Below are 57,671 nucleotides of genomic sequence, written 5' to 3'. Positions count from 1 at the left end.
CAGAAGAAAAATCATTTGTAGAGGTTTGCAAAGGTAAAAAAGAGCCATCAACTGATTTTGAAAAAACATGGTTGAAGTATCTTTCTCGTATCAATAAGCCAAAACGTTTTCATACATTATCTGGTGGAAAACCACAGGTTGATGTAACAGACGATTTTGTAGATAGTGATGACTAATTCTTTAACCAATATTTTTGTGTAATTGAATTAGTAACCGATCCATAGAGCGATAACTTAATGCTTCTGAAACATGTTTTCGTTCTATGGTGTCTGATAAATCTAAATCTGCGATTGTACGCGATACTTTTAGTATTCGGTGCCATGCGCGAGCAGAGAGGCCTAATTTAATTAAAGCTTGTTCTAAATATTCATTATTTTCATTTGATAATTGGCAATAGCATTGAATTTCATTTGTGCTTAATTGGCTATTTAGTTTGCTGCTTCTTTTTAATTGAGTATTTCTTGCTGTTAGAACTCGTTGTTTTATTGTTTCAGTTGATTCTTCTGAAGTTACTTTTTGGCTTAGAGCACCTTTAGGTAGTAAAGGAACTTCAATAGAAATATCGAACCTGTCAAGAAATGGCCCTGAAAGCCGATTCAAATAGCGAATAGTTTGTTGTGGTGTTGTTCTATTATGTGTGCCTTGATAATGTCCTGTTGGGCTTGGATTCATTGCGGCTATTAACTGAAATCTAGCGGGAAATTTTATTTTTGCATTTGCCCTTGAAATGATAATTTCTCCCGACTCAATGGGTTCTCTTAAAGCATCTAATACTTTTCGATTAAATTCTGGTAATTCGTCTAAAAATAATACACCGTTATGCGCTAGAGAAATTTCTCCAGGTCTAGGGATTGTTCCTCCGCCAACAAGTGCTGCAGTTGATGCGCTATGGTGAGGTGCTCTAAAAGGTCTTTTACGCCAATTTTTTATTGATCCATATGAACTGACAAGGCTAGTTATTGCTGCACTTTCAAGTGCTTCATCATCAGATAATTGAGGTAATAAAGAGGTTAAACGCGTTGCTAACATAGTTTTTCCCGTACCTGGAGGTCCAATTAATAATAAATTATGTCCTCCCGCTGCAGCAATTTCTAATGCTCTTTTGGCGTGTTCTTGCCCAATTATATCTTGTAAACTAGCTGGGTTATTGTTACTGTCTTGATATTCACGATATTGAACTGTTGGTAAATCAATTTCTTTATATAAATATTGGCATAATTCTAGTAAATTACTGGCGATTAATGCGTTGTTTTGGTGAATTAAAGAAATTTCTGATTGGTTTTCGGTGGAAATAATTAATGTGCGATTTTTCTTTTTAGAGGAAATTGCAGCAGGTATTGCGCCTTTTACGGCTCTAATATTTCCTGAAAGAGCTAACTCCCCCAAAAATTCATAATGTAATAAATCTTCTGTTGGAATTTGTTCTGTTGCGGCAAGAATAGCAATAGCTATTGGCAAATCAAAGCGGCTTCCTTCTTTGGGTAAATCTGCTGGAGATAAGTTTACCGTTATTTTTTTAGCTGGAAAGGTAAAACCACTATTAATAATGGCACTTCTAACTCGATCTTTTGCTTCTTTAACGGTTGCTTCAGGAAGACCAACTAATACAAAGCCTGGTAACCCATTGCTAATATGAACTTCAACGTTTATTAATGGTGCTTGTATTCCAATAGAGGCTCGAGTATAAATAATTGCAAGTGACATAGTTTCTAATTATTAATTAATATGTTTAATTTTATTATTATCATATTAGAAAATATCGAAAACCCATTAAAGCTATTTATTAATGGGATATAACACACAAATAAATAATACGATTTTGCAATGATTTTAATTTGTTTTATTTAAAATGCGTTTTGAAATAAGTAATGATACAAAAAATAGGCAAGTATTACTTAATACTATAGAGGGACCTGTTGGGGTGTCATAAACAAATGAGAATAGCACTCCAGCAACTACCGATAGCATTCCTACTATTATTGCAATTAACGCCATTGTTTCGGGGGTTTTTGAATAATATTTTGCTGTTGCGGCAGGAATGATAAGTAAAGATGTAATAATTAGCGCTCCAACAAATTTCATTGACAGACCTATGGTTAATGCTAGTAGTAAAGTCAAAAGCAATTTTGTGAGCTGTACATTAATGCCATGGCTAAAAGCTAATTCTTCGCTTACAGTGATAAATAAAATGTTATTCCATCGCCAAAATAATAAAGCTCCAATGAATGCTACACAAATAATAATCTGATAAAGATCTGAATATGTTACTGATAAAAGATCGCCAAATAAATATCCCATTAAATCGATACGGATATTGTCCATTAAACTAATTACTACTAAGCCTAGTGATAAGGCACTATGAGCTAAGATACCAAGTAATGTATCAATTGGTAATTGTTTTTGTGCTTCTAACCAAAGTAATCCGATAGCTAGTAAGAGTGTGACAAAAATGACTGCATAAAATAAATTGATATCCAACAAAAAGCCAAATGCGATACCAAGTAAAGCAGCATGTGATAAAGTATCGCCAAAATAAGACATTCTTCGCCAAACAACGAAAGTACCTAAAGGCCCAGTTATGCTAGTTAAACATAATCCCGCTAATAAAGAAGGTAATAGTAATTCAATCATTGTTTTTTCCTTCTATAACTTGGCAAAACAATACGCTTATTTTGCTCAATAGATTGTTTACAACAATCATGTTGGTGATTGTGATGATGTTTATAAATAGCGAGTTGCGAGGTTTCATGTTGTCCAAAAAGAGAAATAAACTCTGGATCATTAGAAACAATTGCTGGTGTGCCAGAGCAGCATATATGATGATTTAAGCAGATTACTTCATCGGTTTTTGCCATGACCAAATGAAGATCATGGGAAACCATTAACACGCCGCAATTGAACTGTTTTTTTGCATCAGCGATTAAATCATATAATAGTACTTGGCCATTGACATCTACCCCTTGAGTAGGTTCATCAAGAATCAGTAATTGAGGGCGCTTAGCTAAAGCTTGAGCGAGCAAAACACGTTGCAATTCACCACCTGATAATTGATGCATAGATTCATTGATTAAATATTCAGCTTTTACCATTGATAATATATTAAAAATATCCTTTTTATTTAACTGACTATTAAGACACATAAAACGTCTAACAGTAATAGGTAGCGTTGGATTTAAGTTGATTGACTGCGGCACATAACCAATCGTTAAGTTAGGTAAGCATGTGATTGTTCCTGAGGCGTATGGCATTAATCCTAAAATAACTTTCACCAGTGTCGATTTACCCGCTCCATTAGGACCAAGTACTGTAATAATTTGATTAAGATGAATGACTAACGAAACATCATATAATATTTTTTGATGGTCAATTTGCACCGAAACATTATCAAGCGAAATGAGAGGAGTCATTTTGTTAATCACCCTTGTCTATAAATATGTTATGTTATATTATAACAATAATTAACTCTATTTTACCATACATAATAAATATAGGAAAATTGTATGAAAAAATATATTCTACTAAATAGTAAAAATTTAGTTTTCTTAATGATACTTGGTTCATTAATGTTTATTCAAAGTATTGTTAATTATGCTAATGCGAAAGTTATTTCGTCTGTAAAGCCAATAGGATTTATTGTCGAAGCAATCGCTTCAGGAGTAACTGATAATGATATTTTACTTCCTGATGGCGCATCTCCACATAGTTATTATTTAAAACCATCTGATTTGGCTAAAGTTAAATCAGCTGAACTTGTGGTTTGGGTTGGCAAAGATATGGAAGCTTTTATGCCAACAATATTAAAAAGTATTGATAAGCAAAAACAAATTGAATTAATGGCAATACCAGAGATTAAAGTATTGCTTCGAACAGGTCATGAGGATCATGAACATGAAGATACTCACTCCCATCCTATACCTGCTAATGGTCATCATGGTGAATATGATGAACATATTTGGCTTTCACCTAAAATTGCCAAGGTGATTGCGCAGTCAATCCATGATCGACTTATTACCCTGTATCCAGATAAAAACGCATTGATTGATGCAAATTTAAACGAATTCATCATAAAACTTGCAGAAACAGAACAAAACATTGCAAAAAAACTCATTAACGTACAAAATAGAGGGTATTTTGTGTTTCATGATGCTTATGGGTATTTTGAATCGCAGTTCGGATTAAAGAATTTAGGCAGTTTTACTATAAATCCAGCAATTCAGCCGGGTGTTCAAAAGGTTTATGCAATTCAACAGGCGCTCAAAGAGCACCGAGCAGTATGTGTATTTCGAGAGCCACAGTTTAGCCCTGCAGTTATTGAAAAAATAGTGAATGGAACAGATGTACGTATTGGAGAGTTAAATCCATTAGGAACGGGTATTGCTCTTTCTAAAGATGCATATTCACAATTTTTAGCAAAATTAACAGAGCAACTGTTGGATTGTTTAGATAAAGACTAGTTTTAGAATAAATAGTTAAGGTTAATTTTGGCAAGACAAATAAAATCACCTGATATTGAAAAAAATAATTTTAGAAATACCTATTTTTCAATATTAGGTGTTCTTTTCATTGTTATCTTATTTATCGTTCTGTGGAATCCACTCAATTTGAATCGAACGGTTTATGTTCCTTTAACGCCTCAAGCTGAAACGACTGTAAATGATAACACCCATTCTTCTGTTGTTATCGATGATGGAAAAGTTGAGATGATAAATGGAAAACCTTCTACAGTTACTGAATCATCAGATATTCCTGAAGATGAGATTGTTAAAGATGAATTAGATGACATTGTTGATGATAAAGATAATACTGTGCAATACACTATTGCACGAGGGGATACCCTGCATGATATCTTGATTCGTTATAACGTTAATCGAAACGACATCTATCAGTTAACGACAAAATTTAAACAACTTGCAAATTTGAGAATAGGTCAACAAATTAGTTGGACGACTGATGATAATCATAATTTGCAAACTTTTAGTTGGACAATCTCCAGTAATAATATTCGAATTTATGAAAAATCGGGCGATAAATTTGTAGAAAGTTCAGAAACAGTTGAAAGTGTACCACAAAATATTGTGATAAAAGGTGATATTAAAAGTAGCTTTGTTGCAGATGCTCGCAAAAATGGATTAACCAGTAATGAAATTGGCGTGATTACTCGTGCTTTGCAATGGCGTTTAGATTTTCGTCGTTTGCAAGTTGGTGATAAATTTTCAGTTGTTTTAACCAGAGAGATGCATGGTAATCGTTTATCTAATAGTCAGCTGTTAGGTGTACGCATTAAAAATGGTACCAAAGATTATTACGCTATTTTAGCAGATGATGGTAAATATTATGATATTAATGCGAACAGTTTGTCGCAAAGTTTTTTCCGTTATCCATTAGCAAAGCAAGCTAGAGTTTCCTCTGGTTTTAACCCTCGTCGCTTACATCCTGTTACCGGTGCGATAACTCCACATAATGGTGTTGATTTTGCAGTGTCTCGTGGTACACCAGTTTTATCAGTTGGTAATGGTGAAGTAGTTATTGCAAAGTATAGTGGTTCGGCTGGTAATTATATTGCTATTCGGCATGGGCGTCAGTATATGACAACTTATATGCATTTGGATAAGATTTTAGTCAAACCTGGTCAGCAAGTTAAACAAGGTGATAAGATTGGGTTATCTGGGAATACAGGGCGTTCTACAGGACCTCACCTACACTTTGAGCTACACATTAATAATAAGCCGGTTAATCCATTGACAGCAAGTTTACCTATTTCGGAAGGGTTGACAGGTAAGTCAAAAAAAGCGTTTTTGTCGAAAGTTAAAACCATTAGCTCACAGCTAGATTTTTAAATTCATACGTTTGTTTTATGCTTCAAAATCGATTTTACCTGAAGCTTTTTTTACAAAAAGAAGACCGCAATATCCTTAAAAAATTATGTTATGATAAGCTAATTTTTATTGGATAATAAATATTAGGTGCAGTTTGAACACGTCAACTAAAACATCAAAAAAACGGTCTCCCAAAAATTCTCCAAAAAATAAAAAAAATAAGAAGTCTACACTTTGTCGCCGGTTTTTGACCTTATTATTTAAACTATTTCTTGTCATTGCAGCTGTGGCTATTGTTTACGGCGTTTATCTTGATCAACAAATCAAGGAGCGAGTTGATGGTAATGTGTGGGAGTTGCCAGCGGCAGTTTATGGGCAAATTATAGATCTTGAGCCTGATAGTGAATATAGTCTAAATGATGTAGTGACAATGTTAGAAGGTGCACAATATCGTCAGCAAGATACAAAAGCCAGCCGCCCAGGTGAGTTTATTGTAAGTAATAATGCTGTTGAGGTTTATCGACGACCTTTTACATTTCCTGATGGTGAAGAACCGTCATTTAGAGTTAGTATTACTTTTTATGAAAATCGTATAGATCGCATTACTAATCTAGAAACTGGGCGCGATTTTGGATTGCTAAAAATTGATCCTAAATTAATTACCATGATGCATTCTCCAAATGGCGAGCAACGATTATTTGTTCCATTGAAGCAGTTTCCTGATTCGTTATTGCAAACATTGGTTGCTACAGAAGATAAGCGTTTTTATGATCATCATGGTGTAAGTTTATATTCTATCGGTCGTGCTATTTTCGTTAATTTGACTACTGGCCGCATCGAAGGAGGCAGTACCTTAACCCAGCAAACTGTTAAAAACCTTTTTCTGACTAATGAACGTAGTTTAAGCCGTAAAATACGCGAAGCCTATATGGCTTTGATTTTAGATGGCCGTTATAGTAAAGAACGTATTTTAGAGCTTTATCTAAACGAAGTTTATTTTGGGCAAGCGGGAGGAGAAGAGATTCATGGTTTTCCATTGGCAAGTCTTTACTATTTTGGGCGGCCAGTTAATGAACTTACATTAGATCAGCAAGCAGTGCTGGTTGGTATGGTAAAAGGCGCTTCGTTATATAATCCGTGGACACAACCTCAACAAGTTATTGAGCGCCGTAACGTGGTGTTAAAACTTGCTCAGCAACAAGGCATAATTGATGATGAGTTGTATAACTTATTAAGTCAGCGCCCACTATCAGTGCTACCCAAGGGTGGTGTGATTTCTCCGCAACCAGCATTTATGCAAGTTGTGCGTAGCGAACTGCGAAGGCAATTGGGTGATAAAGCAGATCATTTGTCAGGTATGAAGATTTTTACCACTTTTGATCCGGTAGCTCAATCTGCAGCAGAGCAAGCGGTGACTAACGAAATTGACAAATTGCGCAAATCAACGAAAAAAGAATTACAATCAGCAATGGTTGTAGTTAGTCGAGAAACAGGGGAAATTCGCTCAATTATTGGTAGTGCAGACCCACGTTACCCTGGTTATAACCGTGCTTGGTTAATGCAAAGAGCGATTGGTTCATTAGCTAAACCATCAACGTATTTAACTGCACTTGGGCAACCTGATTATTACCAACTTAATACATGGCTTAATGATAGCCCATTATCGGTTAAGCTTGATAGTGGCGGGTATTGGCAGCCTAAAAATTACGATCGTAAATTCCGTGATCGTGTTATGTTAGTGGACGCTTTGGCACTTTCATTAAATGTACCAACGGTTAATTTAGGTATGGAATTAGGGCTGGATGCAACGAAAAATACTTTACAAGCATTAGGAGTTCCTACGGATCGTATACCTAATTTACCATCAAGATTGCTTGGTGCATTAGAATTAACACCATTAGAAACAGCTCAGATGTTTCAAACTATCACTAATAATGGGCAACGTTCTCCGCTTACTATTTTAAGATATGTATTGACTGATAAAGGTAAGCTAGTTTATCAAAGCTATCCACAACAACTTCAGGCAGTGTCTCGACAATCAGCTTATTTGACAACTTATGCTATGCAACAAGTTGTTAGTTCGGGCACATCTCGTTCATTAAAAGCTAAATACGGTTCGTTTAATTTAGCTGCTAAGACGGGGACAAGCAATGATTCTCGTGATAGCTGGTTTACAGGCGTTGACGGCAGGAATGTTGCTGTTATTTGGATTGGTTTAGATGATCATTCACCAATGAAATTAACTGGAGCTACAGGAGCGCTGAAAATTTATAGTGAATATTTACAAAACAATCCACCAAAGAAATTGGTATTGCCGATACCGCAAAATGTTTTTATGGTACCAATTGATAGTAATGGTCAGTGGCTATGTAATGGCGATGGTGTGCGTACTTTACCCGTATGGATCATTAACCCTAAGGATTTATGTTCTGGAAATAACCAAATGATGGCCACTGAACAGGTACCCAATTGGGTTACAGACCTATTAAATAATTAAGAGGGGGAATAATATGCCTGAATTACCCGAAGTTGAAACAAGTCGTCGAGGCATTTTGCCATATTTAAAAGGACAGATTATACATAAAATTATTGTTAGACAACCTAAATTACGCTGGCCTGTCGATAGCGCTATAAGTAATGCACATGGACAGGTTATTTTAGATATACAGCGTCGAGCTAAATATTTATTGCTACAACTATCTAATAACTGGATCGTAATTCATTTAGGTATGTCAGGTAGTTTACGTATTTTACCAAAGCCTCAAAAAGCACAAAAGCATGATCATATAGACCTCATTTTAGAAAATGGTGTTACATTGCGTTATACTGATCCTAGGCGTTTTGGATCTTGGCTCTGGGCAAATTCGCTAGACGAAATACTGCAATTACAACATTTAGGTCCAGAACCGTTAAGTCATGAGTTTTCAGCTATATATTTATTCGAAAAAGCCAAAAATAGACAGGTTTCCATTAAAAGTTGGATTATGGATAACCATATTGTGGTTGGCGTTGGCAATATTTACGCTTCTGAGTCATTGTTTATGGCGAAAGTCAATCCTAACCGTAAAGTAAGCTCATTACAATTAAATGAATTTGAAAGGCTTGTTGCTGCTATTAAGCAAGTTCTTAGCAAATCCATTGAACAAGGAGGGACAACGCTCAAGGATTTTCTTCAATCTAATGGAAAACCAGGATATTTTGCACAAGAGCTACAAGTTTATGGGCGCAATGGCGAGCGATGTCTAATTTGTGGTGCAGAGATAAAATCGCAAAAAATAGGACAACGCAATACCTTTTATTGTGAATATTGCCAAATATAGCAACGTTAGCTCTACCAAATTATTATTTTTTGTGATTAGTTGCTAAGAATTTTAAATATTTTGCATGTATTGGCTCCCTTTCTTTTACAAAAATATCTTTTTAAGCCCTTTAAACCTTATTTAAATAAGATTAGTATAAGCAACTACAATTAAAGAAGTTATTTTTGTTACTGCGTTGATTACTTTATATAGTAAAACCATTAATATTACAGAGATCTTTTTATTTTAAAGGCTATGGACTTGTTACCTGTTATCAGCTATCTTTTTGCTGAATCATTGTTTATAGCTTGTAAAGTTTAATATATGGGGGGCAATTAGCTGTTGTATCTTAATTTTCAAAGGTTTTGTTTTCTTTTTTACGGGTTTATATTTTATTTAACTCAATGTGTCTTATTTTTATTAAGGAATTTAAGATGATCAAATTCGCTTTTCGCTTTTTGACAACTTGTTTTATTCTATGTTTTACCACGATGGCTAATTCTGAGGTAAGAATTATTATTACCGATGGCGTAAGCTCTGCTAAACCAGTCGCGGTTGTGCCATTTAAGTGGACAGGCTCTGGTCAACCACCACAAATTATAGAAGATATCGTTGCTTCAGATTTACGTAATAGTGGTAAATTTAATCCTGTTGAAGTTAATAGTATGCCACAAAAACCAACAACAGCTTCTGAAGTTACGCCTGCGGCTTGGAATAATCTGGGGGTTTCTGCGGTAGTTGTCGGTTCGATTCAGCCAGATGCCTCAGGAAAATACCTTATCAATTATCAATTAGTTGATATCGTAAACCGTCCAGGTGCCGTTTTAGCACAAAATCAATATTCTATTGATAAGCGTTGGCTCCGTTACGCTGCTCACACTGCAAGTGATGAAATTTTTGAATCATTAACCGGTATTAAAGGTGCTTTTAGAACACGAATTGCTTATGTTGTTAAAACAACCAAAGGACCTTTTTCACATGAATTAAGAGTATCTGATTATGACGGTTATGATCAAATTACTGTTCATCGTTCCAAAGAGCCATTAATGTCTCCAACTTGGTCACCAGATGGTAAAAAAATAGCCTATGTAACATTTGAAGGCGGTCATTCTTCATTAGTTTTAAAAACATTGGATAGTGGCGCTGTTCAAACAATTGCGTCTTTTCCACAACATAATGGTGCGCCAGCGTTTTCTCCAGACGGCAGTAAATTAGCTTTTGCCTTATCTAAAGGGGGAAGTTTAAATTTATATATGATGGATTTAAGTAGCAAAAAAATCACGCAAATTACTTCTAATCGTAATAATAATACAGAACCATCTTGGATGCCTGATAATCAAACTATTGTTTACACTTCTGATCAAGCAGGTCGCCCTCAACTCTATAGTATCAACATTAATAGTGGTGCATCTCAAAGGCTAACTTGGGATAATACACAGAATCAAAATGCGCGGGTATCACCTGATGGTTCTTTTATTGCTATGATATCAACCAATAATGGTGAACAACATATTACTCGATATGATATAAGCACAAATACCTATCAACGTTTAACAGACACCTTTTTGGATGAAACGCCAAGCATTGCGCCAAATGGTACTATGATCATTTATAGCTCATCACAAGGATTAGGTACAATTTTGAATCTAGTTTCAACAGATGGTAATTTTAAAGCAAGATTACCAGCAACAGATGGGCAAGTAAAATTCCCTTCATGGTCGCCATATTTATAAGAAGAGGTTATAATATTGCACAATATTGCAATTATTAAAATTGTGTAAAGCACAAGGGCATTATAATATATACCTCTAATCGTTCTGGTTGGTAACGGCTGTTACTTTGAAGTTGGTTAGGTGTGTAAAAATACAGGTAATAATTTATTTAAACAAAAGGAGTTAATACAATGCAATTTTCTAAATTTCTTAAAGTAGCCGCGGTTGCTTTACCACTAATTACTGTAACTGCATGTTCGTCTAATAACAGTAGCAATGTAGCTGGTGTTGCAAGTGGTTCTTTATCAAAAGAAGCTTTAGAGCAATTAAATAAATTACAACAAATCAATACAGTATATTTTGATTTTGACAAATATAATGTTAAATCTGACTATGCAACATTATTAAATGCACATGCAATATTTATTCGTGCAAATAACGTGAAAGTAATTATCGAAGGTCATGCAGATGAACGCGGTACGCCAGAATATAACATTGCATTAGGTGAACGTCGTGCTGCTGCAGTTAAAGCATATTTACAAGGTAATGGTGCTTCTGATAGCCAAATGGAAATTGTATCATATGGTAAAGAAAAACCAGCAGTATTAGGCCATGACGAAGAAGCTTATGCTAAAAACCGTCGTGCTGTAGTAACTTATGCTATCAACTAATAGCATTTTATAACGGCTGATTATTCAGCCGTTTCTTTTCTACATTCATGCTGAGTAATATGATATGCATAAAAAAACACTCGTATTGTTCTTATTTCTTTTATTCACTGGCTGTGCAGCAGGCAGTTCAGAATCGGATAGAACTATTCAGGCACAAGGCCAATTATTAATACAAAATCAGGAAAGGATTAATGATTTACAAGCTGAAGTGGATGCGCTTCGAGGGCAATTAGAAGAAACTAGATACCAACTTAATCAGACGATAGAACGTCAAAAAATGATTCTTCAACAAATGGTTGGTGGCTCGGGCGTTTCTGCAAATGCGAACACTTCTGAGGATAATACTTCTTCATCAACGGCAACAACGCCATCATCTGATTTATCTGGTTGGGAAACTTCGGGTCGTGATAAGGCTGATTATAATTTTATCATGCAGTTTGTTAACGATGGGAAAAAAAGTAATGAGGTCGTTGCGGCATTTCAAAAATTTATAAAAGCTTATCCAAAGTCAGGTTATTTAGCTAATGCTAATTATTGGATAGGTCAACTTTATTATAAGCAAGGAAATAAAGATCAGGCTTCATTTTATTATGCAACTGTAGTGAAAAAGTTTGCGACCTCTTCCAAAGCTGCAGATAGCCTATATAAAGTTGGTTTGATTTTGCTTGAGAAAGGCGATAAGAAAAATGCTAGAATCGTTTTTCAACAAGTTATAAGTAAATATTCTAAAAATAAAAACGTTGTTGATCAGGCTAAAAAAAAGTTAGCATCGCTAAAGTAAAATGTACAAATAACCATCTGTTAAATAGAAATATCAATAAAAGGGTTGCGTAACATTATAATTATAAGTATTATACCAACCCGAAATTACTTGAAACCTTAAGGAATTAAGTAGTTGTTTTCTGAAATGGGTTGTTAGCTCAGTCGGTAGAGCAGCGGACTTTTAATCCGTTTGTCGAGCGTTCGAATCGCTCACGACCCACCACTCTCTCTAGAAAATCCATCAATCCATCAATCCATCAACCAATTATTTTTTATTAGCCCTTTATAAAGCTTGCTAAGGTGTTAATGAAATAATTTTATTTTGTATTAACAATGTTGGATTGGTGAGAGGATTGCTTCTTATCGTTATCGAAATGCTTCGTAGGTGGAAAAAGGGAGATATATCCCTTTTTAAGGTTATTTATTCTTGGCTGCTAATTCAATAATTTTCATTGTTACTTCAAATGATTTAAGAAATGATGATAATGGTAAAAATTCAAAGCATGAATGGAAGTTATGAGCGCCAGTAAAGTAATTTGGCGTGGTAAGCCCTCTAGCAGAAAGAGCAGAACCATCGGTTCCTCCACGCATTGCGATGGTTTTTGGTTGAATATTGAGTTGTTCAAATGATTGATAAATTAAATCAATACAGCGACGGTCATTACCTAAATAGTTAGCGATATTGCTATAGGTATCGGTAATGTTACACTCAATTTTTGCTTTTGGATATTTTAAGCTAATAAAACGTATAACTTCTTGTATATAAGCCTTACGCGCCTCATACTTAGCTAAATCAAAGTCACGAATACTCATTTTTAATGTTGTGGTACTTTGATTACCAACGATATCATTAAACCAAAAATACCCTTCTTTGCCTTCGGTATGTTCTGGTGTTTCAAAGCTATCAAAACAGTTAATAATGTCATTGGCAATGCCGATAGGATTGATTAAAACATTTTTAGCAGACATAGGATGAGCAGAGATGCCTTCAATTTCAATAATGGCTGAGCCAGCATTGAATGTCTCATAAACGACTTCACCTAACTCACAACAATCGATTGTGTAAGCAAAATCAGGCTTGAAACGGTTTAAATCCAGTTTTTTTGCACCATTTAAGCCGACTTCTTCATCGGGTACAAAGGCAACATAAATATCGCCATATGTATAATTTTGTTGTTGTAATTGCTCTAACATAGTCATCACAATGGCAATGGCTGCTTTATTATCCGCACCAAGTACGCTGGTACCATCAGTGACAATCAATTCATCATTGAGATATTTATTCAGTTCGGGATGCTGATCGACTTTAAACCAAATATTTTTATCTTTGTTTAATAGAATATCTTGGCCAGTAAAGGTTACTCTCTGTGGCTTAACTTTATCTGATAAGGCAACATCGACAGTATCAAGATGGGCAACATAGCCAATTTTAGGCGCATTTGGGTTATTGCCGGGGAGCTTAGCCGTTACAATACTATGTTCATCAAGATGAACATCTTGTAGATTAAGCTCGATTAACTCTTGTTTAAGTAATTTGGCTAATTCTGCTTGCCCTAGAGTTGAGGGCACATGTGCGCAACCAATAGCGCTTTGGCTTGGAACGTTGACATAGCGTAAAAAACGTTTAACTAGTTGTTCGGTAATATTCATAATATTTTGACTCCTTGTGGTGACTAATTATTTACTGGCGGGTAAACATAACCGCTATCAAAACCAATTGGTAGGCCGAAGAACCAAAAAAGTAATAAGTTTATCGTTAATGCAATAAGCAGTGCAGCGGTATAAGGAATCATCATTGAACTTAATGTACCTACACCTGTGTTTTTACAGTATTGCTGGCAATAGGCAATAATCAGAGGGTAAAAAGCAAACATAGGCGTACTAACATTAACCGCAGAACTAATGCGGTAAGCGGCTTGAGTTAATTCTGGCGAGATACCAACAGACATAAGCATAGGCACAAAAATCGGCGCTAAAATAGCCCACTTCGATGATGCCGAGGTAATTAACACATTTAACATACTTGTTAGAATGATCACACCAAATATGGTTACAACTGGAGGCAGATGCAGTGCTTTTAATAAATCGGCGCCACCAATTGCAATTAATGTTCCAATTTGTGAATGAGAAAAGACATATAGAAATTGAGCACAAAAGAAAGCAAAAACAATGAATGGAATAAGTGATTTAGTGATATTTTCCATTGATTTTACTATATCGCGTGATGATTTAAATGTACCAGTTATAAAACCATGTATTAAGCCTGGAATAGCAAAAAATACAAATAATAATGGCACAATAATTTGCATAATTGGAGCCTTATTGCTTGTCATGCTTCCATCAGATGCACGCAATAAAGAGTTTTCTGGTAACAATAATAAAATTAAACCAATAGCAATAATTATAAAGACAATTGAAGCTACTTTGAAAGCACGATTTTCAACGGGTGTAATCGCTGGCGAGTTGGCAATGTTATCTAATTTTAGATCACTATTTAAAGGCATGGTTGCATTTAATCGAGGCTCGACAATTTTATCGGTAACAAACCAGCAAGCTAATAATACAAAAAAGGTACCGCCAAAACTTAAGAAATAGTTACAAAGTACATTGACTTGATAAGATGGATCAATAATTTGTGCTGCACTTTGAGTAAAACCTTGCATGATTGGATCGATAATAGATGGTGTATAGCTTGAACTAAATCCACCAGCTAATCCAGCGAATGAAGCCGCAATCCCAGCTAACGGGTGGCGACCAATTGCATAGAACATCATAGCCGATACGGGCATTAAAATCACATAAGCTGAGTCAGCAGCAATGTGGCAAACCATACTGACAAAAATCACTGATGGTGTGACTAAATTTTTCGGGGTAATAGCCAGTAATTTTTTGAGTAGCACATGGATATAACCACTGCTCTCAGCAATACCTATGCCTAATGTCGCCACAATTGTAATTCCAAGCGGTGGAAAGTTGATAAAATTAGGTACCATCTTAGTAAAAAAAGTAACAAGATGCTCAGGCGCTAACATATTAACAACAACAAGCTTATCTTGCGTGACAGGATTAATATAGTTAAAACTCACAAAAGAAAGCAATAGCGAAGCAACAAAACAGATGACTAAAGCATAGAAAAAAAGAGTGGTTACATCGGGGATTTTGTTTCCAATTCGTTCAATAGTATTTAGAAAACCCCCTGTTCTTATTGGTGACGGATTTGTTGTCTGATTCATAATAAAATTAGTGTAAATATTGTTCGAATTGACAATCTAACACATATTTATAATGTGGGCAAATAACGTTGTTTTATACTGAAATTATCCTTTTTCTGAATATTTTTTACATCACTATTTTTTACCTAATTGATGTGGTTGGTATTGTGTCAAAAGTGCATTCCAAAGATGAACAAAAGATTAATTTTATAAGAGATAATGTTAAATTTATACGCTAGCGGCTTACCTAATAAAAGGCAAAGTTTATTGAAAAAAGCATGGTGGTTTTAAGCGATAGTTTGTAGACTATGCATCATTATCCGTTTTAGGTTGTATACTTTGTATATAAATTAAATATGAATCTTTTAAAATCTTTAGCAACCGTAAGTTCCATGACAATGGTTTCCCGTGTATTAGGTTTTGTGCGCGATGCCATTATTGCGCGTTTTTTTGGCGCAGGCATGGCGACCGATGCTTTTTTTGTTGCTTTCAAATTGCCTAATTTGCTACGGCGTATTTTTGCTGAAGGCGCCTTTTCTCAAGCCTTTGTGCCCATTCTGGCTGAATATAAGAATCAACAAGGTATTGAGGCAACACGTACTTTTGTTGCTTATATAGCTGGGCTTTTAACCTTAGTATTAGCTTTTGTCACCTTAATTGGCGTTGTTAGCGCACCTTTTATTATAATGTTAACGGCTCCCGGATTTATGCAAGAGTCAACCGAAAAATTTGAGCTTGCAACGACCATGTTGCGTATAACCTTTCCTTATATCTTTTTTATATCACTGGCTTCACTTGTTGGCGCGATACTCAATACATGGAATCGCTTCTCTGTTCCTGCTTTTGTTCCAACACTATTGAATGTCAGTATGATTCTATTCACGCTATTTTTGACTCCTTATTTTAACCCTCCAGTATTAGCGCTTGCTGCATCGGTTGGTGTAGGTGGTATTTTGCAATTACTGTATCAGCTTCCCTATTTAAAAAAAATTGGCATGTTAGTGTTGCCACGTATTAGCTTTAAAGATAGTGGTGTTTGGCGAGTCTTGAAACAGATGGGACCGGCAATTTTAGGGGTGTCAGTAGGGCAAATCTCTTTAATTATTAATACGATTTTTGCCTCATTTCTAGTTTCAGGATCGGTCTCATGGATGTATTATGCAGACCGCTTAATGGAATTTCCTGCTGGCGTGCTTGGCGTAGCATTAGGTACGATTTTATTACCCTCGTTAGCGAAAAGTTTTTCTAAAGGTGATCATAAGCAATATTCTGAGGTATTAGATTGGGGATTGCGGCTTTGTTTTTTACTGGCTTTGCCAAGTACCGTGGCATTAGGCGTTATCTCTCGTCCTCTTATATCAACATTATTTGAGTATGGGCAATTTACCCTAAATGATACCTTAATGACACAGCGAGCCTTAGTGGCTTATTCTATCGGTCTACTTGGATTGATTTTAATTAAAGTGTTAGCACCCGCATTTTATTCGCGTCAGGATATTAAAACTCCCGTCAAAATTGCAATTGTTACGTTAATTTTAACACAGCTAATGAATCTTGTTTTTATTGGGCCATTACAGCATGCAGGCCTTTCACTATCCATTGGTTTAGCCGCTTGCTTTAATGCTGGATTATTGTATTGGCAACTGCGTAAAAAACAACTTTATCAACCCCAACCTGGTTGGTATCTCTTTTTAATTAAAGTCATTATTGCCGTAATATTAATGTCCACAGTGTTATGGTCTGGCTCACAGCTATTACCTGATTGGTCAACGGGTTCAATGTGGGTTCGTATAGGGCGATTATTTTTATTGGTAATTGTTGGCATCGTTGTTTATTTTGCATCATTGATTGCTATGGGATTTAAGATTAAACACTTTATTAAACGAATTGATTAATAATAAACGACCGGTAAAGATAAATTTCATTTTTTCAAAAAAGTATCAAATAGTAAAAATCATTAATTATAAAACTAATGAGGAAATAGGATGAATAAGGTCTCATTTTTTACACTACCTATTATAGGTAGTCTAGTTTATTTTTTATTGAGTTGTTTTTTTTCGATGTATTTCGCATTTTTGCAATACAATTACGAAGCTTTTTGGGACGCATTTCAGTTACTAGATTTTGATACTTCAATTTATTTCTATCAAAATAAATTTGTAGATACATTATGGGTTTTTAGCGTGTTGTCGCTTGTTTTGCATTACGCTAATGTTCATATTGTTAATAAAATCAATGTAATACTATTGATTTTTATGATGATGATATTTTCAATAATTGCTGCATTTATTCAACAAACTATAATTGTTTATTACTACGAGATACCTATTTTCCCGATAATAATAATAGTTATCTCATCAGTTATTTTTTGCGCTTTGCTATACAGCTTATTAATTTACTATTTAACAAATTTCTTTGAAAAATACTTTATAAAAAGCAAACAGTCATTTGCAATTACCGCAACTAATAGCTCAACTATTCACTTCATTTTATTTTCAACGTTTATTGGTTTTATTTTGATTAAAGGGTATGAATTAATCACTAATGCTTTTGACTTAATGCTTAGTGGTTTTCAAGAGTCTTTGTATATTGGTGCTATATTGCTTGGACTGTTTTTGTCTAAAAGCTGTTTTAAGCAACCCTTTAATAAAATTCAATCAGAAAAACTCATTAAAAGTATTTCTGTGTCTGCCATGATGATTTTTATTTGCGACATTCTTTATTTTACTTTCACGTACAAAATGCCGATAAGATATTCTATTAACGCTAATGTATTGATACATGCAGGTCGTAGCCTACTCCTATTGGTATTGCTTATTATGCTAATTTGTTTGATTATTAATAAAGTGACTAAGCATTATTTTTTAAAACAAAAATAATAAAGATCAAATCAATGGTTTTTCTGGCTGATTTTAAAAAATGATTTGTTTTGAGGGTAGCGGTAATTTTGAGCTTTGAGGATATATAATAAGCGATTGATGATAACGCTTGAGCTAGGGGATTTTATGCTAAATCGCCTAGCCCGCGAAATGGTTGCCGAATGCGGCCTGCACTGTCCATCTCGTTTACTCGGTTTTACGCATCGGTACCGATTTATTCCTGACAAAATTATTTCCGATAAAATAGCCTTAGCCAAACATTCTTGTTTGACGTGCTAACCTTGCTTTGTCGATGGCACATTATGACGTCGAATAAGGTACGACATTAACCACCGTTGTAGATAAAAAGTGGGTGATTTTTATAAAAAAAGTAAAGCAAAAACTTAAATAAAATCAATTGGTTTTCTGAATGTTTTTAGCGTAAAATGAAGATTATTGGGATTGTGTAGTTTCGAATGTGCTAACATTTGTTATATTTTTCGGGGTAATAGCCAGTAATTTTTTGAGTAGCACATGGATATAACCACTGCTCTCAGCAATACCTATGCCTAATGTCGCCACAATTGTAATTCCAAGCGGTGGAAAGCTGATAAAATTAGGTACTATCTTGGTAAAAAAAGTAACAAAAGTAACAAAATACATCTAGTTTCAGGATCGGTCTCATGGATGTATTATGCAGACCGCTTAATGGAATTTCCTGCTGGCGTGCTTGGCGTAGCATTAGGTACGATTTTATTACTCGTTAGCGAAAAGTTTTTCTAAAGGTGATCATAAGCAATATTCTGAGGTATTAGATTGGGGGATTGCGACTTTGTTTTTTACTGGCTCTGCCAAGTACCGTGGCATTAGGCGTTATCTCTCGTCCTCTTATATCAACATTATTTGAGTATGGGCAATTTACCCTAAATGATACCTTAATGACACAGCGAGCCTTAGTGGCTTATTCTATCGGTCTACTTGGATTGATTTTAATTAAAGTGTTAGCACCCGCATTTTATTCGCGTCAGGATATTAAAACTCCCGTCAAAATTGCAATTGTTACGTTAATTTTAACACAGCTAATGAATCTTGTTTTTATTGGGCCATTACAGCATGCAGGCCTTTCACTATCCATTGGTTTAGCCGCTTGCTTTAATGCTGGATTATTGTATTGGCAACTGCGTAAAAAACAACTTTATCAACCCCAACCTGGTTGGTATCTCTTTTTAATTAAAGTCATTATTGCCGTAATATTAATGTCCACAGTGTTATGGTCTGGCTCACAGCTATTACCTGATTGGTCAACGGGTTCAATGTGGGTTCGTATAGGGCGATTATTTTTATTGGTAATTGTTGGCATCGTTGTCTATTTTGCGTCATTAATTGCTATGGGATTTAAGATTAAACACTTTATTAAACGAATTGATTAACAACAACCAATAATTAAAATTTTGTTAAAAATTTTAGGTAACAGGAACGTTTAAGTAAAAATTAATAAGCAAATAAGATGAATAAAGTGTCTTTTTTACTCTCCCCATTATTGATGGTGTAGTTTATTTTTATTGAGTTGTTTTTTTTCGATGTATTTCGCATTTTTGCAATACAATTACGAAGCTTTTTGGGGCGCATTTCAGTTACTAGATTTTGGTATTTCAATTTATTTCTATCAAAATAAATTTGTAGATACATTATGGGTTTTTGGCGTGTTGTTGCTTGTTCTTCATTACGCTAATGTTCATATGGTTAATAAAATATAATGCTATTGATTTACATAATGATGATATTTTCGATAATTGCTGTATTTCTTCAACAAAAAAGTAGCGTACTATTAATCAATAGGTTATGATTCAAGTGCTTTAAAGCAAAGAAATACTCATTAATTGAGTGATTTTTAAAAATTAAATAAAAACATAAAATTAATTGATAGGATAATCGGAATGCGTTATCATGACTGGGCTATGGTCTGCCAAATCTACGCCCAAAATCTTTTTTATTTTCACTATAGTCAAAATCAGACTCATTTCTTATTTTTATCACCGAAGTTATCGAAATCATCACGCTTAGTAAAGTTGTCGGATATATCGGTGTTTTTTTTGTGGAGGTTGCGTTTTTTACCTTTTTCATTTTTCTTCTTTAACCTATCTAATTTATTTAGGTTACCTAAATCACATAAATTATTTAAATTAACTAAGTTCTCGCTGTTCTTTGCGCCACTGCTTTTATTGTCATATACGCAGGGTTCTCAGGCATTAACGGCGCATACATCAAGGGAAATTGAGGGTAAGGCACCGTATTTAACGTTTGATGATGGGCGAACTAAGGTGACTTCGACAGATAATCTATTAGCTATTGAGTTGCCGGATGGTACAACCCTCAAGCCATCAACTAACACATCAAGTTCGAAAAATCCGATACAGCTAGTTAATGGAGCTACTTTTAATGATATACACATGGTGGTGCCATTATCGGTAAATACAGTCAGTTTAAATGACTTAATTACTCAAGGTAATTGGGGAGATGACGATGGGGATGGTCAGGGTACTAATGGTGTTACTGCGATGGGGAGTGTATCGGTGAGTTTTACTGATGCGGATAATAATACTGTAAGTCGTAGTGATGCATTAGATATTTGTAAGGCGCCTTATAAGATGACATTAAGTAGTACAGGAGGGGATTTACAAACAAAGTACGGGTTACCTAATACAAGAAATTTTAGTAGTCAAACAGTGACGTATTATATTACTCCGTATAGTGGTCCTCGTATTTGTTTTGTCAGGCCGAGTACTCATTCTTCCTCCTTCGAACCCTCTGGCATGGTTCCTGATAAGGGATTTTTAGTTCAGTCAACAAGTTCGTCATCTTATGGCCTTAATTTTCCAACAACGGGGGGGGATGGTTTGTATTTTGATTTACTCATAGCTGGGGTTGATGCGAGTCAGTTGACATGGTCTTCAGTCTCGCGTGGAGGGATAACAGCTACGGTGAGTTGGAGACTGCCAAAACAAGGCGGCGAAGAAGATTCGTGGATTGATGATGAAGATAGATCCAGTTATGTAACGCGAGTAACTTTAACGGGACCTAGGGCAAGTGATGCTCAAATGCAGTCAGATAATCCTAGCCCTTTAACCATACCATCTTTGCCACAGACATTTGAGTTGGTGGGTAGAGATAGTAGTGGGAATGAGGTGAAGTATGGATTTGTGTTGAGGCAGTGGTTTGTCCATCGGGGTGATAAATGGGATTATTGGTCTAACCAAATATCTTGGTGTGGTCGTTTGGGTTATCGTGCGCCAAAGCTCAAGGAGTTAACTAACGCGAAGTGTGGTTCAGATGATCGGTTTCCATGTTATGATGGCATAGATGGTGCCACGCCGTCGTCAAATACACGGTATCACACGAGTTATATAGGCGCAGGATTTTTCACGGAGTGGGACGACGTAGAACTTTATTTCGATGAAATGAACTACGAGATGAGCTTCAGAAGTTCAACCTGGACAAGCGACGCTACAGATAACGGTGTCATCTTTCGTGTCGATGGCGGTACTGTCTTCCTCGATGATGGGTCGCACCGCAATTACATTTATTGCACCACACCTTAGCTTTTATTTCTTAGCCCTTACCCCTTAGGTCGTGGAGAGGGAGATGGTGCAAACAGAGGATAATTTATTAAAGAATAGCGCCCTAGCGTAGTTGGGGCGCTTTATTGAGAGTACGTTTGTTGTGGTTTAAATTCGAAGTTTATTTTGTTCAACAAAGCTAATACGTCCGAAACCACTGCCCCCAATCAATTGTAATCACAAAAAAGCATTGATTTATTGAAGTTTTCTGATGAAATGGCTTATTAAAAACTTCAATAAAATCAATGACTTTTCTGACCGATTTTTATACTCCCCTATCCCCCTACATCGTTATAATAAATGAACATCAATTGCTATTTTGTTATTATCTAAGGAAGTTATTTGGGCGGTTCTACGTTAAGAAATCACAGATTTCTTGCTGTGATTTGAGTGTTCTAATATTTTGTAGGACGTCTGCTGCTTGAGCATAGTGCTGTTTTAAGTAAGTAAGCCACTGTTTGATGCGTGCAGAATGATAAAGTGGTTTAACGTCATCAATGGAGGATGTCGCATAAAGGATTAATATTTCCATCACTTGTTGCCAACTGAATGCTGATTGTTCAGTTCTAATCATATTGGCTAAGTTCGGAATCGTTAAAATACCACGGCCTAGCATAATATCGTTAGTTTGGCTTTGATTTATGCAATTTTTTGCATCCTCAATAGAGAAAATTTCACCATTGGCAATAACAGGAATATTTAGCTGTTGCTTGATTTGGCCTATTGTTTGCCAATCTATTTTTTCGGCTTTATAACCATCTTCTTTGGTTCTGCCATGAATAGCAATTTCATTGGCACCGGCAAGTTCAATGGCGCTAGCGATTTCGTTGCAATGTGATTTATTATCCCACCCTAAGCGAATTTTGACTGATAATTGATTTGTTGCCCCTATTGCTTGCCTGACTTGGCTGACAATATTAAATATCTGTTCGGGATATTGTAATAAATAAGCGCCTCCGTGACTGCCAACCACCGTTTTGGCGGGGCAACCAAAATTGATATCTATTCCATAAGAGCCTAACTCAATGGCTTTAACGGCATTTTCAGCCATCCATTCTGGTGATTGCCCAAGAATTTGGATGCGAACTGGCGTGCCTGATTTAGTTTTACCATTATTGTAAAGTTCGGGGCATAGGCGGTAAAAAGTCCGATTAGATAATTTGTGATGTGTCACTCTGATAAATTCCGTCACACAATAATCAAATTGGTTGATATTGGTTAAAAGTTGCCTTACTTGATAATCAAGTACGCCTTCCATGGGGGCTAAAATTATTCGTTTAATTTTCATTGGGGAAACCTAGTTGGTTTTATCATTGCCACAAATACGACAATTTAGTTGTTTGGTGAGTTTAATTTGGTTAAATTCCATAGTCATGGTATCAATCATTAATACACGTCCAATTAATGGTTTTCCATATTGGGTTAGTACTTTTATCGCTTCTAAGGCTTGCATTGAGCCGAACATGCCAACCAGCGGTGCCATGACGCCAGTTTCAATACAAGTTAACTGATCTTTACCAAATAAACGGCTCAAACAGTGATAACAAGGTTCATTAGGCTGATAAGTAAATACGCTTAATAATCCTTCCATACGGATCGCAGCGCCAGAAACTAGAGGTTTTTTTATTTGAAAACAGCAACGATTAATTTGCTGGCGGGTAATTAAATTATCTGTACAGTCAATGACAATATCATGTTGTTTTATTAGTGAAATTAAATGGTTATCATCGAGCTTTTGATTTACTGTATCAATAATAATATTTGTATTGAGCTTGTGTAATGTTTGTTGAGCTACTTCTACTTTGTATTGATTAATCGATTTGTCAGTATATAAAATCTGTCGATTTAAGTTAGATTTTGATACGGTATCAAAATCAGCTAAGGTTAATTTACCAACACCAGCAGCCGTTAAATAAAGTGAAGCAGCACAACCTAAACCGCCTAAACCAATAATAAGTGCTGAGCTATTTTTTAAGATTTGTTGCTTATCAATATCAAAGCCTCGTAGGGTTATTTGCCGGTCATAACGAAATAACTCTTGATTGGTAAGCTGTTGCATATGGTATTTGTGTTGTTAGTGTTGAAAACTATATTATAATTATAGCAGAAACTTGGCACAACAAAGTGCCAAGAGTAATTAAGATTATTTATCAAAGCTAGATAAGAATTTTAAATATTCGTCCTTAGTCATTAATGGTTTATACTCTGATATTAGTTTTTGTGCTGGTTTAGCATCATCATAAAGTAAATCGATAATGGTACAAGCCATCATCTGTGCAGGACGAATATAAGCCATCTCTTCATCAAATACGGTGTAATCTTTACCATGTAGCACACCTCTAACTGAACCAATCCACGGGTGGCTAACTGGCATAATGTGGGATAGATCGCCTGTATCCGTGCTTCCTGTCATATGAGGGGCAATAGAAACATTTTCTTCACCAATTAATGCTTCAGCATTATGTTTTAAAAGCTCGTTAAGTGTTGGATTATTATTTAATGGTAGATAACCAGGCAAATCTTTAATTTCACAGGTTGCACCAACAGCCATTGCACCAGCTTTTAAGGCGCGATTAATTCGTTCATTAGCGTCGATCATAGCTGGAACATTGCCTGCCCGTACATAGCTTTCCATTCTTACATCACTTGGTACCACATTGACTAAGTCGCCACCTTGAGTAATGATGGGGTGAAATCGAATATAGTCTTTTTCTTGAAAGGTTTCGCGTATGGCATGTACGCCCATCATTCCCATCATAGCGGCATTTAAGGCATTTACTCCAGCATGTGGCGCTGCTGCTGCGTGCGACGCTTCGCCTTTATATTTAATCAGTTTGCCGATAAAACCATTACTGGTTGTTGATATTTCAATAAAACCATCTTGGCGGTCATTGGGTACGCTAGTTAAGTGTATTTGTAGTGCCATATCGATATCATCAAATTCACCGCGCGAGATTAACTCTGGTTTACCGCCAATATATTTGATTTTACCTTCCTCAATAAGGCGATTACGATATGTGATTTCAACATATTCTTCAGCTGGAACCGCAAAAGGTACTACATCCCCCGCTAAAAATTGCATGGCGCCAGAATCTATTAGCCCCATAGTCACAGCCATCATATTGGCAATTTGAGCATTATGACCACAGCAGTGTGCCGCGCCAGATATTTCATCAGCAGCAGGATGATCAGCGCAAATAATGGCATCAAGCTCCCCTATAACAGCAATGCTATACTTACTGCATTTGCCCCCTTTTAAGCGGCCTTTTACCCCCGTTATTGCTAATTTATTTTTAAATGGTACGCCCAGTTTTTCAAAGCTTTCTTCAACTTTTTTGGCCGTCTTGTGTTCTTTGTAACCAAGTTCAGGCTCTGCCCAAATTGATTCGGCGACCGCCTTGATATCGGCCTTACGATTTGCAATAGCAATACAAACCTTCTTTTTAAGTTCTTCTTTTGTCATAAATTAAATCCTAATCCAAATTAGATAACACCTTCCCAATGTAAGGTGATTTGCGCAATGATTGCTGCAAAAATAAAGGTACCTGAAAACACCGCTAAAGAAACCGGAATGATTCGCCACGAGATATTTTTAAATAATGCTAAATCTTTGCCAATAGCAAGCCCTGCATAAGCAAGTACCGGAGTACAAACAGCCAATAAAGAAACCTTGTCAGTAATTGAAACAATCTGCTCATGAAAAGGGAAAATAGGTGATGAAGCGGTTGCTGCAACGACTGATACCCATAATATGACAGGCAGTTTGTTGCATAAAGGAATCTTGCTAATAATATATCCAACAATTGATATGGCAACTAAAATTGATAATGCTTCTATTGACTGCATAAAGTCAATTTTATAGCCAACAGTATTACCGGCTGCCATAATAATGGCAACTAAGATCAATAAAAAAACTGTTTCTAAAAACTTCATTATAGTGCTCCTTCTTTATGACAATTACGACGTAAACGGCTAAAAGTGTTATACAAGAAAGAGGCAAAAGGTAATGAAAATAATGTATAAATATAAATACCAACAATGCTAGACATTAAGTTCGCTGTCGTGGCATAGGCTTTAATATCTTCACTTATTTCTGGATAAAGATCACTTATTGGTGCCAGTGACGCAGCCATCATACTACCACTTCCAACGCCTGCGCCCATGGCTAAGGCGTAAGGGTGGAGAATATCTAATTTTGCCATCACACTGGCTAGTATACTCATCCATATAGCACCATAAAGTGTGCCACAAATATACATTGCCATAACACCTCGACCTTCGGCAGAGTCCAATCCGTATTTATCGGCAACAATTGCGATATTGGGTTCACGGGCAACAGAGTAGGTTGCTCCAACTGCTTCGCGTTTCATACCTAGCATCATTGCTAGTGGTAAACCAAGTAAAATGGTGCCAGCAAAATGACCTAACTCTTGAAAGATTAATGCCGATTTTGCATCTTCTAGAATCATTTCTATTTTTGGCCCCACAGAAAGCCCCAATTTGGCGATAAGTAGCATTAACGTTACCATCATGATGGCGCTAGCATGATTCATATTTTTTAGATTTAATATTTTAAATTTTGGTAGGCTGATTATACCGCCAATAATCATGGCATATAACATGGGATATAATGTGATAATCCAAATAGATTGTTTGCCAATAAACTCACAGAATAAAACGACTATCATTGCGAGTAAATGCACTTTGTAGTCTTTTAAAATTTCCATTCCTGCTCCTTTTTTATTTTTATCTATTTTATACTAGGGTCGCCCCTAAGGTATTTTGAAAATGCTTTAAAGCCCATTGATGGCCGATAGGATCAAAGCTTGCAACTGCGTTTTTGTGAATAACTATTTTATAACCTAAGTTATAAGCATCAACAGCCGTATGTAAAATGCAAATATCAGTACAAACACCAATTAAATGAATTTCAGTTATATGTCTTTCGCGTAAGCGAAGATCGAGATCTGTGCCACAAAATGCTGAGTAGTGGCGTTTATTGATCCAATAAATATTGGTTGAATTTCGCTGTTTTTGATAGATTTGCTGTAAATGGCCGAATAATTGTTGTCCAACTGTTCCGACAATATTATGAGGTGGGAAGAGTGAATTTTCAGGATGATATGTATCTGAAGGTTCATGGGCATCAATAGCAAAAACGACAAACTGATTATTTTTAATAAATGATTCAGTTATATTTAATATTTCGGGCTCAATTTGTTGACCCACAGAACCAGTAGTTAACGCACCATCGTCAGCAATGAAGTCATTAGTGTAGTCAATTGAAATTAAAGCTTTCATATCAAGTTAATAATATCTAAATCATACTAAAGCTTAGTAATAAATATTTGATATGACAAGTTTTAAATGAATCATTTTCCGATTTCATCAAGAAAAAAGGAATTTAATTTTGTTATCCTATTGAATTTAAAATAATTTGTAAAATTACCTATAAAGTAAAATTATTATCATCAACCGAGTATAAATAAATTAAATAGTGATTATTTTAAAACATAGGCTTTATCCCCTGATAAATTGCTCTATAATAATTGCTATTTTTGACAATTGCACACAGGATATATTTAATGAGAACAATTTATTGCGGACAACTAAACGCAAATTATATTAATCAAGACGTCACATTATGTGGATGGGTCAATAAACGCCGTGATTTAGGTGGAATGATTTTTATTGATATGCGTGATCGTGAAGGAATTGTGCAAGTTTTTTTTGATCCTGATTATCAACAAGCATACCAATTAGCTGGCGAGTTACGTAATGAATTTTGTATCCAAATTAAAGGCAAGGTAAGAGCAAGACCAGAAGGGCAAATTAATAAAGATATGGCGACAGGTGAGGTTGAAATTTTAGCCACCGAGTTGACTATATTTAACCGTAGTGATGTTTTACCGCTTGATTTCAATCAAAACAACAGCGAAGAACAACGTTTAAAATATCGTTATATTGATTTGCGTCGCCCTGAAATGGCAACGATTTTTAAAACTCGGGCAAAAATTACCGCTTTTGTTCGCTCATTTATGAATGAACATGGCTTTTTAGATATCGAAACACCGATGTTGACTAAAGCAACACCTGAAGGCGCTCGTGATTATTTGGTGCCAAGCAGAATTCATAAAGGTGAGTTTTACGCACTACCGCAATCACCACAACTATTTAAGCAATTATTAATGATGTCAGGATTTGATCGATATTATCAAATTGTAAAATGTTTTCGTGATGAAGACTTACGTGCTGACCGTCAACCTGAATTTACCCAAATTGACGTTGAAACATCGTTTATGACAGCCGAACAAGTGCGTGATGTTATGGAACAGATGATCCGTGAACTTTGGTTGCATGTAAAAAATGTGGATTTAGGAAAGTTCCCTATTATGACTTTTGCTGAAGCAATGCGTCGTTATGGTAGTGATAAACCCGATTTACGTAATCCCCTTGAAATTATTGATGTGGCTGATTTGGTTAAAGATGTCGATTTTAAAGTGTTTTCAACACCAGCTAATGATCCTAAAGGGCGTGTAGCTTTACTTTGTGTACCAAATGGTGCGCAATTAACTCGTAAACAACTTGATGAGTATACACAATTCATTTCGGTTTATGGTGCTAAAGGTATGGCATGGATTAAGGTTAATGAACGTAGTAAGGGGTTAGATGGTGTACAAAGCCCTGTGGCAAAATTCTTTAATGAATCGCAAATGGAAGCATTACTTAATCGCGCCAGTGCTAAAGATGGTGATATTTTATTATTTGGTGCTGATAGCTATAAAGTGGTGAGCGATGCACTAGGGGCATTACGTTTGAAAGTCGGTAAAGATTTAGCGTTAACCGATGAAAATAAATGGGCTGTACTTTGGGTGGTTGATTTCCCGATGTTTGAAGAAACCGATGAAGGGTTAAGTGCGATGCATCATCCATTTACGTCACCAAAAGATTATTCGCCAGAAGATCTTATTAAAAATCCTGAGAATGCGGTTGCTAATGCCTATGATATGGTCATTAATGGTTATGAAGTTGGAGGGGGATCTGTCCGTATTCACCGTAGTGAAATGCAACAGGCCGTTTTTTCAATTTTAGGTATTAACGAACATGATCAACGTGAGAAATTTGGGTTTTTACTTGATGCATTGAAATACGGTACGCCACCACATGCAGGATTAGCCTTCGGTTTAGATAGGTTAAGTATGTTATTAGCCGGAACGGATAATATTCGCGATGTGATAGCATTTCCTAAAACAACTGCGGCAACTTGTTTACTTACCGATGCGCCAAGCCCAGCAAATGCAGCAGCTTTGACTGAACTGGGTATTGAAGTAAGTAAAAAATAGTCATATTTGATGCAAAAATTTAAAAATCCTGAATCTGTTCTGGTAGTCATTTTCTGCCAGACAACAAAACGTTGCCTTATGTTACAACGCCAAGATGATCCCCATTTTTGGCAATCAGTAACAGGTAGTATGGAGGCTCATGAATCGCCACAAGAAACAGCAATTCGTGAAGTTTTAGAAGAAACAGGTATTGATATTCTTGGTCAAAATCTTGAATTAATTGATGTAGAGCATATCGTTGAATTTGAAATTTTTCCACAATTCAGGCATCGATATGCGCCAGATGTTACGGTAAATAAAGAACATTGGTTTTATCTTCCTCTTATTGACGAGATAACGCCAATACTTACCGAACATTTAGCTTATCAATGGCTTAAGATTGATGATGCCGCCAATCTTACTTTATCTCCCAATAACAGTGAAGCTATCGGTAACATTCATCGTTTGATTGAATCGAATTAAGAGGTAGGAAATGAAATCGAATCTATATGCTATTGTGTTATCCTTTTTATACTTTTTTGTATCAACTAGCCATGCAGATATAGACATAAAAAAATGTCAACCTAATCAAAATGATCATGTTATTTTTAATGATGATGATGATAAAATCGCTAAAAAAATCATTGATTATAAATTACATGATCAATCAGAAAAACACGAATATATTATTATTAAGATATTTGCTAATGAAAATCACGATGATCGCAATGATTGGATCGCTTCTTTTTTATTTGATGATAAATTTGAACAATATCTCCTTTACCAAGTTGATCAGAATCAATTTATTGATATCGATGAAAAACAATTTGACGCTTTATCATCTAAAATTATTGAATGTAATCAAGATAAACAAACGCCTATATATAGGAAGGTTTTGCCGTAGTTAGGCTATATAGTTAGGTTATGTAGTTAGACTGATAAATAAGTGAGTATTAAGGATTAAAAATATTCTGGGTTTAGTTAACTCAAGGTTAGTTAGTAATAGAGAGTCATAATAAATGAATTTTTCAAATTTTCGGGATTTTTTAGATTATCTTGAGCAACACGGTGAGTTAAAGCGGATTTCGTTCCCTGTTAACCCTTATCTTGAAATGACCGAAATTGCTGATCGCATTTTACGTAGTGAAGGCCCAGCTTTATTATTCGAAAACCCAATTGGTTATGATATGCCTGTTTTATGTAATTTGTTTGGCACAGCTAAACGTGTTGCGATGGGAATGGGGCGCAAAGATACTTCAGCTTTGCGTGAAATTGGTGAGCTATTGGCATTTTTGCGTGAGCCCGATCCACCAAAAGGGATACGGCAATTTTTTAATGTCTTGCCTAAATATAAACAAGTACTAAATATGCCTGTTAAACGTCGTTCATCGGCGCCATGCCAAGAGATGGTTTTTAAAGATGATGATGTGGATTTGACCCGTTTACCTATTATGCATTGTTGGCCTGATGATGTGGCACCATTGCTGTCTTGGGGATTAACTATTACCAAAGGTCCTTATAAAGAACGGCAAAATGTGGGAATTTACCGTTTGCAATTATTAGGTAAAAATAAACTAATTATGCGCTGGCTTTCACATCGTGGCGGAGCACTTGATTTTGCTGAGTGGCAACAAGCGCATCCTAACGAGAGATTTCCTGTTAGTGTCGCTATTGGTGCTGATCCCGCAACTATTTTAGGTGCAGTGACACCAGTGCCAGACACGTTACCCGAATATGCTTTTTCAGGATTATTGCGCGGTAGTCGAACAGAGGTCGTCAAATCGTTATCAAGTGATTTAGACGTTCCTGCCAGTGCCGAGATAATTCTTGAAGGTTATATTGATCCTAATGAGCTAGCATCAGAAGGACCCTATGGCGATCACACGGGTTATTATAATGAGGTAGAACAATTTGCTGTCTTTACGGTGACGCATTTAACTCACCGTAAAGACGCCATTTATCATTCAACTTATACAGGCAGGCCACCAGATGAGCCGGCGATAATGGGACTGGCGTTAAATGAAGTCTTTATTCCAATTTTACAAAAACAGTTTCCTGAAATTGTTGATTTTTATCTACCGCCTGAAGGATGTTCATATCGTATTGCGATTGTGACAATTAAAAAACAATATCCTGGCCATGCTAAAAGAATCATGATGGGAGTGTGGTCTTATCTGCGACAATTTATGTACACTAAATTTGTGATTGTCTGTGATGATGACATTAATGCCCGAGACTGGAAAGATGTGATGTGGGCGATTTCTACTCGCATGGATCCACAGCGTGATACGACTTTTATCGATAATACACCGATCGATTACTTAGACTTTGCTTCACCAGTTTCTGGATTAGGCTCTAAAATGGGATTGGATGCCACGAATAAATGGTCTGGTGAAACAAATCGAGAGTGGGGCAAAATCATTAAAAAAGATCCTAAAGTTATTGCTCGAATTGACGAAATCTGGAATGAACTTGGTTTATAGTATTATCGTTATCGCATTTTTTATTATGGTAAAGTTAAAAAACTCATTAGGTGTGATACAGAAGAATAGAATTGCAAAAGACAAAATGCGCATTAAAGAATTTATTCCTATAAATGAATAAACAGTATATTGAAGATAAAAATAATGCGCTAAATAATTTTCTTTTTAAAGATGGCAATAATATTGATATCGTTGTTCAATCTTAATCAAATTTTTTGTTATCGACCTTATGTGGCATGATGATTCAACTTTATTGATTAATAATGTTTTATTTTAAAAATAGTATAAATAAAATAACCCAAATAAGTCTTAAACAAAAACTATTCCTTTTAGATGCATTTATGTATAATTATAGGTAACCTCATAAAAATTAGAAAAAATGAAAAAAATCAAGATATTATTTGTATTGTTATTATCCATTTCTTATTGTGTACAGGCCACCAGTTATAAGGCACAGCCAGATGATACTCAATTAAAGCTTAAAGAATCAGATTTATTGCTTCCCGCTTTGCGTTTATCTGCAGAAAAAGGTAATGCAGAAGCACAATATTCGTTAGGAAGTGTTTATAAACAAGGCTTGGGCGTTGAAGTTAGTGATGTTCGTGCTTTTTTCTGGTATAAAAAAGCAGCAGAACAGGGGCTAGCTAAAGCACAAAATAATCTAGCATTAATGTATCAAAGTGGCTTGGGTACTAATCGCGATTTTAATGAAGCCGTTAAATATTTCAAATTAGCGGCAGATCAAAATTATGCATTGGCTAAATACAATTTAGCTTTAATGTATCAACAAGGTGAAGGTGTTGAAAAAAACACATTGACCGCAATTGATTATTTTACACAAGCAGGTGATAGCGGGATTTATGACGCTTATTTAAATCTTGGAATTATGTATTTTTTTGGTGATGGCATAAAAGAAGATCGTATGATTGCGGCTGATTGGTTTAGTAAAGCAGCTAAAGAAAATATGCCAGAAGCGCAATATTATTTAGGACTAATGTCAGAAAAAGGAGATGGTTTAACCCAAGATTATATGGCTGCTAGTTATTTTTATACACAAGCAGCAGAACGGGGGCACGTACTTGCTATGTATAATTTAGCTATTATGTACGCCACAGGTACCGGAGCTAAACCTGATAATACGCAAGCAGCATATTGGTTTACTAAAGCTGCCGAAGCTGGCAATGCCGATGCTCAATATAATATTGGTGTAATGTATGATGTAGGTGGTGGTGTTTCTAAAGACGATAAGAAAGCCGTTGAGTGGTATCTAAAAGCGGCAGAGCAAGGCAGTGTTGATGCACAATATAATTTAGGCATTAAATATCTAGAAGGTAAAGGCACAGATCAAGATAACGATCGTGCCATTTATTGGTTTACTAAAGCTAGCGAACAAGGAGACCAAGACGCTAAAACCTATTTAGAACACTTATTACCTAAAAAATAAAAGTGCTGTATTTTTGCTTTATCCAGAATTTCGCATACCAGCTGCAATGCCAGAAATGGTGATCATGAGCCCTTGTTCTACTATAATATTGTCATCGCCGCAGTGTTTCCGTGAACGGCTTAATAACTCTACTTGTAATAAGTTTAATGGCTCAATATAGGTATTACGCAAGGCTACAGACTGTGCGATCCAAGGCAAATCAGCCATTAAACTAACATCATCGGTGATCGTTAGCACAGTATTGATATCTTGGGTTAACAAATTTCTTAATTCTTCGCCTAGTGGCCATAAAGCAGGATCGACCAAACGTTGCTCATAATATTCGTGGATATCAGGCGCCGATTTGGCGTAAACCATTTCAAGCATGCCTAATCGAGCATTAAAAAAAGGCCACTTGTGATACATTTCTTTAAGAAGCTCTTTTTTTCCCTCCTCGATGACAGATCTCAGTGCGTTACCGGCTCCAAGCCAAGATGGTAGCATTAATCGGTTTTGTGTCCAGGCAAAAATCCATGGAATAGCACGTAAGCTTTCAATCCCCCCTCCCGTTCGACGTTTTTGTGGTCTGGAGCCTAGTGGTAATCTGCCTAATTCAACCTCTGGCGTTACCGCTCTAAAATAATCAACAAAATCAGCTCGTTCGCGTACATAACTGCGATAGCAATTGCAGGAAAGTTCCGACATTTCATCCATAATATGGCGCCATGCTTGTTTTGGTGCTGGTGGGGGCAATAAATTGGCTTGTAAAATCGCTGAGGTATAAAGCATTAGGCTACTGAGAGCAACTTCTGGTAAACCAAGTTTAAAACGAATCATTTCACCTTGTTCGGTAACTCTAAGCCCACTTTTTAACGATCCAGGTGGTTGAGAAAGTAGAGCTGCATGAGCAGGCGCACCACCACGACCAATTGAGCCACCTCGACCATGGAATAATACTAAATTAATATTATATTTTTCAAATAAGCTAACTAATTCTTCTTGCGATCGATACTGTGCCCAAGATGCGGCAAGTGTACCTGCATCTTTAGCCGAATCAGAATAACCTATCATCACCATTTGCTTACCTTGGATTTTGTCACGATACCAAGGTATATCCAGCAGCTTTTGCATAACCGATTTAGCGTTATTTAAATCTTCTAATGTTTCAAATAATGGCGCAACAGGGATATACTTTTGGCAATCAACGATTTTCAATAATAAGTAAACAGCTAAAATATCTGAAGGCGCCTTAGCCATTGATATTACGTAAGAAGCAATTGATTCTTCGCCTGCTTTTTTGATAACTCGACAAGTATCTAATACTTCTTGAACTGTTTCATCTGGTTGCCAGTTATAAGGTAGTAATGGTCGGTTAGATTGCAACTCAGTTAATAAAAATACTTGTTTTTCTTCCTCTGACCATTTTGCATAGCTACCTAAATTCAGTTCTTGGGTCAACGCATCAAGTGCCTGAATATGTACAGAACTATCTTGACGAATATCTAATCTAACCAACTGTAAACCAAAGCTTTTTATCCGCCGTAAAGTATCAAGTAATGGACCATGGGCAATTGTTGACATGCCATTATCAATTAATGATTCATAACAGGTATAAAGTGGCGCCCATAACTGTTCATTTTTAATTAAAATATCTCTAGGTGGTAGTACTTGTTCATTATTCAGTAAAGCTTCAATATAATTGTGAGTTTTTATTAAACGAGTGCGTAACTGTTTCATTACGGCTCGATAGGGCTCGGAAACGGTTTTGTTCTTTTCATCTAATAGATCGATAACAGATTGGCTACATTCTGTCATTGAAAGTTCACGGACAAGTATTTGAATATCAGATAAAAATAATTCAATTGACTTTAATCTAGCTTGTAACATTACTTTTTCTGTCACTTTTGCTGTCACATTTGGATTTCCGTCACGATCACCGCCCATCCATGAAGTAAATTTTATGGGAACATGTTCAACGGATAGTTGTTCATCAAAAGTATCAACCAACTGGTCATTAAGTTCACGTAAGAATAAAGGCACGCCTTGCCATAAACTATCTTCAATGACAGAAAATCCCCATTTAGCTTCATCGATTGGGCTTGGGCGTTTTTTTCGGATTTCATCGGTATACCAAGCTTGGCAAACTAACTGTTTCAAGCGCCGCATAATCCGTTCTATCTCATAATCAGCTAAATCATCATGATCAAGCTGAGATAAACAGTTATTAATTGCGGTATAGGTGTTTATCATGGTTCTACGATTGATTTCAGTTGGATGAGCGGTTAATACTAATTCAATTGATAAATCATTAATTGCTTTGGTAATGGTTTCATTTGAAAAATTAAGTTTTTTTAGAGTACTAAATAATTCAGTCATTTTTTTAGGGCTACTAGAAGCTTCCCCATGCGGTGAAATACCATAATACTCAGCAGCAGTGTTAACTAAGTTCAAAAATTGGTTAAATGCGCGTGCAACATGCAATAGATCATCATCATTCAGATTTTCAATTAATTTGAGTAGCTCATTATGTGCTTGAACGTTTCCTTGTTGAGCTGATTTTGATAATTGTCTTATTTTTTCGACTAAATCGAATGTTTCATTGCCTGTGGCACGTTTAATCGCATTGCCTAGTAAAGTACCCAGCATATTGACATTACTTCGCATTGAGGAGTATTGGTTATTCATGATTTTCTCGTTTTTGATTTTATTATGCCTAAGATCCTTTAAAATGCATGAAAAAAATGGCAGTTTAATGACATCGGTATAATTGTTGGTTAACTTGCTTAAGATATATACTTTATAACAATGTTGCTTTGAATTTAAATAATAAAATTTTATGGTTTTTATTGTTTTTAATTGTTTTAATTATATTTACTTCAAAATATTAATAAGTAAAAATATTTCTTTAATTTTGAAATGTTCGTCTAAATAGTATTTAGCTGGTTTATTTTTCAGTGAACACAGTGTTGCAAACTGTATATTAATATCATTTGGGTATATACTAACAGTATTATGAATATGTATTGGATAATTAGATGATCGCTGTTTTTTATATCGCGTCGATTATTGCTGTTATTGCTAGTATAAAAGTGATTAGTAGCTTGCGAGTTGATAAGGCAATTTTGTACCTTATTATTTCGCTGTTTGCTTCAGCGTCGATATTTATTCTACTTAATACCTATTTTTCTGCTGTTATATATATATTATTGTTTATTGGTGGAACAACGGCTCTTTTTTATGTTGTCGCTTCAATTTTGGCAATTCGTGTTGATAATATAGAAACAAAAAAACAAGGCATTAGCCCCAAAATTTGGTTAGGGCCATTAATTTTAGCTTTTATTTTGTTAGTCGCGCTTATTTATGGTGTAGTAACGGCCAACTATTCGGAGCTGAAAGAGTCTCATGAATTAATGCATGAAATGTCTGTATATGCATACATTTTAATGGCTGAATTAGCTATATTTTTATTATTAGGTGCAGCTGTGATTGCTTATCATTTTATGCATCGGCTGTTGTCGGAGAAATAATATGATCCCACTTATGCATTGTCTTATCTTTGCTTCTATTTTATTTGTGATCGGCTTATTAGGGGTAATGATTCGACGCAATCTCTATTTTCTGTTGCTTAGCCTGATGATTATGAATAATGGTGCAATCGTTGCGTTGTTTTCGGCAAGTAGTTATTGGCAACAATCTGATGGACAAGTACTTGCAATACTCGCGGTAATAACAGCCCTAGCAGAGATTTGTGTTGGGCTAGCATTAATGATGAAACTATTCTACCGCCGAAAAACCTTAAATATTGACTCACTGAGTGAGATGAAAGGATGAATCTACTTTATTTAACTATCATTGTTCCCTTGCTTTCTTTTTTTGGATTAATTTGCCTAGGGAGGCATATACGCTCAATTAATGTAATAATTATAGGCATCAGTACTATGCTCATCATTGCATTAATTACGGTATTTTCATGTATTGATTTTTATTCAAATACAGTGCCCGACATGACGCTAATCTATACTAGGCTATTATGGAATTGGATTTCTGTTGGTGATTTCGTTATACCTTTATCTTTGACACTAGATGGTTTATCACTAACTTTTTTAGTGCTAATCTCATTTTTTGGTTTCTTGATCTATTTTTTTGCAGCTTGTTATTTGACGTTAAGAAAGGATATTTATACTTTTTATGCTTACAGTAACTTATTAATTGCTAGCATGTTAACTATTATATTAGTTGATAATTTATTTGTTATGCTAATTGGTTGGGAAGGTGTGAGCATAAGTACTTACTTACTTATTGGTATTTACTATCAACAAGCGCGTAATGGCTATGCTGCAGTGAAAGCATTTATCGTTATGCATTTAACGGATATATTTTTAATCATTGGTATATTTTTACTTTATCAGACTTTAAACACATTAAATATTCATGATGTTTTGGTGCAAGCACATGATAATTTAGCGGTTGATTCAGACATTATATTCTGGATAACTTTAATGTTATTCCTTGGAGCAATGAGTAAATCTGCACTGTTTCCCATGCATTCATGGTTTGCCGAAACAACATTAGCGCCAATGCCTGCGGTAGCTTTATTACAGTCATCAACAGTTATTTTAGCTGGGGTATATTTAGTTTTAAGATTAAGTAATTTGTTTATGATGTCGAGCGATGTTTTAGCTATTATATCGATGATTTCATCATTAACGATATTATTTGCTAGTACTATTGCATTAGTGCAGTACGATATTAAACGAATTATCACGTATATTAATTTAGCGCAAATTAGTTACCTTTTTTATGCTTTTTCAACACAAAGTTGGAATTTGTCTTTGAATTGCTTAATTAATTACTCCGTAACAAGCACATTGTTAATTTTAGCCTCATCTATTGTAATTAAAAAATGCCAAGGTGAGCGTGATATAAGCAAATTAGGCGGTTTAATTAAATCTTTTCCAACGCTGTATATTGTATTTTTGTTAATTATGCTTTCACTCAGTGCTATTCCTTGGATTTCGGCATCATTTTATATCAAAGGAGATATCATTTGGGGAGTAATGGCGCAGGGTAGATTAATATCTGGAACGATTGGTCTGATAGGTATTTTATTTTCTAGCTTAGGCATTTGGCGTTTAATTTCAATGGTATTTTATCATAAACAAAGATGGTATGATTTTACAAAAATAAAATGGATAAGCTATAGCCCAATTTTTATCTTATTGGTATTTACTACCGCTTTATTTATTCATTTTCCGTTACCGATTCATGGCATTATTCCATTAGGCAAGTTAGATACTAATGGGCAATTGCCTTTTCAACTACTATTAGCCGCAGTGACAGGTTTGAGCTTTCTTATTGCCTACATTTTATATGTGCGCCCTAATAGCGAAGTGCGAGAAGTACTTAATACACCAATGATTAAATTATTTTTACGTTTGTGTAATAGTGATTGGCGTTATGATTATTTATTAAATTGCTTATTTGTTAAACCTTATATCTATCTAGCTAAATTATTAAAAAAAGATCCTATTGCTTTATGGGATAATTGGATAATGTTGGGCATAAAAAAAATAAACGCATTTATCGTTGATCTAGAAAATGGGCAAATTAGATGGTATATGGTTTCGATGGTTATAGGCAGTATTATTATATTAATGTTACTGATTTTCATTTAATAAAGGTGTAATCATTCATGTTGTTATGGCTTGTTTTTTTACCTGTAATAGGCGGATTTGTTGGTTGGTTATGCCATGCATGTTTACAAAGAGGGGTAGTTTCCATCAACGTACAAAAGCGTTGGTCAAAATTACCCATAATTGTCGCATTTACCACAATTTGTATTACATTATCGATAGCGATTGTATTATGGATAGATGCCGCTGAAACACTAAAGCAAGGCGCAAACTGGGGAAAGGAAATTAATCTAGAGTGGATCCCATTACTAGGCATCCGTTTTCATCTTGTTTTAGATGGCTTATCAATGGTTGTTATTACCTCAACATTATTTATTGTATTATTGACTATTGTTTATTCTAGTAAAGAAAATTTAAACAATCTTGGTTTATTTTACCTGTGCCTATTATTTATGACATCAACCATTATGATGTTGTTTGTCGCCACTGACTTATTTTTAATGTTCTTTCTGTGGGAAGCTGTGGCAATACCGGTCTATTTTTTGATCTCCTTATGGGGGCGCCGAGATTCGAGCTCGCAATTACGCTTTAATGGGGCAAGCAAATTTTTGATTTATACCCAATTAAGCAGTTTGCTCATGCTAATTTCAATCGTTTCATTGGCACTAATCAACTGGAACTTAACAGGTCATTGGACATTTGATTCTCAGGAATTAATAAAAACACCAATATCAAGCCATACTGAATTTTTACTGATGTTAGGCTTTTTAGCTGCTTTGATAGTACGCATTCCTTTTGTTCCCTTTCATGGTTGGCTTGTTGAAGCCCATATTGAATCTTCAACAACTGGCTCAATGATGATTAGTGGATTATTACTCAATACAGCAGCATTTGGTTTATTACGTTTTGTTATACCACTATTTCCTAATGCTTCAATCATGATTATGCCATTGATGTTAGCTTGTGCACTGGCTACTGTTGTTTATGCAGCATTGCTTGCATTCAATCAAACCGATATTAAAAAACTTGTTGCTTATATTCATATCGCTTTAATGGGATTTGTTACTGCAATAATCTATAGCGGTTCTATTATTGCTTATCAAGGTGTAGTTATCCAGATGATAGCCATCAATTTAGCAATCGTTGGTATGTTTATAATTAGTGGGTTATTGGTTGAATGTTATTCCACTCGGAATATAAACCAGTTCACTGGGTTAAAAGGACGAGTGCCTTATCTATCTTCGTTAACTTTATATTTTATATTAGCTGTGTTAGGTATTCCAGGTACAGCTAATTTTGTTGGTAATTATATGATGTTACTTGGTAGTTATAACACATTTTCTTTTTATACCATTTTGCTAGTAATTGGCTTATTATTATTGTCTATTTCATTTATCGTGCGTATGCAGCCAATATTCTATGGCGCCGCAGATAAAGAGGCTTCCACAAAACATCTACTTAGTAAAAAAGATATTTTGTTATTATCAAGCATCTTAATTGTCCTTATTTTTATTGGTTTGTATCCACAACTGATTTTAGATATGTCTTATTCTATCATGAATCAAACACAACAATACATAACCACAGAACGAGTGGGAGAGTAATAATCTATGATAGCTTTATCGCCTATTTTTGTACTAAGCATTGCCATCATTGTTGTGTTATTTTCATTATTTGTTTTTAAAATAAGCACTAAAGGATGTACTATTTTAACTATTTGTGGATTAACATGTGCGTTAGCTTGTTCCGCGGTAGTTGGCTATAAAATTTCATTTAATGCACAAGCTATTGCAGATATCAGTAGTGATAATATGCAATTATCGGTATCAGTTTCAGACGCCAATAAAGAACTAACTCCATCAACTGAAGAAACGATAGCAATTGATACTGTGTCTACTGATGATGTGGACAAACAAAATGAAAACATTGATGACAACGTCAACAACAGTAAGATTGATAAGACAAATATTGATGCTAATTCAAACACTGATAATAGTTCAATAGATGAGTGGAAAGCGCACCATATCACTGCACTTTTTACTTGTGATGGTTATGGGTTGCTTTATACCAGTTTGATTTTAATGATATCTATTGCTGTAGCCTGTTTTGCTTATCGTTGGTTCCGGCAAGAAAAGATTCATCACGGACTATTTTATTTAATCCTACTTTTCATGACATTAGGTGGAGTAACACTCTTATACGCAAGCCATCTCATTGCATTTTTTATTGGGATTGAACTGTTATCTATTCCATTTGTAGGGTTAATTGGCTATCAATATACACAGACTCATTCATTAGAAGCAGCAGTTAAATACATGATTTTATCTGCTATTGCCAGTGTATTTTTATTGATAGGGATTGCATTTTATTATGCAACTACTGGTGAGCTAACATTCAGTGGGCTAAGTTATCAACTCTCAACGATGACTTACCCAAGTACATTATTACTGATGGGTGTTTGTTTGATGTTAGTTGGTATTGGTTTTAAATTATCTCTCGTTCCATTCCAACTTTGGCTACCCGATGTTTATCAAGGCGCACCAACGGTTGTTGCTTTATTATTATCAACAGTTGGAAAGGTAGCAGTTTTTTGTGCCATTGCTAGGCTGTTTTTATTGGCACCGATTGTGAACAATGAAACAATCCGTATTATTTTAGTTATTATGGCTTTTTGTTCTATTTTATGGGGCAATCTATTGGCATTGATGCAAAGTAGCTTAAAGCGAGTACTTGCTTACTCCTCAATTGCACATTTTGGCTATTTATTTACAGCGTTAATTGCTGTGCAATATCAAGTACTTGCGTTAGAAACTATTGGCGTTTATCTCATTGGCTATATTTTAGCTAATATCTGTATTTTAGGCACAATCAGCTTAGATTCCCATTCAGATGAACTACAAGATCATGAAAATGAGATCGATCTTTCAGGTCTATTTTGGCGAAGACCAATTCTTGCGCTAGCTATGGGGATTGGTTTTTTATCTTTAGCTGGTACACCATTAACCGCAGGTTTTGTCGGTCGATTTTTACTGGTGCTATTAGGTGTTACAGCAGAATTATGGTGGTTAGTTGCTGCTGTAGTGATTGGTAGTGCATTAGGACTTTATTTTTATGCTCGCTTAATTATCAATCTTTATATAAAACCAATTAACTGTGATGGAAAAATGTTAAGTGGAGCCTCGATTAAGTTAAAATGGACTAATATTAGAATAAGCGAATTAATCATCGTATTATGTGCCTTATTGACGATGCTTTGCGGAATTTACCCTAAATGGTTATTTAACTTAGTTAGCATGGCTCAATATTTAACCACATAATGAGCCTGTATCAGCTTCCTTTAATTCAATAGTGGAGTCATATTAACTAAAATAAATAAAACCAGCATTTTATCCTAAAGCATATGTTTTCCTAAGGCTTTTTGACAAGAAATAGTTAATAACAGATTTATTTATTATGTTATAATTCTGACCTTTAAAAATTTATTTTAATCAAGAGGACCAGTATGGACTTTTTAATCTCTAATGCTTATGCCGCAGATGGTAGCCAACCCGGTGGCGATTTTTTCATGCCAATTATGTTAGTTGTGTTTGGTTTATTTTTCTATTTTATGATCATGCGTCCACAACAAAAACGCGCAAAGGCACATCGCGATCTTATGGCTTCTATCTCCAAAGGCGATGAAGTATTAACCAATGGCGGACTTATTGGTCGTGTATCAAAAGTCAACGAAAATGGCTACATAGCGCTAGAATTAAATGATACTACTGAAGTTGTGATCAAGCGTGACTTTATCACATCAGTTTTACCAAAAGGGACAATGAAATCGCTATAATAGGGATCATCTATTATTGTTCATTGTATTGATTATCTAATTCCACAAGAGAATATGTCGTGTTAAACCGCTATCCTTTGTGGAAGTACATTATGTTGGTCGTTGTAATTTGCCTCGGCCTTCTTTATGCACTTCCAAATATTTATGGTGAAGATCCTGCTATACAGATTTCAGGCTCAAATACTGCTGAAATTAATGTTGCTACGCAAGATAAAATCAGAAAACTTTTAGCTGATAATCACATCGAGACTAAATCATTAATTTATGAAAATAAGTCAATTTTAATTCGCGTTGGTGATAATGATACACAGCTTAAAGCAAAAGAGCTCATATCAGAAGCATTAGGTGAAGAATATATCGTTGCATTGAACTTAGCACCCGCAACACCAACGTGGCTGACAGCATTAGGTGCTGAGCCTATGAAACTCGGTCTTGATTTACGTGGTGGCGTTCACTTTTTAATGGAAGTCGATATGACAACCGCATTAAGTAAGCTCACTGAACAATCTATTGAAAACATAAAAACTGAATTTACAAATAGCAAATTAAATTATAAAAAAATCAGCAAAAATAGTAATCAACAAATTGTATTACAATTTGATAATATGGATGATCGCAATAAAGGTATTACTAAAATTAATGGATTGCGAGATTACAAAGTAGCTTCTCAAACAGACAGCAGTATTGTTGTCGATATCAGTGAACAACGTTTACAACAAACTAAAAATGATGCTGTGCAACAAAATACCACTATTTTACGTAATCGTGTTAATCAACTAGGCGTTGCCGAACCTATTGTTCAACGCCAAGGTGCTGATCGTATTGTAGTTGAATTACCAGGTATTCAAGACACCGCGTTAGCTAAGCGTATTTTAGGGGCAACAGCGACGCTTGAGTTTAGACAAGTTAACGAAGAAAGCACACCAAATTTACCGGCCATTATCAATGGTGATATGCGCGTTCCTTATGGTTCAGAAATTCAGTATATGGAAAATGGACGTCCTGTATTACTTTATAAACGTATTGTATTAACAGGAAATCATATTACTGATTCTTCATATCGTGTTAATCCATATGGATTACCTGAAGTTGCTATTACGCTTGATGGCACAGGCGGTAAAAAAATGTTTGATTTTACTCAAAAAAATCTTCATAAATCGATGGCAACCTTATTTGTTGAATACAAAGATACAGGAAAACGCGATGAAAACGACAAGCCGATTCTTGAAAAACAAGAACGAGTTATTAACGTCGCGACTATTCAAGGTATTTTTAGTGATCGTTTCCAAGTAACGGGTATAGGTAGTATTGATGAAGCTAAAAATTTATCACTATTATTACGTGCAGGGGCATTAATTGCACCGATCCAAATTATTGAGGAACGAACTGTTGGGCCATCCATGGGGCAAGAAAATATCACCCAAGGCTTAGAATCTTGTGTATGGGGTTTGGCGGTTTCAGTTATTTTTATGTTAGTAATGTATCGCCTATTTGGTGTGTTTGCTAGCCTTGCATTAGTTGCAAACTTAATTTTAATTGTTGGTGCAATGTCTTTACTTCCTGGGGCAACGCTAAGCATGCCGGGTATTGCTGGTATTGTATTGACCGTAGGTATGGCTGTTGATGCTAATGTACTGATTAACGAAAGAATAAAAGAAGAGCTGAGTAATGGTCGAAGTGTGCAACATGCAATTAATGAAGGATATGCAGGAGCTTGGAGCAGTATTTTTGATGCCAATCTTACTACTTTAATTACTGCGGTTATTCTTTATGCAGTTGGTACTGGTTCAATTAAAGGCTTTGCTATTACGTTAGGTATCGGTATCGTTACATCAATGTTTACATCGATTGTTGGTACTCGCGCATTAGCCAATCTTATTTATGGCGGTCGTCGCGTTAATAAGTTATCAATTTAGAGGTTTATTGTGATTATTAATAAAAAAGAAAATCATGATGTTAGAGAATTAAATCATGGTCGCAGAGTCCTCGACTTTTTAAAATTTGGCTTCGTTGCTTTTGTTATTTCTATGCTCTTAGTTGTAGCGTCTTTTGTCGTTATTTTTGTTAAAGGATTCAATCTAGGACAAGACTTCACTGGTGGAACAACAGTCGAGCTTACCGTAACAAAAAATGTTAATCTTGATGATATTCGTAATAGTTTACGCGATGCAGGCTATCATGAGCCGATAGTACAATATTACGGTAGTAGTAAAGATATCATCATTCGGTTACCTTCGGCTAAGCAAGAAGACAATACCTCATCGGCTATTGATAATGCGCTAGGTACAAAAATTTCCAATTTAATACATAAAGATATTGATGCAGATGCTCAAATCAAACGTATTGAATTTGTAGGCCCAACTGTTGGCGCTGAACTTGCTCAAGATGGTATTTTGGCAATCTGTGCCGCGTTAGTTTGTATTTTAATCTATATTGCATTCCGTTTTGAGTGGCGATTTGGTACTGGAGCGGTTGTTGCTTTAGCGCATGATGTCGTCATTACTGCAGGTTATCTATCACTATTTCAACGAGAATTAGATTTAACGATTATTGCTGCCATGTTATCTATTATTGGTTATTCACTCAACGATACTATTGTTGTCTTTGATAGAATTCGTGAAAATTTTAGAAAGATACGCCGTGCAGAACCTTATGATGTAATTAATATCTCATTAACGCAAACGTTGCATCGTACTTTAATGACATCAGGGACAACACTTGTTGTGGTGATTATTCTATATATCTTTGGTGGTTCAATGTTAAAAGGATTTTCTGAAACATTAGGGGTAGGTATTGTGCTTGGTACCATCTCATCAATTTATGTGGCGGCTTATATGTCACTTAAATTAGGCGTAAAAAGAGAACACTTTATGCCACCAAAAATTGAAGCAGAAGGCGCTGATCAACCTTCAATATTACGCTAATTGTTTAAACTCTGCCATTAATTGGCAGAGTTTCATTAGACTATTTTTAAAACAAATGATACCAAATTGATTGACACCTACCCTTTAGTTGCATATTATTAGCCATAGTTTTATCCCTTTCTTTTGGGGCCATAGCTCAGCTGGGAGAGCGCAACGCTGGCAGCGTTGAGGTCAGGGGTTCGATCCCCCTTGGCTCCACCAAATCAATAAACAGCAATATTCTTTAAAACCCATTAAAGTACACTAAACCCAATAACAACAAGCCTTAAAAGCGATTTTATTATCCAGTAAGTATCATTAAGGTACATTTACAACCAAATTTTTTAGGTATATGCTTAGGTATACGAACACAATATACCTATATATCGTATACCTAAAATAATTATGGCTAGAAAAATACATCCATTAACAGACACCCAAATAAAGGCCGCCAAGCCAAGAGATAAAGATTATTCGTTATTTGATGGTGGTGGTATGTATCTCTTGGTTAAATCGAATAATTCTAAAATCTGGCGTTTTAAGTATACGCGCCCGTATACCAAAAAAGGCGCATTAATTAGTTTCGGTAGTTATCCTGAGGTTTCACTACAGCAAGCTAGAAAACAAAGAGACGAAGCACGTGAATTAATTAAGCAAGGTGTAGATCCTCAAGAGCATAAAGCAGAACAAGAACAACGCAAGCATGACGAAATTACTAGTACCTTTAAAAAGGTAGCTGCTGATTGGTTTAAGGTCAAAAGCGGTAAAGGGTTAGCTGAGAGTACGCTAAAAAGAACATTGGAATCTTTAGAATTACACCTATTCCCTTACATTGGTGATAAATCTATTTTTAAACTTAAAGCTAAAGATTTTATTCAAGCAATGGAACCGTTAAGAGCGAATGGAAAGCTAGAAACCATTAAAAGACTTTGCCAACGAATAAATGAAATCATGTTCTATGCGGTTAATATTGGCTTGATTGATGCTAACCCAGCAGCCAAGATAAAGGATGCTTTCGAAAGCCCTGTAAAAGGACAAATGCCAACAATAAATGCGCAAGAGCTGCCCCAATTTATGCAATCCCTTGCTATGGCCAGAATCGAATTACAAACGCGTTGCTTGATTGAATGGCAATTATTAACAATGACACGCCCAAATGAAGCGGTAGGGGCAAAATGGCAAGAGATTGATCTAGACAATTGCTTATGGGTTATTCCTGCCGAAAAAATGAAAATGAGGCGAGAGCATACTATTACACTCAATAAGCAGGCTATGGCTATATTATCAATTATGAAGCCTATAAGTGGGCATAGAGAGCATATATTCCCAAGTATGAAACCGCCTTATACAACCCCGATGAATAGTAGTACTGCTAACATGGCAATAAAGCGCATGGGATATAAAGATAAGCTTGTTGCGCATGGCTTAAGAGCTTTAGCAAGCACGATATTAAATGAGCAAGGCTTTGACCCTAATATTATTGAAGCGGCACTAGCCCATGTTGATACTAATAGCGTCAGGCGAGCCTATAACCGTGCTACTTACCTAGAACAGCGCAGAATTATGCTTGACTGGTGGGGTGACTTTGTCGAGCAAGCAAGCCAAGGAAATGTCTCACTATCAGGTAACCGCAATTTAAAGCTAGTTAATCATTAACCATATCGCGCTATTCATACCGTGCCCCATATTTGGGTTACGATAAAACCGTAACTCAAATTTGAGTTACTCACTTCAATAACTTTATATTAAACCACTCCTCATATCTGAGGGGTGCTTTTTCAAATGTCATCCTTTACCTATGCCAATGATTAGGTTGTTTTTATACTTACCTCCCCATAATCTTAAACTTTTAATATAAAGTGTTCACTACTATTCACCAATCTAATATTAATTTATATATATCAATATATTATATACTTATTATATATATTTTTTGGTGTTCACTAGTATTCACTACTGTTCACTACTATACACATTATTAAAATAATCTTGATCCTGTAATTAACTAATTGAAATATAAATATATTTATATAAACCCATTTATCCATGAAAATAAAATCATTATTAATCATGTGGTTAATTTATGGTGATTTTTAGGTTGATCCAGGGCGGAATTAAAAGCCTAAATGCTTTATGGTGATTTCCACCATGCAGGTATTAAATTTGCAATCAGCTAAAAAGCCAGCAGGTTTATTACATTGGCTCGAGCTATTCATGGTTACCCATTTAGTAATAGCAGTCAAAAAAATTATTTCAATTCGCGGTTTTGCATAAAAAGTAGGGTGAGCGGTTTTAGGCGTGTAGAGTTATAGAAATTTGCTACCCCCTCCTATTGGCTGGGCTAATTTTGGACACGTTAAAAAGCAATCTAATAATTTGCCTTATTAGGTTATAATAGCTTTATTATTAGTAAGTTAGATGGCAATATGGTAGGAAGAAAATCAAAATTAAAGGACATGTTAGAGCTAGGGCAAGAGTATTTGCATAAGCAGGGTTATATCAATAATGGCGAAGTGATCCCCTCTGTGGCTGGACTGGCTTTATATGCTAACTGTTCAAGGTCAAGTTTATATAATTATGCAAGTTCAAGCGAAGAATTTAAGGACATGTTAGAACTTATCAAGGCACGCCAAGAAGTGGAATTAATTAATAAAGGCTTAAAAGGCGAATTTAACGCGAGTATTGCCAAATTGATGCTTGCTAATCATGGTTATTCTGAAAAGCAGATATTAGATCATCAATCTATGGGTAGTGGCATTACAACCAAGTCCAAACCAATGCGTATTGAGCTAGTAGCACCATAATCTAATAGATAATCACTAGTACTTATAAAAAGGTATCCAAGCAAGTATCCAGCGAAAAGGCACCTAATAAGTGGATACCAATTTCATCATACAAGCCAGTTAATAAGTTAGCGCACTCCAAAAGCGTACTTAATAGATACGTACTAACCATAGTTATATATCTTTGGTTTAACGAATGTGAAATCTGATGAACTGGTACGCACTAAAGAGGTACGCACAAAGGTACGCACCAAAAATATATTTAACGAATAGCAACTATATAGAAGATCATGCTGAAATAATTACTACTTCTCGCTTCCATAAAAAAATGGAGGCAGCTTATCCTTTATTATGAAGATAGCTATAATTGTAGTATCTTCTGTGGGGGGGAATTTAAAAATCCCGATAAAGGCTTATTATTTTGCTGATAAACGTGCTTTATGTTTTGAAGCAGCGCGACGGCTTAAATATTTATTGCTGTTTTTTGCAAATGCTCTCATTTCTTTATCTTCAAGTGTTATTTTAATTCTGTAATTCTAACATAATTAAGTTGTGTTCATATATATTCAGTTATATACTTTTAAACACAGGGGATTATTAGATCCTGTATATCTATTAAATGGTTGCCGTCAATTTATTTAAGTGCGATTTTTATTTTAACGAGATAATGAATGCAAAATATCCAAGTAAATAGATATCCTGCATTGAATAAAATTTTGTGGGACTATCAAGGAAAAACAATTCCAGAAGACGAAGCTTTCAAAATTTATGAAAGAAGATGGTGCTTTATTAAAGATGTAAAGCTTGCTGCCAATGAAAAAAAATTAATCCATAAACTTATTAAAGAGTACGGAAATGGTTATTTCCTACCTACGTGCGTCTAATTTATGCCATATAAGTTAACTCATCACCAAATAATAGCGCATTTATTAAATAATTTTAATGCCGATTTTTTAGTTGATAACAATATTTATTTTGGCGGTGGAACTCGAATAGCATTAGAATTAAATGAGTTTAGAGAATCAATTGATATAGATTTATTGTGCCCTACTATTGAATCCTATAGAGCAGTAAGAAATACGGTAACCTCGGATAGTTTAGGACTCTTGGTTAAAAGAGAATTTCAATATATTAGAGAAATATCTTTTGACCGTTATGCCGTGCGTGCATTTATTAAAGAAAATCCAAAGCCCATAAAACTTGAAATTGTTAGCTTTGAAAAATACCAGTTAACAGGAAAACAAGATAAATTGTTTCCTATACCATATTTAGATAAACAAAGCTGTTTCTACACTAAGCTTTTAGCTAACGCCGACAGAGCCACACAACCACCATATAAAGATATCATTGATATTTTATTCATGCTCCATTGTTGGGGAAATATACCTCAATCTGCCTTATTAAATGCAAAGATGATTTATGGTAATAGCATTATAAATGGGTTAAAGATAGCGGCTAATGATATAGAAAAAAATAAAGAAAAATATTCAATAAATTGTATTAATTTAGGTATATCTGAACAAAATACAAATATCATACTAAATGAAAGCTTGAATAAGCTTTTATCCTATTTAGAAAACCAAAAGTAATACCCCCTATTTTATGTATAAAAACACAGTGCTATAATGTACCTAACTGTATATTACTGTATTATTTGCGTCTAGGCTGATCCCCGAACATTCGCAACCCTAGCGAACTGGCGCAAATATCTATTATGGGCGTGAGGGGCGTATGGATGATAAAAAAAATAACATAATTTTACCTTATGTTGAAGCTATAAAAATCAAAGAAGTTTCACTAGCCTTAGATTGTTCTATTGATGATATTATCGAATGGGCACGTCGAGACTTAATAAGCTTATATATTGATACTAGTTCTCTTTATGGTGAATTAAGCATTTCCTGTAGAAGAGATGCTCCAGTTATAAATAATTATATTAATTTGCTAAATGAAATTAACAGGAAGTATCCAGATTATAACCGCAAAAGCGTTACAGATTTTGATTTTCAGGATTTATTCAAGTTACTACCTGTAAATAATAGACCTTTATATCGAGGTAAATTCTTAATGGATAAATATCTAAGAAATGAAAGCGATGAAGATTATTTTAAATTAAGATTTATAGGGAAAGGTGAGGGTTTTTGGATATTTGATTATTATAATTTAAACCGCCAAAAAATAAGAACTATTAACTCTCAAGAGTTTTTTAAAGTAAAAAGTTTAAAATTAAACTATAAATATTATGATGCACAATCATTACCTCAAAATTACGCGAAAGGTTTGCGAGCAAGTTTCTTGTTATTAGATGAGATTCTTGTTTCTAGCGATGAGTTTTATATTCATAATCACGATTTTAATAATTTAAAAAATAATAAATTTGTTCAAGGTAAAAATGATATTAATAATATAAAGGAAAAATCACTAAATATAGGTAAGCCACCCCATTTTTATAAGAAGTTTGCCATTGATACGGCTTACTTAACCAGAAAGAGAAACCCTCAAAGCAAAGTTGCTGATATAGCAAGGAAAATACACTTTACAATTATTGATAATTTTAACTCTGCAAATCCCCCCACAAAAGACACTATTTCTAACTGGCTTTATGAAATAAAATTAGGAAGACCTACAGAGAAAAATAGTAATGATTTTGAGTTAGTTATTCCTGATGAATGGTGTGATTATTCTGAATAAAATGGAAACTAATTTAGTAAAATGGGAATTATATCATTTTAATATATAGCGGTATTCAATGCCTAGTTATTGATAGTTAATCAGCTAATTTATTAGGTTTTTTCCCATTTTATTAAATGGTAAATTTTAATATTTAATGTAATGCATGTTTGTTTATACAGTTATATTCTTATAGCATCTTTTAGATACAGGAGAATATAACTAATGACCAATCAAATCCTATCCAAACAAGAAGTAAAAACCTTACTACATTTCAAATCTGACACTAGCCTTTACACGCTAGAGAAGAAAGATAAAACTTTTCCGCAAAAAATTAGAATCGGTTTACGCCGTGTTGGCTATCGAGCTGATGAGATTTACTCTTGGCTTGAATCTCGCAGAGTAGAACGTCGCGAGGTAGCATAATGGTGATAAAACAAAACCCTCTATATCGCGAAATAATCGAGGGCTTAGATTGGAGCTTAGACGCCTCCAATCATAGCCAATCTAATTATAAAAAGCTACCTAAAAAGCCGAGAGCTTACCTATTAATTGCGTGTACTGGTGACAATGGTATTACAGAAAATGAGATATTGCGCACCTGTAGGCTTTCTAGCGGTAGAAATTACTGTTCAGAACTAGAAAGAAAGTTAGGCATCACATTAAAGCGCATGGATGAACCTAATACCGACGGAATAGGATCACATTATCGCTATTACCTAGCCAATAGGGAAGATGCTCAAAAGGTAGTTAATCTGATTCTTAGTTATGAAAATAGCTTATTAACTGATTCAGATATCAGCCAAATTTTAGCACTTTACCCAAGCAAAGCAGCTTAATTAATTGATTTTATAGCAAAGCTCATTTTTGAGCCGACGGTATCCCCTTGCCTAAATTTAGCTAAAAGAGGGATTTTTCGACAAGTTAGGAGTAATACTTATGACAGAGTTTAATCATTTAGTACCAGTAACGGAAGCACAATTCAACGGCAAATTACAACAAACAGTTAGCGCGAAAGATTTACATAATTACTTAAAAGTAGGAAATGATTTTTCAACATGGATAAAGGGAAGAATAAAAGAATATGGGCTTATTAAAAATGATGATTTTTTAATCTTTGATTCATCAAAATTCAGGAATCAAAGTACAAATAATGAGCAACAAATAAAATGGACAACTAAGCGAGGTGGAGATCGTAAAAGTACAGATTACATTCTCACAATTGGAACCGCTAAAGAATTGGCGATGATTGAAAACAACGAGAAAGGACGAGCAATAAGAAAGTACTTTATACGTTGTGAAGAACACCTTAAAGAAATCGCACCAGCAATCCAGAAGAAAGCGCTTAATCGATTAAAAGCACGTTTAAAAGTCGCAGATTATAGCCGTCCTATGTGTGACGCTTTAACTATACAGCGATTATCCCTAGGCAAGGAGACCAAGCCACATCACTATACTAATGAATTTGATATGATTAATCGTATTGTACTTGGCATGACAGCAAAGGCTTACCGAAAAGCTCATAATCTCACGGGTGATATTCGCGACCATATTACTGAAGAACAGCTTAATCACTTAGCTTACCTTGAGAAATCCAATATCACGTTAATAGATATGGGTTGGAATTATGAAAAACGAAAAGCAGAACTCATCAAGCTATCACAAAGCTACATGATTCGGTTATTGGGTAAGGTGGCTTAATTATGATGACTACACACCCATTTAACACCCTAGCAATAGGGCAATATACCCAAGCCCTAAATAATCGCTTATATTGCTATTTTGACGGGATTAACGCCATCCAAAAAGTGAAATCATTCTTCTTGGCTAGTAATGAAGATTTTCTTGATATCACTACGCGCCTAAAAACTCATTGCATGGGGTTGAATTTTAAAAGTGGATTTTGTCAGTCCATAAAGAAGAGAAAGGGAAAGCAAATACCACCAATCAGTGGTATTAATTTAAAAGATTATTTCTTATCTAATTTAGCTAGTTTTTCGCGACAAGTAGCAATAACCCAAGCGGAAAAGTTAGTATTTTCTTTCTTGGACTGTTCGTCTATTTGTTCTATTAAATCATGGGGGAAGCGGATATCTTTACGTTTTGATTTACTTGTTTCGTTTGCCATATTAATTATTCATAAATTATTAATACGGACAATATACACGAAAAGAAAGAGTAAAAATAGTGTTGACATGTGCGGACAAAATAAAATATATTGTACGGACATTTTTGGAGTTAACGTATTAATAAAAGCAATAGCCCAAAGAGTTTGCGCCTCAATGAGCTATCTAACCACAAACATTAAACGGAGTAATGCTATGGCTAATAGTAATGATACCCTACGCCCTAAAAATGGGCAACCTGACCTATCTAATTTAATTTCTGTCTTAAATCTCTATCAAGCAGATGTTCCAACACATCATTTATTACAAGCTGAGAATCATTTTGAAGAGCTACAGCAATCTATTCTATATGGAATCGGTGCGATTGGTAACCTGATGTTTTGGGCTAGTGAAAATGAGAGTTATTCCGAAAAGAACTTTAAAAGCGATATGCGAGATATTGGCTATTTGCTAGCACAATTAAGGGATGTTGCTTGTTTCGCTTCAAATCAAATTAACCTACTTGATGCCACACAAAACCATAAGGGAGGTAAATAGCATGTTGAAAATGAATTATAAAGAAAAATTCAATCATGAATCTAAACTTTTTAAATTCTACGACCTCACTACGGCCAAAGTATTTGAGGCATTAGCGCCTACAGAACAACAAGCACGCAAAAGCCTAGGCAAACCCTCACTTATCTTTATTGCCAGAATTCGCTTATATCCAGTTATTGAACAAGCTAGAAGCTTTGGAGGTTATCAGTATGGGCAATAATAACTCTCAAATAATAAATAACATCGAAGCAAAACTTATTCAAGTTCGGAGCGTGGCTAAAATCGCTTTGGATAACACTAATTATAAGTGCGCAGGATATGACGAGCCTTTTATCGAACAAGCCGACATGAGTAATTTACTGTGGGTTATCGTTGATTTAGTAGAGCAAGCTTTTGATGAGTTACAAGAGTATGGGTTAATGGAGGATAAAAACAATGGCTAATATCTCACTGGACGCAATAAATACTATCAATACAAAATTAGGACAAGCTAACGCTATCACCACGCTTTTAATGGCTGATTGTGATTCAAACGCGCCAATTAACGAAGAATTACGCTCCTATGCCCTTGATGCTGTATCAGACTTAATTAACGATTCTAAAAAGCTGTTTAGAAGCGAAACCGAGCGCAAGGAGGCAAAGAATGAAAGAGTTTGATTTTGTCCATAACGATGACGGCACTATTACCGCATTAAGGCTCAAAAATAACCGATATATAGCGCTGATTTCTTTTGGCAAAGCTGAAATTCCTAACTTACTTGCCGATGTCACTAAGCGGCTTCCACCCGAAGTTAGGCGATACATGACACAAATTAAGGGGGATAAATCATGAATAATCAGCAAGAAGTAACAGCAATTCATCATAGTATCGTTGATTCTACCATGGCGATAATAGCAGGTTTATTTTTAATTGAGCAGATTAATAAAAGTGGCGCCAAGGTGTTTATTCATGACGGTATCAAAATTGATATTGATAAAGATTTAATTGTGTTAGGGCTAAAAATGAATCTTAAAGATAGTTTAATTGAAGACTTTGGCGAAAGTGATGGCTTAAATCGCACCTATGGACTACTAAAAGAGATGTACAGCGAAAGCAATGATAAACCTATGGCACTAACACAATTAGGACAAGAAATGCTTGCATCGTTATTTATTGATTTAGCCGAAGATATTAAAGCTGAATCTAGCTCGACAATTCATTAAGGGGATGTGATGAAAATCAATGAAATTACAACCCAAGCTATAGGTAAATGGGATTATATCTTTCAATCATTAGGTATTGAAGTGGGTAATGGCAAGCATTGCCCTTGCCCTGTCTGTGGCGGTAAGGATAGATTTAGATTTGATAACCAAAATGGTAGAGGTACTTACATCTGTAACCAGTGCGGTAGTGGTGACGGCTTAGAGCTTATCAAAAACTATTGCCAATGTGATGCTAAAGAAGCATCGAGTAGAGTAGTGGAGTGTTTAAATCTGCCTAATCAGAATAACAAAATACGGGAAAATCTCGTATTTAGGAAAATAGATTCCGAACAATTGCATAACGATAACATACCAGATAATCCCGTATGTAAAAAGGTTGAGTATTTGCTATTTAAAGCAACATTAGGGCAATCGGAATACCTGACCAAGAAAGGATTAACCTTTGACTTACCCTTGTTAGATAACGGGCGTATTTTTGTGCCTATGCTAAATCTTCATAATGAATACACAGGTGGCCAATTTATTGAAGTAGATGGTCGTAAGCACTTAATGAAAGGTTCCAATAAAAAAGGGGCATTCACCTTGGTCAGCTCAAAAATGAGCACACCTGCCGAGGTGTACGCAAATTTGCTCACACATAATGAAATTATTATCTGCGAGGGATTAGCGACTGGAATATCAATAACGGAATTCCGCCATCAATCTATGGTTATATCCGCCATTGACGCAGGCAATCTTATTCATGTGGCTAAGTCTATTCGTGAACTAAATCCGACCGCTAAAATCATTATTGCAGGTGATAACGATATTGGTCATGATAAAAATACAGGTAAAGAAAAAGCAATAGAAGCAGCTCAAGCGGTAAATGGCTATTACTCCGTTCCTGATACAGATTATAAATGTGATTGGGATGATTATAGGCAACAATTTGGGCTTGATAAAATGTCAGTTTCATTTAATCAAATGTTAGCTCATGCTGATGATAGCGTAACCAATTTACCTAAACCGACTAATCAAAAAGATTTATCAGGCATGAATCTATCACAAATGGCATCAAGTCAGCGTGCCGAACTACTCAATCAATATTATGACAATAACCTTGCAATTAATCTTACTACAGATGAAATCTATTACTATCAAGATAACGCATGGCAACCCATCAGCGATAAAATGCTAATGCGAACCCTAGCCGATTTATTTACTCAATCAGGCGAACCATTTAATCCCATAAGAATTAGCTCAGCGGTTGAATCGCTCAGATTGTCCCTACCAATAATGGGAACGTCTCAGAAAGATTTAATCTGCTTTAAAAATGGTGTATACGAGCTAAAAAAACAAACCTTTAAACCGCACAATAAGCAAGACTGGCTATTGGTCAGTAATGATATTGATTACTACCCTGCCAAAGAAAAGGAATCTTTCGATACTCACACGCCAAATTTTGCTAAATGGCTAAAAAGAGCATCAGGCAATCAAGATAAAGCTAAAAATATCTTAGCTGCGCTATATATGATATTAGCCAACCGTCATGACTGGCAATTATTCCTAGAGATTACAGGCGGAGGCGGTAGCGGTAAAAGTGTTTTTGCTGAAATAGCAACGATGTTAGCAGGTAAAAACAATACCGTAATAGGCACCATGGACGCATTAGAAAAAGCAAGGGACAGGGCTTTAATTGTAGGCTACTCATTAGTCATCTTACCCGACCAACCGCGTTATATGGGCAGTGGCGCAGGGTTAAAAGCGATTACTGGTGGTGATGAAGTCGCAATAGACCCAAAACATAAGCAACCTTACTCATGTAAAATCCCTGCGGTAGTCTTGGTTATCAATAACGAGGCAATGAGATTTAACGAACGAAATGGTGGCATATCACGACGTAGAGTTATCTTCCACTTTGGCGAGGTGATACCAGAAAAAGAAAGAGACTTAGACTTGGTCAGCAAAATAGAGCAAGAGCTACCCTCAATTGTGAGGTTGCTATTAAATGAGTTTACCAGCCCAACAGAAGCTAAAGATAGACTACACCAGCAACAACAATCAGACGAAGCGACGGCGATTAAACGCGAATCCGATCATTTAGTGGATTTTTGTAGTTATCTTGATGCGCTTGATTACCCCAATGGTATGTTTATTGGCAATATGGGAATAATGCCCTTTAACCCCCGAAAATATTTATACCATGCTTATATTGAATACATTCGCAATACAGGTTTAAACAATCCGCTATCACTAACGCAATTTGGCACATCACTTAATTATGCAATGAAAGAAAACGGTAAAGACTACATGCGTAAAAGAGCAAATAAAGGGATGAGAACCAACGTAGAGCTTAATATTAACACTAGTCAAGATTGGCTACCTAAAGCCGAAGATCCTAACTAGTAGCTCAAATTGAGTCACTAAAATAAGACCGCCCTAATTGGCGGTTTTTTATTGAGTGAATACCTAAAGTGTACACTTGTGAATAGTAAATCATTAAGTGTTCACCGCTCAAACCCTTTTAGAATAAGGCTTCAAGCAAGTAGTGAACACCGTGAACACTTTTTTATAAAATTTTATTTTTATGGGGGGGAGGTATAAAAAATCTAAAACATAATTAACGGATACCGCTCACCTAGATAAATTTTTACACCGTCAAAATTCTAAAACCAATTTTTTTTAACCTTTCAATTCGGCAAGATTAAAATACCTAATATTGGGGTCACTTTTTGTTTTAGGTATACGTTTAGGTATACGATTCGATTTTTAAAAGTTAATCTTTCAGTATTTCCAGTGTGTTTATCTATATGATTCTGTTTCCCTTGGC

At 35.3% G+C, this 57,671-nt stretch carries 51 protein-coding genes, 2 tRNA genes and 2 pseudogenes (1 of these 55 running past the window's edge); 42 read left to right on the top strand and 13 right to left on the bottom strand.

What is annotated here, in order from left to right:
* Positions 1–176: the 3' portion of a DUF413 domain-containing protein gene (locus A9G47_RS09165; RefSeq protein WP_065567801.1), read on the top strand. Its footprint begins 163 nt before the window's first position; 176 of the gene's 339 nt are visible here — the last part of the coding sequence; its start codon lies beyond the left edge, outside the window; its stop codon occupies positions 174–176.
* Positions 177–180: 4 nt separating this feature from the next.
* Here the strand turns inward: A9G47_RS09165 and A9G47_RS09160 are convergent, their stop codons facing one another.
* From A9G47_RS09160 to znuC, 3 genes are all read right to left on the bottom strand, one after another.
* Positions 181–1,704, bottom strand: a complete 1,524-nt coding sequence (locus A9G47_RS09160) for a YifB family Mg chelatase-like AAA ATPase (protein WP_065642738.1) — start codon at positions 1,702–1,704, stop codon at positions 181–183.
* Between the two features lie 126 nt (positions 1,705–1,830).
* Positions 1,831–2,631 carry a zinc ABC transporter permease subunit ZnuB gene (znuB, locus tag A9G47_RS09155; protein WP_065567799.1) on the bottom strand — a complete coding sequence of 267 codons (801 nt, stop codon included), beginning with the start codon at positions 2,629–2,631 and terminating at the stop codon, positions 1,831–1,833.
* Entirely contained in the window at positions 2,628–3,407 is a 780-nt protein-coding gene (gene znuC, locus A9G47_RS09150; RefSeq protein WP_065642737.1) for a zinc ABC transporter ATP-binding protein ZnuC, read from the bottom strand. The genes znuB and znuC overlap by 4 nt, the downstream gene beginning before the upstream one ends.
* A 93-nt stretch (positions 3,408–3,500) precedes the next feature.
* Here znuC and znuA point away from each other — a divergent pair, with 93 nt between their 5' ends.
* From znuA to A9G47_RS09110, 8 genes are all read left to right on the top strand, one after another.
* The gene (gene znuA, locus A9G47_RS09145; protein WP_065642736.1) at positions 3,501–4,454 is read left to right on the top strand and encodes a zinc ABC transporter substrate-binding protein ZnuA; all 954 of its coding nucleotides are present in this window, start codon (positions 3,501–3,503) and stop codon (positions 4,452–4,454) included.
* Between the two features lie 27 nt (positions 4,455–4,481).
* Complete coding sequence (gene mepM / locus A9G47_RS09140; RefSeq protein ID WP_065642735.1) at positions 4,482–5,837, top strand: murein DD-endopeptidase MepM; 1,356 nt, start codon at positions 4,482–4,484, stop codon at positions 5,835–5,837.
* 133 nt (positions 5,838–5,970) lie between these two features.
* Positions 5,971–8,313 (top strand): bifunctional glycosyl transferase/transpeptidase, encoded by a 2,343-nt coding sequence (gene mrcB / locus A9G47_RS09135; protein WP_065642734.1) that lies wholly within the window; start codon positions 5,971–5,973, stop codon positions 8,311–8,313.
* 13 nt (positions 8,314–8,326) lie between these two features.
* Positions 8,327–9,136, top strand: coding sequence for a bifunctional DNA-formamidopyrimidine glycosylase/DNA-(apurinic or apyrimidinic site) lyase (gene mutM, locus A9G47_RS09130; protein WP_065567794.1), 810 nt, complete (start codon positions 8,327–8,329; stop codon positions 9,134–9,136).
* A gap of 416 nt (positions 9,137–9,552) precedes the next feature.
* On the top strand, positions 9,553–10,848 hold the full coding sequence (tolB, locus tag A9G47_RS09125; RefSeq protein ID WP_065580071.1) for a Tol-Pal system beta propeller repeat protein TolB: 1,296 nt from the start codon (positions 9,553–9,555) through the stop codon (positions 10,846–10,848).
* Between the two features lie 170 nt (positions 10,849–11,018).
* Complete coding sequence (gene pal, locus A9G47_RS09120) at positions 11,019–11,498, top strand: peptidoglycan-associated lipoprotein Pal (protein WP_065567793.1); 480 nt, start codon at positions 11,019–11,021, stop codon at positions 11,496–11,498.
* Between the two features lie 64 nt (positions 11,499–11,562).
* Positions 11,563–12,279, top strand: a complete 717-nt coding sequence (gene ybgF / locus A9G47_RS09115; protein WP_065567792.1) for a tol-pal system protein YbgF — start codon at positions 11,563–11,565, stop codon at positions 12,277–12,279.
* A gap of 128 nt (positions 12,280–12,407) precedes the next feature.
* Positions 12,408–12,483 (top strand) — tRNA-Lys (locus A9G47_RS09110).
* Between the two features lie 194 nt (positions 12,484–12,677).
* Here the strand turns inward: A9G47_RS09110 and pepT are convergent.
* On the bottom strand, positions 12,678–13,910 hold the full coding sequence (gene pepT, locus A9G47_RS09105) for a peptidase T (RefSeq protein WP_065580064.1): 1,233 nt from the start codon (positions 13,908–13,910) through the stop codon (positions 12,678–12,680).
* 23 nt (positions 13,911–13,933) lie between these two features.
* Positions 13,934–15,493 carry an AbgT family transporter gene (locus tag A9G47_RS09100; protein WP_065567790.1) on the bottom strand — a complete coding sequence of 520 codons (1,560 nt, stop codon included), beginning with the start codon at positions 15,491–15,493 and terminating at the stop codon, positions 13,934–13,936.
* 335 nt (positions 15,494–15,828) lie between these two features.
* On the opposite strand from A9G47_RS09100, the gene murJ (A9G47_RS09095) reads away from it, so the two are divergent.
* A complete protein-coding gene (gene murJ / locus A9G47_RS09095) occupies positions 15,829–17,367 on the top strand; it encodes a murein biosynthesis integral membrane protein MurJ (RefSeq protein WP_065567789.1) in 1,539 nt (512 codons plus the stop codon).
* 1,110 nt (positions 17,368–18,477) lie between these two features.
* Entirely contained in the window at positions 18,478–18,630 is a 153-nt protein-coding gene (locus tag A9G47_RS14285) for a hypothetical protein (protein WP_176700686.1), read from the top strand.
* Positions 18,631–18,822: 192 nt separating this feature from the next.
* Here the strand turns inward: A9G47_RS14285 and A9G47_RS14995 are convergent.
* Positions 18,823–18,984 (bottom strand): annotated as a pseudogene (locus A9G47_RS14995) (AbgT family transporter); the annotation flags it as partial.
* A 9-nt stretch (positions 18,985–18,993) separates the two neighbouring features.
* On the opposite strand from A9G47_RS14995, the pseudogene murJ (A9G47_RS09085) reads away from it, so the two are divergent.
* Together murJ (A9G47_RS09085) and A9G47_RS09080 are read left to right on the top strand one after the other, a co-directional pair.
* Positions 18,994–19,760 (top strand): annotated as a pseudogene (gene murJ / locus A9G47_RS09085) (murein biosynthesis integral membrane protein MurJ); the annotation flags it as partial.
* 507 nt (positions 19,761–20,267) lie between these two features.
* Positions 20,268–21,929, top strand: coding sequence for a hypothetical protein (locus A9G47_RS09080; RefSeq protein WP_065566175.1), 1,662 nt, complete (start codon positions 20,268–20,270; stop codon positions 21,927–21,929).
* A 370-nt stretch (positions 21,930–22,299) separates the two neighbouring features.
* On the opposite strand, the gene dusC is transcribed toward A9G47_RS09080, so the two are convergent.
* From dusC to A9G47_RS09050, 6 genes are all read right to left on the bottom strand, one after another.
* Positions 22,300–23,235, bottom strand: a complete 936-nt coding sequence (gene dusC, locus A9G47_RS09075) for a tRNA dihydrouridine(16) synthase DusC (protein ID WP_065588398.1) — start codon at positions 23,233–23,235, stop codon at positions 22,300–22,302.
* A gap of 9 nt (positions 23,236–23,244) precedes the next feature.
* On the bottom strand, positions 23,245–24,006 hold the full coding sequence (locus A9G47_RS09070) for a molybdopterin-synthase adenylyltransferase MoeB (protein WP_065580144.1): 762 nt from the start codon (positions 24,004–24,006) through the stop codon (positions 23,245–23,247).
* An 84-nt stretch (positions 24,007–24,090) separates the two neighbouring features.
* Positions 24,091–25,410 carry an amidohydrolase gene (locus A9G47_RS09065; protein WP_065642731.1) on the bottom strand — a complete coding sequence of 440 codons (1,320 nt, stop codon included), beginning with the start codon at positions 25,408–25,410 and terminating at the stop codon, positions 24,091–24,093.
* 20 nt (positions 25,411–25,430) lie between these two features.
* Positions 25,431–25,880: a hypothetical protein gene (locus A9G47_RS09060; RefSeq protein WP_065580142.1), complete on the bottom strand. Its 450-nt coding sequence runs from the start codon at positions 25,878–25,880 to the stop codon at positions 25,431–25,433.
* Entirely contained in the window at positions 25,880–26,674 is a 795-nt protein-coding gene (locus A9G47_RS09055; protein ID WP_065642730.1) for a DUF3100 domain-containing protein, read from the bottom strand. The genes A9G47_RS09060 and A9G47_RS09055 overlap by 1 nt, the downstream gene beginning before the upstream one ends.
* A gap of 28 nt (positions 26,675–26,702) precedes the next feature.
* A complete protein-coding gene (locus tag A9G47_RS09050) occupies positions 26,703–27,248 on the bottom strand; it encodes a cysteine hydrolase family protein (protein WP_065566181.1) in 546 nt (181 codons plus the stop codon).
* Between the two features lie 284 nt (positions 27,249–27,532).
* Between A9G47_RS09050 and aspS the strand changes: the two genes are divergently transcribed.
* From aspS to A9G47_RS09025, 5 genes are all read left to right on the top strand, one after another.
* The gene (gene aspS, locus A9G47_RS09045; RefSeq protein WP_065642729.1) at positions 27,533–29,290 is read left to right on the top strand and encodes an aspartate--tRNA ligase; all 1,758 of its coding nucleotides are present in this window, start codon (positions 27,533–27,535) and stop codon (positions 29,288–29,290) included.
* Positions 29,291–29,299: 9 nt separating this feature from the next.
* A complete protein-coding gene (gene nudB / locus A9G47_RS09040) occupies positions 29,300–29,752 on the top strand; it encodes a dihydroneopterin triphosphate diphosphatase (RefSeq protein ID WP_065580139.1) in 453 nt (150 codons plus the stop codon).
* Positions 29,753–29,762: 10 nt separating this feature from the next.
* Positions 29,763–30,173: a hypothetical protein gene (locus A9G47_RS09035; protein WP_065566184.1), complete on the top strand. Its 411-nt coding sequence runs from the start codon at positions 29,763–29,765 to the stop codon at positions 30,171–30,173.
* Between the two features lie 115 nt (positions 30,174–30,288).
* Entirely contained in the window at positions 30,289–31,752 is a 1,464-nt protein-coding gene (ubiD, locus tag A9G47_RS09030) for a 4-hydroxy-3-polyprenylbenzoate decarboxylase (RefSeq protein WP_065642728.1), read from the top strand.
* Between the two features lie 379 nt (positions 31,753–32,131).
* Positions 32,132–33,196 carry an SEL1-like repeat protein gene (locus A9G47_RS09025; protein WP_065642727.1) on the top strand — a complete coding sequence of 355 codons (1,065 nt, stop codon included), beginning with the start codon at positions 32,132–32,134 and terminating at the stop codon, positions 33,194–33,196.
* Between the two features lie 18 nt (positions 33,197–33,214).
* Here the strand turns inward: A9G47_RS09025 and ppc are convergent, their stop codons facing one another.
* Positions 33,215–35,860, bottom strand: coding sequence for a phosphoenolpyruvate carboxylase (gene ppc / locus A9G47_RS09020; protein WP_065642726.1), 2,646 nt, complete (start codon positions 35,858–35,860; stop codon positions 33,215–33,217).
* Positions 35,861–36,210: 350 nt separating this feature from the next.
* Between ppc and A9G47_RS09015 the strand changes: the two genes are divergently transcribed.
* From A9G47_RS09015 to A9G47_RS08900, 24 genes are all read left to right on the top strand, one after another.
* A complete protein-coding gene (locus A9G47_RS09015; protein ID WP_065566188.1) occupies positions 36,211–36,702 on the top strand; it encodes an NADH-quinone oxidoreductase subunit J in 492 nt (163 codons plus the stop codon).
* A gap of 1 nt (position 36,703) precedes the next feature.
* Entirely contained in the window at positions 36,704–37,006 is a 303-nt protein-coding gene (gene nuoK / locus A9G47_RS09010; protein WP_065580136.1) for an NADH-quinone oxidoreductase subunit NuoK, read from the top strand.
* 107 nt (positions 37,007–37,113) lie between these two features.
* Positions 37,114–38,850: an NADH-quinone oxidoreductase subunit 5 family protein gene (locus A9G47_RS09005; protein ID WP_065642725.1), complete on the top strand. Its 1,737-nt coding sequence runs from the start codon at positions 37,114–37,116 to the stop codon at positions 38,848–38,850.
* A gap of 17 nt (positions 38,851–38,867) precedes the next feature.
* On the top strand, positions 38,868–40,412 hold the full coding sequence (locus A9G47_RS09000) for a complex I subunit 4 family protein (protein ID WP_065642724.1): 1,545 nt from the start codon (positions 38,868–38,870) through the stop codon (positions 40,410–40,412).
* A gap of 6 nt (positions 40,413–40,418) precedes the next feature.
* Positions 40,419–42,125 (top strand): NADH-quinone oxidoreductase subunit N, encoded by a 1,707-nt coding sequence (locus A9G47_RS08995; protein ID WP_065566192.1) that lies wholly within the window; start codon positions 40,419–40,421, stop codon positions 42,123–42,125.
* A 185-nt stretch (positions 42,126–42,310) separates the two neighbouring features.
* On the top strand, positions 42,311–42,640 hold the full coding sequence (yajC, locus tag A9G47_RS08990) for a preprotein translocase subunit YajC (RefSeq protein ID WP_065566193.1): 330 nt from the start codon (positions 42,311–42,313) through the stop codon (positions 42,638–42,640).
* A 59-nt stretch (positions 42,641–42,699) separates the two neighbouring features.
* Complete coding sequence (gene secD, locus A9G47_RS08985) at positions 42,700–44,556, top strand: protein translocase subunit SecD (RefSeq protein WP_081303610.1); 1,857 nt, start codon at positions 42,700–42,702, stop codon at positions 44,554–44,556.
* Between the two features lie 15 nt (positions 44,557–44,571).
* Entirely contained in the window at positions 44,572–45,564 is a 993-nt protein-coding gene (secF, locus tag A9G47_RS08980) for a protein translocase subunit SecF (RefSeq protein ID WP_065642739.1), read from the top strand.
* 125 nt (positions 45,565–45,689) lie between these two features.
* Positions 45,690–45,765, top strand: a tRNA-Ala gene (locus tag A9G47_RS08975).
* Positions 45,766–45,948: 183 nt separating this feature from the next.
* On the top strand, positions 45,949–47,199 hold the full coding sequence (locus tag A9G47_RS08970) for an integrase domain-containing protein (RefSeq protein ID WP_065642722.1): 1,251 nt from the start codon (positions 45,949–45,951) through the stop codon (positions 47,197–47,199).
* A 770-nt stretch (positions 47,200–47,969) separates the two neighbouring features.
* Positions 47,970–48,347 (top strand): terminase small subunit, encoded by a 378-nt coding sequence (locus tag A9G47_RS08965; RefSeq protein WP_065642721.1) that lies wholly within the window; start codon positions 47,970–47,972, stop codon positions 48,345–48,347.
* 650 nt (positions 48,348–48,997) lie between these two features.
* The gene (locus A9G47_RS08960) at positions 48,998–49,210 is read left to right on the top strand and encodes a hypothetical protein (protein ID WP_065572347.1); all 213 of its coding nucleotides are present in this window, start codon (positions 48,998–49,000) and stop codon (positions 49,208–49,210) included.
* A 3-nt stretch (positions 49,211–49,213) separates the two neighbouring features.
* Positions 49,214–49,915, top strand: coding sequence for a nucleotidyl transferase AbiEii/AbiGii toxin family protein (locus tag A9G47_RS08955; RefSeq protein ID WP_065642720.1), 702 nt, complete (start codon positions 49,214–49,216; stop codon positions 49,913–49,915).
* 142 nt (positions 49,916–50,057) lie between these two features.
* Positions 50,058–51,017, top strand: a complete 960-nt coding sequence (locus tag A9G47_RS08950) for a hypothetical protein (protein ID WP_065642719.1) — start codon at positions 50,058–50,060, stop codon at positions 51,015–51,017.
* A gap of 204 nt (positions 51,018–51,221) precedes the next feature.
* The gene (locus A9G47_RS08945; protein WP_065642718.1) at positions 51,222–51,422 is read left to right on the top strand and encodes a helix-turn-helix transcriptional regulator; all 201 of its coding nucleotides are present in this window, start codon (positions 51,222–51,224) and stop codon (positions 51,420–51,422) included.
* Positions 51,422–51,835, top strand: coding sequence for a hypothetical protein (locus A9G47_RS08940; RefSeq protein WP_065642717.1), 414 nt, complete (start codon positions 51,422–51,424; stop codon positions 51,833–51,835). The genes A9G47_RS08945 and A9G47_RS08940 overlap by 1 nt, the downstream gene beginning before the upstream one ends.
* Before the next feature lie 100 nt (positions 51,836–51,935).
* The gene (locus A9G47_RS08935) at positions 51,936–52,697 is read left to right on the top strand and encodes an antA/AntB antirepressor family protein (protein WP_081303608.1); all 762 of its coding nucleotides are present in this window, start codon (positions 51,936–51,938) and stop codon (positions 52,695–52,697) included.
* A 2-nt stretch (positions 52,698–52,699) separates the two neighbouring features.
* On the top strand, positions 52,700–53,659 hold the full coding sequence (locus tag A9G47_RS14660; RefSeq protein ID WP_065642716.1) for a hypothetical protein: 960 nt from the start codon (positions 52,700–52,702) through the stop codon (positions 53,657–53,659).
* A gap of 1 nt (position 53,660) precedes the next feature.
* Entirely contained in the window at positions 53,661–53,879 is a 219-nt protein-coding gene (locus A9G47_RS08925; RefSeq protein WP_065566081.1) for a host cell division inhibitor Icd-like protein, read from the top strand.
* Positions 53,869–54,102, top strand: coding sequence for a hypothetical protein (locus tag A9G47_RS08920; RefSeq protein ID WP_065642715.1), 234 nt, complete (start codon positions 53,869–53,871; stop codon positions 54,100–54,102). Before A9G47_RS08925 ends, A9G47_RS08920 begins: the two co-directional genes overlap by 11 nt.
* A complete protein-coding gene (locus A9G47_RS08915) occupies positions 54,095–54,316 on the top strand; it encodes a hypothetical protein (protein ID WP_065566079.1) in 222 nt (73 codons plus the stop codon). The genes A9G47_RS08920 and A9G47_RS08915 overlap by 8 nt, the downstream gene beginning before the upstream one ends.
* Positions 54,303–54,491, top strand: a complete 189-nt coding sequence (locus tag A9G47_RS08910; RefSeq protein WP_065642714.1) for a hypothetical protein — start codon at positions 54,303–54,305, stop codon at positions 54,489–54,491. The genes A9G47_RS08915 and A9G47_RS08910 overlap by 14 nt, the downstream gene beginning before the upstream one ends.
* The gene (locus tag A9G47_RS08905; protein WP_065642713.1) at positions 54,488–54,862 is read left to right on the top strand and encodes a hypothetical protein; all 375 of its coding nucleotides are present in this window, start codon (positions 54,488–54,490) and stop codon (positions 54,860–54,862) included. The genes A9G47_RS08910 and A9G47_RS08905 overlap by 4 nt, the downstream gene beginning before the upstream one ends.
* 9 nt (positions 54,863–54,871) lie before the next feature.
* Positions 54,872–57,247 carry a primase-helicase zinc-binding domain-containing protein gene (locus A9G47_RS08900; protein WP_065642712.1) on the top strand — a complete coding sequence of 792 codons (2,376 nt, stop codon included), beginning with the start codon at positions 54,872–54,874 and terminating at the stop codon, positions 57,245–57,247.
* Positions 57,248–57,671 lie beyond the last annotated feature (424 nt).

It is taken from the genome of Gilliamella sp. WF3-4 (genome assembly GCF_001690275.1).
Classification (GTDB): domain Bacteria; phylum Pseudomonadota; class Gammaproteobacteria; order Enterobacterales; family Orbaceae; genus Gilliamella; species Gilliamella apicola_C.
This window is presented reverse-complemented; position numbering and strand designations above follow the sequence as displayed.

Bases quoted from the DNA above. Each gene is read 5' to 3' on its own strand.
- A9G47_RS08900 (WP_065642712.1), top strand. From the start codon at position 54,872: ATGAAAATCAATGAAATTACAACCCAAGCTATAGGTAAATGGGATTAT.
- ybgF (WP_065567792.1), top strand. From the start codon at position 11,563: ATGCATAAAAAAACACTCGTATTGTTCTTATTTCTTTTATTCACTGGC.
- aspS (WP_065642729.1), top strand. From the start codon at position 27,533: ATGAGAACAATTTATTGCGGACAACTAAACGCAAATTATATTAATCAA.
- A9G47_RS08935 (WP_081303608.1), top strand. From the start codon at position 51,936: ATGACAGAGTTTAATCATTTAGTACCAGTAACGGAAGCACAATTCAAC.
- A9G47_RS09070 (WP_065580144.1), bottom strand. From the start codon at position 24,006: ATGCAACAGCTTACCAATCAAGAGTTATTTCGTTATGACCGGCAAATA.
- A9G47_RS09065 (WP_065642731.1), bottom strand. From the start codon at position 25,410: ATGACAAAAGAAGAACTTAAAAAGAAGGTTTGTATTGCTATTGCAAAT.
- A9G47_RS09055 (WP_065642730.1), bottom strand. From the start codon at position 26,674: ATGGAAATTTTAAAAGACTACAAAGTGCATTTACTCGCAATGATAGTC.
- nudB (WP_065580139.1), top strand. From the start codon at position 29,300: ATGCAAAAATTTAAAAATCCTGAATCTGTTCTGGTAGTCATTTTCTGC.
- znuC (WP_065642737.1), bottom strand. From the start codon at position 3,407: ATGACTCCTCTCATTTCGCTTGATAATGTTTCGGTGCAAATTGACCAT.
- A9G47_RS09025 (WP_065642727.1), top strand. From the start codon at position 32,132: ATGAAAAAAATCAAGATATTATTTGTATTGTTATTATCCATTTCTTAT.
- A9G47_RS09050 (WP_065566181.1), bottom strand. From the start codon at position 27,248: ATGAAAGCTTTAATTTCAATTGACTACACTAATGACTTCATTGCTGAC.
- pepT (WP_065580064.1), bottom strand. From the start codon at position 13,910: ATGAATATTACCGAACAACTAGTTAAACGTTTTTTACGCTATGTCAAC.
- A9G47_RS08910 (WP_065642714.1), top strand. From the start codon at position 54,303: ATGAAAGAGTTTGATTTTGTCCATAACGATGACGGCACTATTACCGCA.
- dusC (WP_065588398.1), bottom strand. From the start codon at position 23,235: ATGAAAATTAAACGAATAATTTTAGCCCCCATGGAAGGCGTACTTGAT.
- nuoK (WP_065580136.1), top strand. From the start codon at position 36,704: ATGATCCCACTTATGCATTGTCTTATCTTTGCTTCTATTTTATTTGTG.
- A9G47_RS14285 (WP_176700686.1), top strand. From the start codon at position 18,478: ATGCTAAATCGCCTAGCCCGCGAAATGGTTGCCGAATGCGGCCTGCAC.
- ubiD (WP_065642728.1), top strand. From the start codon at position 30,289: ATGAATTTTTCAAATTTTCGGGATTTTTTAGATTATCTTGAGCAACAC.
- A9G47_RS08950 (WP_065642719.1), top strand. From the start codon at position 50,058: ATGGATGATAAAAAAAATAACATAATTTTACCTTATGTTGAAGCTATA.
- ppc (WP_065642726.1), bottom strand. From the start codon at position 35,860: ATGAATAACCAATACTCCTCAATGCGAAGTAATGTCAATATGCTGGGT.
- A9G47_RS09005 (WP_065642725.1), top strand. From the start codon at position 37,114: ATGCTCATCATTGCATTAATTACGGTATTTTCATGTATTGATTTTTAT.
- murJ (WP_065567789.1), top strand. From the start codon at position 15,829: ATGAATCTTTTAAAATCTTTAGCAACCGTAAGTTCCATGACAATGGTT.
- A9G47_RS08995 (WP_065566192.1), top strand. From the start codon at position 40,419: ATGATAGCTTTATCGCCTATTTTTGTACTAAGCATTGCCATCATTGTT.
- A9G47_RS09080 (WP_065566175.1), top strand. From the start codon at position 20,268: ATGCGTTATCATGACTGGGCTATGGTCTGCCAAATCTACGCCCAAAAT.
- mutM (WP_065567794.1), top strand. From the start codon at position 8,327: ATGCCTGAATTACCCGAAGTTGAAACAAGTCGTCGAGGCATTTTGCCA.
- A9G47_RS14660 (WP_065642716.1), top strand. From the start codon at position 52,700: ATGATGACTACACACCCATTTAACACCCTAGCAATAGGGCAATATACC.
- pal (WP_065567793.1), top strand. From the start codon at position 11,019: ATGCAATTTTCTAAATTTCTTAAAGTAGCCGCGGTTGCTTTACCACTA.
- A9G47_RS08940 (WP_065642717.1), top strand. From the start codon at position 51,422: ATGGTGATAAAACAAAACCCTCTATATCGCGAAATAATCGAGGGCTTA.
- A9G47_RS08905 (WP_065642713.1), top strand. From the start codon at position 54,488: ATGAATAATCAGCAAGAAGTAACAGCAATTCATCATAGTATCGTTGAT.
- A9G47_RS09035 (WP_065566184.1), top strand. From the start codon at position 29,763: ATGAAATCGAATCTATATGCTATTGTGTTATCCTTTTTATACTTTTTT.
- A9G47_RS09100 (WP_065567790.1), bottom strand. From the start codon at position 15,493: ATGAATCAGACAACAAATCCGTCACCAATAAGAACAGGGGGTTTTCTA.
- A9G47_RS08915 (WP_065566079.1), top strand. From the start codon at position 54,095: ATGGCTAATATCTCACTGGACGCAATAAATACTATCAATACAAAATTA.
- yajC (WP_065566193.1), top strand. From the start codon at position 42,311: ATGGACTTTTTAATCTCTAATGCTTATGCCGCAGATGGTAGCCAACCC.
- A9G47_RS08955 (WP_065642720.1), top strand. From the start codon at position 49,214: ATGCCATATAAGTTAACTCATCACCAAATAATAGCGCATTTATTAAAT.
- znuB (WP_065567799.1), bottom strand. From the start codon at position 2,631: ATGATTGAATTACTATTACCTTCTTTATTAGCGGGATTATGTTTAACT.
- A9G47_RS08965 (WP_065642721.1), top strand. From the start codon at position 47,970: ATGGTAGGAAGAAAATCAAAATTAAAGGACATGTTAGAGCTAGGGCAA.
- A9G47_RS08920 (WP_065642715.1), top strand. From the start codon at position 53,869: ATGGGCAATAATAACTCTCAAATAATAAATAACATCGAAGCAAAACTT.
- znuA (WP_065642736.1), top strand. From the start codon at position 3,501: ATGAAAAAATATATTCTACTAAATAGTAAAAATTTAGTTTTCTTAATG.
- A9G47_RS08925 (WP_065566081.1), top strand. From the start codon at position 53,661: ATGTTGAAAATGAATTATAAAGAAAAATTCAATCATGAATCTAAACTT.
- A9G47_RS09160 (WP_065642738.1), bottom strand. From the start codon at position 1,704: ATGTCACTTGCAATTATTTATACTCGAGCCTCTATTGGAATACAAGCA.
- A9G47_RS08970 (WP_065642722.1), top strand. From the start codon at position 45,949: ATGGCTAGAAAAATACATCCATTAACAGACACCCAAATAAAGGCCGCC.
- A9G47_RS08945 (WP_065642718.1), top strand. From the start codon at position 51,222: ATGACCAATCAAATCCTATCCAAACAAGAAGTAAAAACCTTACTACAT.
- A9G47_RS09015 (WP_065566188.1), top strand. From the start codon at position 36,211: ATGATCGCTGTTTTTTATATCGCGTCGATTATTGCTGTTATTGCTAGT.
- A9G47_RS09060 (WP_065580142.1), bottom strand. From the start codon at position 25,880: ATGAAGTTTTTAGAAACAGTTTTTTTATTGATCTTAGTTGCCATTATT.
- A9G47_RS08960 (WP_065572347.1), top strand. From the start codon at position 48,998: ATGCAAAATATCCAAGTAAATAGATATCCTGCATTGAATAAAATTTTG.
- A9G47_RS09000 (WP_065642724.1), top strand. From the start codon at position 38,868: ATGTTGTTATGGCTTGTTTTTTTACCTGTAATAGGCGGATTTGTTGGT.